Origin of the sequence: Butyricicoccus pullicaecorum DSM 23266, assembly GCF_900167005.1 — a bacterium.
GTDB lineage: Bacteria > Bacillota > Clostridia > Oscillospirales > Butyricicoccaceae > Butyricicoccus > Butyricicoccus pullicaecorum.
The window spans coordinates 1-57,671 of the sequence record NZ_FUXW01000011.1 but is presented as its reverse complement, the minus strand read 5'-3'; the positions used below and the strand labels follow the sequence as shown (position 1 = coordinate 57,671).

Sequence of the window (57,671 nt, the reverse complement as noted above, 5' to 3'; positions counted from 1 at the left end):
TCCTCGGTCTTATACCAATGAAAGTGGTTGGGCGAATACTGGCCTTCCTTCAGATACAGCAGCTTTTCCGCATATACCTTGGGGTACTTGTCTTTCATATGCTGGTTGCCGTTGCGAATGGTAATCAGCGAAAAGCCGATCTTGTCAAAGTCACCCATGCCGTAGTCGGTGATGTCCCAACCCAGCATGCAATCTCTGACTTCGTCATATTCGTGTCCGATGTCCTGCCACTGCTCGGGCGTGAAATGGCAGAACGGTGGAAGCTTGCGGCAATACTTCTCGCACATTGCTTCCAGCTCTTTCAATGCCTTGTTGATCTCCGAACGTTTCATAGAAAATTCTCCTTTATCCAGGTAGTTTCAGTAGACCGATACATGCAATACGCACGTGAAACAAATTATATAAACAAATACCGTATATGCCCTGTTTATGGCCTTATTTTCCCTTAGAATACCCTTTTTATGTTACAATTGCAAGGCCATTAAATTTGGCTATATTCCATAGTTTTTAGTCGTTCTTCTGTGCCGAACTCACGTGCTGCCTGAATCAGGGCTTCCATATTTTCCGGCTTGGTATTGGCACCGAGTGTACAGCCTGAACTGAGGATAATTCCGCGTCCCTTGGTCGCCTGAATAATGGACTGCAGTTGACGACGCACGTCCTCCGGTGTACCAATGCACATGGGTTCACCGCAATTGATATTATCCATCAGCACCACGTCATCCGATATCACCGACCGTGCGCAACCCATATCGGTCGTCCTATTTCAAAAAAGAAGAGTCCCCATATAAAGGCCTCCATGTATTAATCAAAGATGAAGACAAGCATCTGTAAGTCGATCTCATTATTCGAGAAAAACCGGAAAAGGTCATAATCCAGCCGTTCGAATCATCTAATCCGATCCAACTGGTATTCTCGTACTTCAATGACTCTATCTTCTGGCTGGTTAAGTCATTGTGCAGCCTGGATGAAAAGGCCACCTTCAAGACCTGGACGATGATGGAAACCATTGTTGGTACCACTGGTTTTGTGGTTGCACTCATCATTTCTCTCATTTTTAATCGGATTCAAATACCAATCCATCCTTTCACCACCCCGTCTGCGCATTCTACATGGGCGGAGTGATTTTTTATCCCTCTTTTTGTTCCAATCCAGCAGATCTTATGCACAAAAAACTCCGATGCCGCACAATCGCACGACATCGGAGTTCGTTTGCATTAAGAAAGAGAGAGTTTACATTTTTATGTGGATAAAGAGAGAGTATGCTGTTCCTGAAAAAAGATTATATGGGTTTATACGGTATCGTTTTCCTTCTTTTGTACTTCTGCGAGATGCTCTTCTGCATTCTCAATCGTAACAATCGTTGCGGGAGATGCGATGAACTTCTCAGGAGTCTTGCCTTCCAGTGCTTCGACCGCTGCCTGCACGCCACGGTAGCCAACGTCATAACCGTCAACTGCAACCGTCATGGTTTCTTCACCGTTGAGGATTGCTTCCATTGCAGCGGTATTACCACCACATCCGCAGAAAATAGTGTTTTCGTAAGCGGGGTTTCCTTCGACAACGCGCTTCGCTGCGATTGCCATGTCATCGTTGTTGGCAAAGATAATCGAGACACCTTCAGGGTGATTCTGTACGATGGCTTCCATGCAAGTTACAGCCTGATCGGCGGTGGAGTTCGCATATTGCAGCTCGTCCATCAGGAAAGTGCCGCCACTTGCTTCAATACCAGCTTGATAACCCTTCATACGTGCTTCAGAGGTGGAGTCGCCTTGTACGCCTGCAATACCAATTGCCGTGATCTCCGTCCAACCAGCTTCCTTAGCAGCTTCTGCCGCAGCCTTACCACCGAGTTCAGCCATCTCTTCGTTATCGAAACCAACAAAGCTCAAAACCTTATCGGAATCAACCTGCGTATCGATTGCTACAACAGGAATCGATGTGTTTGCGATCTGATTTGCTACACTGTCGGCCTGTAACGGAGCCACGACCATTGCGTCGGTATCAGAGGCATTGAGCGTGGTTTCGATGATCTGGATCTGCTCCTCGTAAGCAGTTTCGGAGGTTGCACCCAAAACTTCAACGTTTACGCCGAGATCACGGCCAGCCGCTTTACAGCCGGTCTGGACATACTGCCAATACTCAGAGGCAAGCGTTTTCAACACAACCTTGATCGTCATGTCCGAACGATCCTTGGTCGTCGTTTCGGTGGCTGTCGTGTTTTGGGAATCGGCTGTGGAATCTGTGGTGGTTCCTCCGCCGCATCCAGCGAAAGAGCCGATCATAAACATACCACTGAGGACTGCTGCGAGGACTCTTTTTTTGCTCTGTTTCATTTCTCTTTCTCCTTTATACCACCTTTTGGGTGTTAATATTTCAGACAACCAAGCATATCCACGACTTGCAGCCGCGCATATTTGGTTTATACCTGCTGGTTGAAGATAATGAATGCATCAACCAAATACCTTAGCTGCACACTCACGGCAAAGATCGGTCCATTTTCTAAGGCGGCTGGGGTCGTTCTGGATGGTATGGGTGTCCTTGAGGATGATCTCAAAGGCCGTACCCTTACCGTCCTGCATCAGCTTCATGGTGTAATCCCGCATGAAATCCTCGTCCCAGCCACTTGTAACATAAGAGGGATTGGGCTTGCACGAGAAAATAGCCTTCATGCCAATCTGGTCACGCATGGAACGGACATCTGCCCACGGGGAAACCGAGATTCTGCGAATGTTGGGAATGGTCAAAACATCTTTGAGCTTGTTTTCCAGATTGTCGCAGCAGCCGTATGCCGAAAGTCCGAAGTTCGACAGCAGACGCTTTTCATAATCGATGGCGAATTCCTTAGTCATCTCGGGAGAGACCGAAACAAATTCCTGCGACTCGGCATACGCCCACAGATTTTTAAAGGTCAGCTTTTCACCCGGCGCCGGAGCACTCAGATCGTGGGTGTAGCCATAGCCGCCCGTTCCATTATACTGACAACCATGGTTCATATCCAGAAGACCCAGATCGAGCTGCTGCTGATACAGGTTGAGATATCCCTTTTCCAGCACAGCAAGGATTTTGTGCATCTGCTCGGGATAATCATAGAGGTCGTACAGTGCGTTTTCATAACCACGGATTTTGGTGTAAGTCTCCATCCAGGAAAATGCAATGTAGGTGTTGCCCGTCCAGTGTACATCCAAAATGTCTCCAAGCAGCTCCTGGTGAATCTCTAATTTTTCCTTGGAGCCAGCTTCATCATAAATCACCCGAGGCGCAATCAAACGAGATGCGATGTCTTCATCTTCCATGTCGTCATCGCTGATAAGCGGCTCAAAGTGCGCTGCGGTCTCATCGAATGTGTAGTCCGGACGCCAGAAGGGATTGATGGTGGAAATCGTCGGGACGTGTACCGATTCGTTGGTAAAGGCGTTGTGTGCTGCCTGTCCGTCTAGCGTCCAGCCAGTGTCGGACATCAGTTTGCGGCAGTCCCAGCGCAGTTCAGCCGGTACATCGTCGTTGATGACCTCGGCACGATAGATACGTGCACGCAGTTCCCACTCGATTTCTCTGGCCATTGCATCCTGGCATTCCAAGCTATCTGGCCGAATCACCTCACGCCATGCACCTTCAGGCGAGCAATCGATCACCGGCTGATCGGTCTTGAGGTCGTTGTGCGCGTACCATAATTTTCTGCGCTCTTCCATAATTGGAAGGTTTGCCAACTCTGCCAGCCGCTTAGCAAGATCTCGAATGACGGCTTTTTCTTTTTCTGTAATCATGTGCCACTCCTTTTCTCTAGCAGTAAAATAATTTATATTGCTTTTATTTTTGCAATGCCGTTCCGCAAGTATAATTTATTTTGCGTAATGTGTATAAGCTTTAAAATTCCATGCGAAAAGCATTGAATCTAGAAGCTTTTCTAAAAATCATGTATTTTGTGAAATTATTATATCATTTTTAAACAAAATATGTTAGAATAGAAACATCATAAACTAGCACAATCCAAAACATTCTTTATTCTCATTGTGCAATACTTATAATTTTGCTTTCTCTCGCTTGTGTTGTATGACCATGAATAATTTATTTTGTTTTTTTGAGGTGATCTTGTGATTGCATACCAAGAACGTGTGAAGGCGGATTCGTCAGACATAACGATCGCACAGTACACAGGACCTGTCTTACCAGATCGTATGACATCATTGCATCGGCATAAATTTTGTGAGATTATTTTTATATCACAGGGATACGGCGAGCTTTTTTATTGCAGAGAACATATTGTGCTGCTGGCCGGAAGTCTGGTATTTATTGCGCCGGAAGAAGCACACGCGGTATCGCTTCGAACAGGATGCGAAGCTTATACCTGCCACTTTGATCGGAATGCAACATCAGAAAAGCTCAACCGATTGCTCGAAGATCGTGCTCCGATCTCTCTAACCGAAAGTCATCCAGAGTATATGTTATCATGGACAGACGGAGATTCGCCGCCCGATAGTCAAAAGCAGTCAAAATACAGTCACCGATTCCAACTGCTTGGCACAGATAAAGATCACATTCTTTCAATTTTGCAGGCACTCGAAACCGAACAGAACACGCAGGACGTGGGATATCTAGGCATGAAGCAGTGCTACTTGGAACAACTACTGATTACGTTAAACCGCATCCTTGAGGGACAGTCTAAAAGCACGATGGACTATCACTCATGGAAGGAAGATATGGTCAATTCAGTTTTAAGTCAGATTGAGGCAGATATCACTATTCCATTTGATTTTAACGCCTTTGCGCAGAGTCAAGGCATTACGCCGACCTACTTTCGCTCAATTTTCAAATCCATTGTCAATATGTCACCAATCGATTATCTAAATCATGTGCGGATTTCAAAAGCGCTTGAACTGCTTCAGGTCACCAATCTATCGATATCAGAAATCGCCAGTCGTGTAGGAATCTATGATGCAAATTATTTTTCACGATTGTTCAAAAAAGTGACTGGTTATCCACCTCGTTATTTTAAGTCGATTCCCAATCAGGAGGGTATGTTATGAGAAACTTTGAAATCGGTATCTTACCGGAATCCACCTGTTTTTCTTTTTCACCAAACACCGAAGCAAAGGAAATCTTTCTGTATCCAACCATGTGCGGACATTACTTCTGCACTGCGGAATACTATATCAAACGAAAGCATTTCCCCAGGCTACTGCTTGTCTATGTGTGCAGCGGCACGCTCTATCTGGAATTATCAGAAAAAAAGTATCAGGCGAGTGATGGTCAGATTCTGCTATTTGACTGTACGCAGCCGCATCACTACTATGCAACCGATGCATTGGAGTTTTATTTTCTGCATTTCGACGGAGCACAGGCACATGAATTGTGCCGATATATCAATCGTACGAGCGGTCTGGTCATAGACGGACCGAACAATGAAAAAGTGCACGATGAGCTGCGCGATCTGATTCAGTTCTATGAGGACAATAACAGCGAAAGTGTAATGGCAAGCTCAGGACGCATTTATCGGGTTTTGACATTGTTGGACAATCCGGTGATGTCTCCGCAGCTGCAAAAGCATGGCGATGCGATCAACGAAGCCGTGCGATATATTCGGTCTAATGTCGGCAAAAAAATAACCCTACACGAGCTGGCCGAGCTATGTGGGTTAAGCGATTACTATTTTTCGCATATTTTTAAAGATATTACCGGATTATCACCGAGCAACTTTATCACATACTCACGCATTGATCAGGCAAAATCACTTTTGTCCAGTACATCTCTAACATTGCCGCAAATCGCCAAACAGGTTGGCTACGCCAACAGCAGCAACCTCATTGTACAGTTTACCGACCGTGTCGGCTGTACACCTCAGGAGTTTCGTGCCCAACATCAGGGAGATGAGTGGTCTTGAGCAAATCTATGCGAATCCAAAAAAGCTTACGCACAAACAAAATCCTATGCCGCGTTTTTCTATAAAAATCCTCTTGGCTGCAATCTATTTTCCAATATTACAGAGACTGTTGCTATCATTCTATTGTTTTTATCCAAACCGAAGCACAAAACCGGACACAGAGCTATATATTCTGTGTCCGGTGTTCTTTTTAAGAGATTTCCCTTGATATCGAAACCTTTATTTTATCGCTGCAGCAATGTCGCAGCTTTTTCTTTTTATTCTTTCTCAGTTCCTCGAATCTGGTCAATCCGATTTTGCAGCGTGTCCATTTGTTCTTTTACATTGCCAATCAAGGGTGCACCAATGATATTTCCTTCCCGATCTACAATGTAGGTGGTCGGATATCCGGCAATATCGGCAACAAATTCTTTATAAAAAGCATTGTCCGGATTGGGAGAGATATTTTGATAGGTCACGCCTTTTTCCTGCAAAATACTCCGAGCAAGGTCCAACTGTTCCTGACTCTCTCCAGAATCTGCTCCCACACCAATCAAATTGACATTATCTTCTTTAAAATCTTGGTACATCTCTTCTAGTTCCGGCATTTCTGCAATACACGTTCCGCATCCATTGTTCCAGAAATTGACGATGGTGACATCATACTCTGCAAAAATATCATTGGTTATGGTATTGCCTTCCATGTCGGTCTCTGTAAATTCAGGAAATGGCGTTTTTGAAACCAACTCCTGCTCTTGTGAACCACAGCCCGCAAATAAGGCGGTACTCATCACCAAAACCAGAAAGAGACAAATAATTTTTCGCATATTTTTTACCTTCTTTCAGTGTCCGACTTCATAGAAAATGTTTTTGCAATTGCCTGATGTGGGCACGCTCGAATACAGTCTCCGCACCGAATGCACTCTGCGTGGTTTGGTGTACGAAACACATCCACGTCCATTTTGCACACCCTGCTGCAAGCTCCACAGGATGTGCACCGATCTGCATTGATGTGGAATCTATAAAGGGATACCTTGTTAAACAGTGCGTAAAATGCTCCCAACGGACAAATCCATTTGCAAAACGGACGATAGAAAAATACCGCGAGCATAATAACTCCCAACAGAATGCAGCTTTTCCATGTAAATAATTCTCCCAAGCTGGCGCGAATGCTCTCGTTTGCGAGGGACAGCGGGATACCGCCTTCGAGAATGCCGGCGGGACAGATATATTTACAGAAAAACGGATCACCCAATCCCACCTCATTCACGATTGTCATGGGAAGGACGATCACAAACACCAACAAAACGACATACTTGAGATAGGTGAGCACGTGCAGCTTTTTGGTGCTGAACTTTTTGGTGGGAATCTTGTGTAGCAGCTCCTGAAACCATCCAAACGGGCACAGAAAACCGCATACGACTCGCCCGAGCAGTACGCCGATGAAAATCAAAATGCCCACAATGTAATAGGCAAAATGAAATTTCGACGAGCCGATCACGGCCTGCAAAGAGCCAATGGGACAGGATGCAGAAGCCGCCGGACAGGAATAACAGTTCAATCCCGGTACACAGACACCTTTGAGACTTCCTTTATAAATTTTTCCCTGGAAAAAATTCAGAAAAAACGGATTGGAAGCAAGGGTTGCCGCCAGTTGGATTTTCCACCTATGTTGATTCTTAGCCAATGCCGACACACTCCAAACACAGATTGATTCCCTTGCTGAGAACCGTATCCGCTTCGCCTCGCAAGACCCCAATTCCAATCATCACAATGGCAGCTGCCAGAAAGAACAGCGGTGCTTTTCGCAGGTTCATCCCATCACCGCCATCGCATTTCCTTCGTCGCTGCTCTCACCGGTCATTTCCTTCTGCATGTCCGCAAAGCTCGCCGCGGAGTTTGCAAGCTCCTCAGCTTCCACAGCAGAGAACCATGCCGAATAGAACGACGTATTGACACACCAGCAAGCCGTGTTGGGCAGTCCCTCTATCATCCCAGTGTGATTTTCCGTGGCACTTTTCAGCGAATCATTGTAGCGAATCACAGGAAACGGCGCGTCCTCAAACAATTCATTTCCATCTTCACTTTTGGTGCATACCAGAATTTCCGCACCGTTTTTCTTGACGCCCTCATATCCATCGACCAAAGCCTGATAAAAAGCTGCTGCATCCGGGTCGTTCGGGTCTACAAACGCAAACAGGGTAACACCTCCCATGTTCTCGCGGGTGAACTTCTCCCCGGACAGCGTCGTGGTCGTGAACGCGCCAATGGCACCAGCTTCTGTCTTACTGCTGGCCGGGACGCTCCGCTGTTCCACGTACGTGTCTGCCCATTCCTGCGTGACCCATCCCTGATCCACTGCATCCTCCAGGGTCAGGCTTCCACTCTCAATCGCCTGCTCGACTTCATCCAAACCAGGTGTCTGATTGCCGCAGGCTGCCAGAGAAAATGCGCAGACCATCGCCAAAAGAATTGCTGCCAATCGTTTCATAAAAATAACTCCTTCTGCTGTTTGATTTGCAGAAGGAGTATAGCACATCTCATATAAAGCTGCTGTTAAGATCGAAAGATAATTTCAAATATACTGCCGTTGGGCTGATTGGGCAAAACCGTAATTTGTGCGTGATGGCGCTCCAATATCTTCTTACACACCGCAAGTCCTAAACCGCTTCCGCCGACGGCACGGCTTCTGGATTTGTCTACGCGAAAGAACGGTTCAAAAATCGCACTCCGGCACTCCTCTGGAATGCCTTCGCCTTGATCGGCAACCTGTACCCGCACGCAATCTTGTTCCTTTTGAGTCGAAATACGAACCTGTTTGCCCGCCGGGCTGTATTTCACCGCATTTTCCAAAAGATTATAAAACACCCGCTCTAACAGTCGATCTTGTCCCAAAACATAACAATCTGTCTGCTCAATCTGAATTTCGATTGTTTTCTCGTCGGCGACACTGGACAGTTCTTCCGCCACATCACAGAGCAGCGGATACAGCGGAACGGGTGTCATTTCTTCCAGCGGTAAATCCTTGCTGAACCACAGCAAATCTTCAATCAAGACGGACAGGCGTTCCAGCTGTTGGCTGATGGAATCTACCATTTCCTGCGTCCCGTGATCGACCTGTTCTGACAAAGAGAAGACATCCAACTTCGCGCGCATGACTGCCAAAGGTGTTCGGAGCTCATGTGCGGCGTTGGCGGAAAACTCTTTCTGCAAGAGGAAAGACCGCCGCAAATCTGCCATCATTTGGTTAAACGACACCGTCAGCTGCCGGATTTCATCGGCACTCTGCGGCAGTTCGATCGGTTCTCCCAGGTTTTCGATATTGCGCTTCTGCACCTCGCTGGATAAATCGCGAATCGGTTTCAGTACATATCCTGCCGCGAAGTAAGTGGCCACGCTTCCAACCAAAACAATTAAAACCGTAGCAATCGCTGTTTTCTGCTGGAACATCTCATAGTACGGTTCCTCAACCGACATCGCGGGTTCCAACGATAAGATCGGCATCGAGCCGTCTTCCAGCGCCGGTGTCGTTGCGACCGCTTCTATCATGTGCACGGCTGATACATTAGAGAGCAGCATCAATGTGACGCAGGAAATCAGCAAAAATAAACTGGCAACCAGCGTAAAGCGGATGCGCAGCGGAATCTTTTTCAGCACAAACGATACCCCTCTCCGATTTTTGTCTGAATGGGATCATGTCCCAGTGCACTCTTCAATTTCTTCCGCAAAGCGGACAGATGAACCCGAATGGAGTTGCTGAACGGGTCGGCATCTCCGTTCCAAACGTGATCGATCAGCTCTTGTTGAGTAATCAAACGTCCCTGATTCAAAAGAAAATACTCTAAAATAGCGAATTCTTTTGTAGTGAGGCCAACCGGTATCCCATGGATTTCTATGGTTCGATTCAAAGTATCCAGTACAATTGCTTCATAGGTCAGACAGTTGGACTGCTGAACGAATTTGCGGTTTAATAAGACACGGATACGCGCTTCCAGCTCGGCAAAATGGAACGGTTTTGTCAGATAATCACTGGCTCCCAGTTCAAAACCAGACAGTTTGCTGTCCAATTCCGAATTGGCTGATAAGATCAATACCTTCGTCTGCGGATTTTCCCGGCGAAGTTCCTTTAAAATAGAAAAACCGTCCATTTCCGGTAAATTCAAATCCAATACGACAAGGTCGTACGCTTCATCAATCGCCATCTGACAGCCTGTCCTGCCATTGTCAGCCTGGTCTACCGCATATCCTTTTAAGCTCAGACCTCTGGCAATATCCTGTAATAATTCTTTTTCATCCTCAATCACTAAAATCCGCATATCAATCTCCATCTCTTATTTTCCACAGCACGAGGTACTCACAGATTTTGTATTCATTATAGTGATAATCTTGCAATTTCTCAACCCCACTTGACGAACGCATGTTTTTTCCCGCATATATTGTTTCAGCTGCACAAAACTTCTATAATAAAAGAGGTACTGAATACAAAACGTCGATACTTATTGATTTGTTCCAAACAGGAGGATACAATGGACTTTCAGTTGATTGAACAGGAAGCTTGGAAGCGAAAAGAATATTTTGATCATTACTTTAAACACGTTCCCTGCACGTATAGCATAACGGTAAAACTGGATATTACCGCTTTGAAAGATAAAAAGCTGTATCCTACCCTTTTGTACGGACTCACTACGATCGTCAATCGACACGAGGAGTTCCGCACCGCAATGAATGAAAACGGGCAGGTCGGCGTATTTTCCGAAATGATGCCGTGCTATACGATTTTCCACAAGGATACACAAACGTTTTCCAATCTCTGGACGGCGTATACGGCTGACTATACCGAGTTCTGCGCGCGATATCAGGAAGATATGGAGCATTACGGCAATACAGAAGGGATGATGGCAAAGCCAAATCCTCCGGAGAACACCTTCCCAGTCTCTATGATTCCCTGGACTACCTTTGAAGGGTTTAATCTGAATCTGAAAAACGGATATGACTATCTTCTGCCGATTTTCACCTTTGGAAAATATCAGCAAGACAATGGGAAATATTATATTCCGCTGTCTGTACAGGTGCACCATGCGGTCTGTGATGGATTCCACACCAGCCGCTTCATCAATGAATTGCAGGAGCTGATCGATACGTTAGGTGCGTAAGTGTTGCAACAAAGGCGATATTTGCATCTATGATCGAAAACAGAAGCAGGTGAAGTCAAATGCGCACATTTTCCATAGCCAATAAAACCATATCCGTTTTTGCAAGTTCTGCGCCAAATGCTCCCGTGATTTACCTCAACACCTTTTCCGGCGAAAGACAGAAAATCTTTCAAGCGGCACAAGATGCGCACTATCCATCGTTTACATTGGTCGCAATCAGCGACTTGGACTGGGATCACGATATGGCTCCGTGGGACTGCCCGCCAATCTTTAAAAACACACCGCCCTGCACAGGTGGTGCAGACGATTATCTCAAACTACTAACCGAAACGATTGTCCCTGCGGTAGAAAATAATCTTGCGGGTCCTCCCTGCTGGCGCGGCATCGCCGGATATTCTCTGGCAGGATTGTTCGCCGTGTACGCGATCTATCAGACAGACCTGTTTTCCCGCGTGGGCAGTATGTCCGGCTCTCTATGGTTTCCGGGCATAAAAGAGTACATCTTTTCCCACGAACCAAAATGTCAGCCAGATTATATGTATTTTTCTCTGGGCGATAAAGAGAGTAAAACGCGCAATCCTATTCTGCAAAGCGTGCAATCAAACACCGAGGAAATTCAAACTTTTTATCAGGAAAAAGGTGTCGATACCGTATTTCAGCAAAATTCTGGCAATCACTACAATCATGCAACCGAGCGCACTGCTGCGGGTATCGGTTGGCTGCTAAGCAGATAACATAAAAGCCGAAGGATTTTAAACTGCTCCAGATTGTGCGGACAGTACAAAAAGGCCGCTATGTAGAAAAATATGAAGTTTTAACTAGAGTGGCGCAGCATAAGCGGCGCCACTCCAGTTTTAAGCTGAATGCGCTCATCGTTGTAAAAATGAATATAACGGTCAAGTATTTCATTGGCCTCACAGAATGAGTCTGATTTACGGCGATAGATACACTCTGTCTTGAGGATAGAAAAGAAATTTTCCGCCATAGAGTTGTCATAACAATTTCCTCGTCTTGACATTGAGGGTATAATTCCATAAGATTTTGTCAGGTCAAAGTATGCTTGCGAGGTGTACTGAACCCCCTGGTCTCTGTGGAGGTGCGACCCTCTTTTTCGCTTGCTTCATGGCCAGGCGAATGGTGTCCGGCACCAGATTCCATACTCCCGACTCAACGTATATTGGCTTTCTCCTGCACGAATTCGTGACACGACTTCTTCCCGTATCTCGACAGGATACTTTTTCATCCCTTTTTTCCCAGACATACTAAGACCCCCTAATGTAGTTCTATTTTCCTACATTAGGGGGCCTTTTGTCTGTTGTCCGGTTTTACTGGACCTGTTCAGAAATCAGTCAGTGCTTTTCCTTTATGGATTTTGAAAAACTGACAGAACGTCACAGGTTTTCGCCATTGTTGGCAATCACATCGCGATACCAGTAGAACGATTTCTTGCGAATGCGCTCGCCCGTACCGTGACCGTCATTGTCCTGATCCACGTAAATCATGCCATATCGCTTGGACATTTCACCCGTGGTGGCGCTGACCAGATCGATGCAGCCCCACGGTGTATATCCCATAATATCTACGCCATCCTCGTCGGCAGCCTGCATCATGGCCTGAATATGGGTGCGCAGGTAGTCGATTCGGTAGTCGTCTTCTACCGTGCGCTCAGGCGTGAGTACGTCAACTGCACCCAGACCGTTTTCCACCACAAAGAGCGGCTTTTCGTATCGATCATACAGGGCATTGAGCGTAATGCGGAAACCCATCGGGTCAATCGGCCAGCCCCACTGGCTGCAAGTCAGGTACGGGTTCTTTGCCGACGCGAACACATTGCCACCCGAGGCCTCGCCCTGTCCGTCGGTGCGCACACACCGGCTGTTATAGTAAGAAAGTGCAATAAAGTCTGCCGTGTTTGCTTTCAGGATGCGTTCGTCTTCCTCGGTCACGTCTACCGTAATGCCTTCGCGCTCCCACAGCTTTTTCGCATAGTTCGGGTACGCACCACGCGCCTGCACATCGATAAAGAAGTAGGCTTCGCGATCCTTCTGCATGCTCTCCCACACGTCTTCCGGGCGGCAGCTGTACGGATACACGCTGCCGGCTGCGATCATGCAGCCCACCTGGCAATCAGGATTGATCTCGTGCGCGAGCTTGGTTGCCAGTGCGGATGCAACCAGCTCATGGTGCGCTGCCTGATACTTGACTGCGAGGGGATTTTCTCCCGCTTCAAACCGGATACCCGCGCCCATAAACGGCAGGTGCATGAGCATATTGATTTCGTTAAAGGTAATCCAGTAGCGAACCTTATTGCGGAATCTGCGGAAAATAACCTCACAGTAACGCAAATAGGCATCAATCACCGCGCGGCTGCGCCAAGAACCATATTTTTCCACCAGATGCAGCGGCAGGTCGAAATGACAGATGGTCACGATCGGCTCAATGCCATAGCGCAGCAATTCATCGATGAAGTCTTCGTAGAATTTCAAACCAGCTTCATTGGGCTGCGCTTCCTCACCGGTCGGAAAAATACGCGACCAGGAGAAGGAAAAGCGATAGCAGCGGAAGCCCATCTCGGCAAACAGTGCGATATCCTGCTTGTAATGACCGTACAAATCGATGCCATCCCGTCCGGGATAGCGTGTGCCTTCGGGCAGGGTGCGATAATCCATCACACCCTGCATTACCGGCAAACGATTTTCTCCCTGAGGCAGTACGTCTACAATCGCCATGCCGCGGCCATCTGCCTGCCAGCCGCCCTCACACTGATTGGCAGCAGTTGCACCACCCCATAAAAAATCTTTTCGCATAGTTGTCCTCCGACCGTTGTTTAGGAAAGTGTCAGCAGCGGATCGCCCGCGTCGACAGCTCCGATGTTTGCAGGCATAACTGCGGCGTAATCATCGGAATTTGTGATGATAACCGGTGTCACCAGAGAATATCCAGCCTCTTGGATGAGCTTGCGGTCAAACTTCAGAAGCTTCTGTCCCTTCTTGACCGTATCGCCCGACTGTACCAGCGGTTCGAAGCCCTTGCCGTCCAGCTGAACGGTGTCCATACCGACATGAATCAGGATTTCCACGCCGGTATCGGTCAGCATACCGATGACATGACCGGTCGGGAACATATTGGCGATCGTGCCGTCTGCCGGGGCGTAGATGGTGTCATCCTCGGGGATGACCGCAGCGCCCTGACCCAGTACACCGGTGGAGAACGCCTCGTCCTGCACCTCGCTGAGGGCAATGGCCTTGCCCTTGACCGGGCTTGCGATGACCATTTTTTCGGCCTCGATTACCGCAGTCTGCTCAGATGCTACCGGGGTCGGCTGTGCAGTCTCCACGGCCTTTTCCGGGTCACGATAGAATACCATAGTCAGCACAAAGCCGACTGCCATCGAGATTGCAATACCAACCAGCGCAACGATGATGTTGCCCATCGAACCGTCCGGGTTCATCATGTTGGGCAGCTCAAAGATACCCATGCCGCCCAGGATGAACTTGCGGAAGTTGAAATGTCCATAAAATGCACCGCCGATACCGCCTGCAATACAGCTGATAATGAACGGCTTCTTGAGCGGCAGCAGAATACCGTAAATCGCCGGCTCGGTGACACCGAAAATACCGGAAATAAAGTTCGGGATTGCCATTTCCTTGAGCTTCTTGTCCTTGGTCTTAAAGAAAATCGCCAGAACAACCGCAGAAGTTGCAAAGGTGCAGGCAAAGAACGGCATCATAACGTTATCGTAGCCTAGGGTCATGACGTTATTGATATAAACCGGGATAAAGCCCCAGTGCATGCCGAAGATAACCAGAATCTGCCAGGTCAGACCGACGATTGCACCGGCAACCAGCGGGCTGAAGCTGCGGATGGTCAGGGTGAACTCGGAGATGAGCGTAGAGCCGAAGGTTGCAACCGGTCCGAGCAGCATGAGCGTAACCGGGAGCGTAATCAGCAGGGTGAGCATGGGGACAAAGAAGAACTTGACCAGCTCCGGTACAATGCGGTTGAAGAATTTTTCACACTTGGATGCAAACCAGACCGAGAGAATAACCGGAATGACTGTGCCGGTATAATCGACCGCAATTACCGGCAGACCCAAGAAGTCAATGTACACCGGCGAAGCAAACATCGTGCCTTCAAACAGTGTATAAAGTGGTTCACCTGCCGCAGCGAGTGCACTTGACTGAATGGCCGGATAGCACAGCGCAGCGCCAATCGCCAAGCCCAGCATCGGTTTCAAATTAAACTTTTTCGCGGCTGTATAGCCCAGGAACAGCGGCAGGAAGTTAAACAGTGCATCACCCGCCGCGTTGATGATTAAGTAGACACCGCTGGTCGTTTCGTACAGTCCCAGCGTTGCAAAGAGAGTGTTAAAGCCCTTGAGCATACCGCAAGCAGCCATAATACCCAAGATCGGCTGGAAGATACCCGATACGACGTCAATCGCACGGTCGAGCAGCTTGCCCTTCTTGGGCTCTGCCGGTGCCGCGCTGTCTTCCTTCATGCCCAGCACCGCGCACACATCGTCGTACACCTCGGCTACATGATTGCCGATGACGACCTGATACTGTCCGCCGCTCTTCATAACCGTGACAACACCATTCATCGCCTTGAGCACTTCGTCGTTGGCCTTTCCTTCATCCTTGAGCGTGAAACGAAGTCTCGTAATGCAGTGGACAAGTCCTGCTACATTTTCCTTTCCGCCGACATTTTTTACAATGTCTTTGGCCAATCCATCATACTTTCCCATGTCTTACCTCCTGTTTCTATTTCCGTCTTTCTGTGCGGTAACACTAAAATAATACATATTTTCACCGAATACAATGTGCAAAATGCATTTCGGTCCGTCGGTTCAAAATAGATAAAAAAAGAACCGATGCTGGTGAAACATCGGTTCAAAACGCGATTACGCATCAAAGCTTTCGTTGAGCAGGAGGTTCCTGTGCCGGACCATTTCGAGCGAGGACTGCACGTGCTGTTCCTGACAGCGCGAGAGCAGCAGAGAGAAAAAGATATCAAACACATAATTGCTTGCGGCAAACGAAGTGATGACATCCAAGCTCAGAATAGAATCACGATTGGGAATTTCCACGACCTCATGACACCATGGACGGGTTCTCTGGTTGTGCGGTCCCAGAATGCCAACCACATGGTTGTGCGTAGCCGTGCGCAGATACTTGGCCATGGTCTCCACCGTGCGATTGGCTCCCGTAAAGCTGATGACGAAGGCGACCGTCTTTTTGTGCTTTCGGGCGGCAAGATAGTGACCGTTAATGCTCTCATAGGCCGAGCTCTCCACGCCGAGCGTTGCAAACTTAAACGCCGCAGCCTGTGCCAGCGTGTAGCTGATGCCCGTACCGTAGATATCAATGCACTCGGCTTCCTGCAAAAAGTGGTTGATGCGCAGCATGTCGGTCTTGTTCAGCGTCAGCCGCGTATTGGTAACCGCCTTGTCATACAGTCCCGGAATGGTGTGGATGATATCTGAGTACGAACTTTGCGGCGTGATCGGTTCATTGGCCAGAATCTGCCCGATGCGCTCATTCTGGTTGACTTCCGCAATCAATTTGAGCTTCAATTCCTGATACCCGGACAGTCCAAGCTTCTGACTCAGGCGAACCACAGTTGCCTTACTGGTCAGCGACGCCTTGGCAAGCTCTCCGGCTGAAATATCCGGGATTTCATCCATGTGCGTCAGAATATAGTTTGCTACATCCTTTTCGTGATTTGTGAAGTTCTTCATCTCTTTCAGCTGCACCAACAACACAATCTTCGCCCTCTTTCCCGCTTCCTGTCTTGTAGTGAGTATATCATACCCTCAAATAATTTACAATTCTATACGCTTCCCCTTTTATATATCGCAAAAGAACGCTCAATTTGTCCAACAAATGTAAAAAATCGAGTATTGCGAGAATTTCAAAGGATAAATTAGACTGCACCCCAGCCGCGCATCCCGTCACCCGCTTGTCCCCGAAACGAATTTCTTCATTTTATCCCAAGACTTTTGAAAAAAATCCATTACAATAAAAAGACAGACTGATTTGAGACATTACACCCGTCACTGACAGGAGGTTATTTAGATTATGGGACGCGCATTCATCGAAAAACTGCCCAAGGTGGAGCTGCACATTCATCTGGAGGGCACCGTCCAGTTGGAACTGATTCAGGAACTTGCAGAGAAAACACAGACGCCGCTGCCCAAGCCGGCCGATGAACTCTTTTCCTTTACCGGTCTGGCCGATTTTCTCGATCGACTGGATTGGATCTGTTCTCTGGTCAGAAACCCCGAGGATGTCAAGCGTCTGGCATACGACTACGCGCGCTACGCCGCTTCGCAGAACATCATGTACGCCGAAGTAATCACCAATCCCACACACTGGAAAGCGCTCTCTTACCAGCAGCTGATTCCCGGCATTCTGGAAGGCTTCGATCAGGCTTACGAGGACGGCTACACCGACTGCCGCTTGCTCGTCTCCCTGCTGCGCTCGCAGACCAAACAGGAGTCGCTGGCGCTGGTGCGCTGGATGACCGCTCACCGTCATCCGCGCCTGATGGGTCTGTCGGTAGACGGCAACGAAGCAGTTTCCAAGCAGTCCAATCGCGTACTGTGCGACGCCTTTCTGGAAGCCAAGCACGCCGGGTTTGCCATCACGGTACATGCCGGTGAGTCCTCCCCGGCCGAGGGTGTCTGGGAAGCACTTGACATTCTGGGCGCAATGCGCATCGATCACGGCGTGCGCTCTATTACCGACCCTGTCCTGCTGCGCCGTCTGGCCGACGAGCGCATCCCCCTTAACATCACCCCGACTTCCAACCTGATGGAACTGTACCCCAGTCTGGAAGAACACCCGCTCGGAAAGCTGTACGAACTCGGCATTCCGGTCACGGTCAGCACCGACGATCCCATGCTTATGAGCATCGATCTGTGCACCGAACTTGAAAAGTCCGCCAACGCGTTCGGTTGGGGTGCATCCGACCTCATCCGCTTGCAGGAAAATGCCATCCGCGCAAGCTTCTGCGATGCAGAAACCAAACAGCTGCTGCGGGATAAGCTCAAGATCTTCTGTGACTGCTATCACAAGGCATAAAATATTATAACTTCGCTATTAAAGCCTCCGAAAAATATTCGGGGGCTTTCTTACTGACCTTTATCCCCAACAGACAAACAGAGAGCGCAGCCTTTACAGGCCACGCTCTCTGTATGTGTGAGAAAAAGAAGAAGTTCAGATATATTTATACCAGACTGTTGAGCTTATCCAGATATTCCTGGGCATTGTCCGGTGTAATGATCTGACATCCCGTGTCGATAAATTCCGGCAGTTCTTCGCCATTGATAGCATCGATCATGCTCTCAACCGCCTGATAACCCATATTATACGGGTCCTGTGCAACCGTACACGAAATCTTTCCGTCCACAACCGCCTGTACACCGGAGGAAATACCATCAAATCCACAGACAATGATGCCGTCATCCTGTCGGCCTGCGGCCTCGATCGCACGGGCTGCGCCCAGTGCAACGTCATCTGCGCAGCAGACCACGGCATCCATATCCGGATGGGTTTGCAGCGCACCTTCCATGACATTGACTGCCTTATCACCTACGCCATCGGTGTACAGAATCTCAACGATTTCACAGCCGCCTTCTTCCAGCGCTCTCTTATAGCCGCTGACACGAGCTTCCGAAGTAGATTCACCCTGAATATTCGCCAAAATGACAACCTTGCCGCCCTGGCCAATCTGTTCGGCAACATACTGTCCGCCCAGATATGCCGCATCTTCGTGTGCCGTGCCGATAAACGTCTCAGCGCCCTCGAAATTGGTATCAACCGCCAAAACCGGGATGGTTGCCTGACTGAGCACGGTTTCCGCCATACCGGAGTTCAGCGGTGCAATGGCAATCGCCTGCTTGGTGCCCGAAGTTAAAATGGTTTCTGCTAAATTGAGCTGGCCTTCATAATCGGTATCAGCTGTTGCACCGTAAATTTGTGCATCCACATTGCCCAGATCTTCCGCTGCCGCTTCGGCACCGGCTACTACATAACTCCAATATTCCGAAGCCGTGGTCTTAACAATCACGCCGACCTGATATTCCTTGTCCGATGCCTCGTCGGTCTGCGCCTGCTGTGCGGTTTCACTCTCATCCGCAGTCTGACCGCCGCATGCAGTCATTGTTCCTGCCAAAATACCCGCCAAAACCATCGCACTAACGCGCTTCCATACGTGCTGATACTTCATATAAACGTGCTCCTTTCCAAACGGTCTCCCGTTTCATTGACTCTCTTTTCCATCTCTCAAATTCACAAATGATTCACCTCAGCCATATACACGAGCAACTTCTTCCCGTGCCAGCTCTACCCAACGGTAAGCGTTATACGGCGTATTAGCAATGGTATGATTATCCTTCATAATCAGTTCTACATGATTGCCGCAAGCCTTGCACTTAACCAGTACCTCATGCAGGCGGCGGCGAATGTACTCCTCATCGATCTGCGGCACGGCAATATCGGTCGGACTGACCTTGTGACAGAACACGTAATCGCCGCCCAGCATCTCGCTCATCAGCGGGATATTTGCCCACTGTGACACCGAAACACGACGCAGACGCGGGATTTGCTTGACGTACTCAAACCGACGATCCAGACCTTCGCAGCAGCCGTAATAATTCAGACCAAACCGCTTGGCAAGCCGCAGCTGATAAGGCAAAATGAATTCCTTGAACATTTCGGGCGAAACTTCGCCGGTCTCCTGACTCTCATGGAAACCCCAAATGTCCATCGCGGAATTCGGTACGGCTGCACCCGAGTTCAGATCATTGGTCAAGCCCAGTCCACCCGAACCGACATAGCAGTTGCCGGTATTGGGTGTCAGCAGGTGGTTTTGCTCCAGAAAATCCAGCTTTGCCTCATAGCCCCGGGTGAACAACTCGAGAATTTCGTGCATTTTCTCGGGATAATCGTAAAAATCCACGAGCATGTTCTCAAACCCGCGCAGATCAACATACGGATGGGTCAGTTCCATGCCCCACCACCACCAATGGCGGCGCTCCACTTCCAAGATTCCGTCAAACACATCGTGTGCAATGGCGGTAAACGCGTTGGTTGCCTCCCAGTCGATTGTAATCTGCGGGGTCTTAATGATGGTAGACATATCCACGTCTTCTTCCATCATCTCGTCGGTGATCGGGCTTTCCCAAGTATAAGCCTCGCCGCTGTGCGCATCGCCGATTACTTTCTTATCAATGCCCCACATGGTGTCATGCGCCATGTAGGGAATGTAGAACTTGGCCTCAATCGGCTTATCGCACTTAATTTTTTCTGCATAGATCAGCTCCTTATGCAGCCACATCTCCCATTCCTGTGCCATTTCACCTTCGCACTGGCAGGTAAACTCCTGCGGAAGCAGCTCGTTCCAGCCATTCTCGAGGTCCAGATAAATCAGCGGACGCGTTTCTTTCAGATCATTGTGATCACGCCAGAGTTGGAACTTCTCCTGCTCTTCCGGCTGTTCTGCGTACGATCGCATTTTCTTTGCCAGCTCACGCAGAATGGCTTTATCGTGCTCGCTCATCACGCACTGTTCCAGCGTCCAGCCATGCATAAAGATATTTCCGTTTGTGCACTGATCGAATCTCATAAAAGTAAACTCCTTTCGGTTTGTCGAACGCCGTCCAACGCTCCGCTCCCCCGCTGCTCATCCAGACTTTGGGACATGTTTGCATATTTTTCGCAATTTGGCCAAATTGCAGATTCCGTTCGGATCTTGTGCACCCATCATAGCACTGAATTTTTTGCATTGCAACGGGCGCAAATTCTCAAGATACGCTCTTTTGTGCAATGTGCACACCGTGCAAAATCCTTTTATGATTGTGCCAATTCTCCAATTTTCTCCTATATTTTTAGACACAATATCTAATTTCGTGCAGATTCCGAAATTTACTTTTGCAATCTGACCATGACGCTCTGCGTGCACTTGTCTGCACCGTTCGATGTATTTTTTTCTGAACAAAAATCTTGCGCATTTTCCGCAAGTATTTCCCATTTTCCGGTATTGTATTGCGTTTAAGAAAAGCATATAATAGTTTATTTATCCTTCGGTATCCGGTCTGTTCTTTCAATCTGCTGCCGATTGCACATTGCGCAGCAATCTGCTATAGTAAGAAAAACGGTCTGCGCCGCAGCGCAAGGAGGCTGTATCTATGCTCTGTCAAAATGAGACCGGCGTCCTGCCTGGTTCCGAGCTTTTCTTCTCCACCATCGGCAGTACAACGCGTCGTCTATTCTACTACATCAATTCCTGCGGGCATTATTACTGCGAACGCGGGTACAAAATCCGCCGCGGAAGCATTGAAAACCTGCTGCTCATGTATATCGAATCGGGCACCATGCACGTCGAGTACGAGGGGCGCAGCTATGATGCACATGCCGGCGACATCATTCTCATGGACTGCACCCTGCCCCAATATTACGACACGCCTGATTATGTGGAATTTTTCTGGATGCATATTCTGGGTGTCAACAGCTTTGAGTTATGCGACCATCTGACCCGTGCGCGCGGTGTGGTACATCGCACGGTAAACAACGAAAAAAACGCCGTCATGATTCGTCATCTGTTGTCCGAGTACAAAAACGAGCAGCCGTTCTCTGACTCCGACCATTCCCGCATTCTGCACGCAATCCTGTGCAATCTTATGCCCGATGCCATCCCGCAGGAAAACGCACCGGTCGATACTCCGGCACGTCAGACCGCAAAGTTTATTGAATCCCATTTAAACGAGGATTTGAGCTTACAGCGCTTGTCTCAAATTGTAAACCTAAGCCCCTCCCACCTCATCCGACTGTTCCAGCAGGAGTTCCAACATTCTCCCCATGAATACGTCATCCTTGCCCGTATGAATCATGCCAAATATCTGCTCAAAACCACCTCAAAACCGATCAAAGCTATCGCACGTGAAGTTGGGTACCGAACCGAATCCAGTTTCACCAACGCTTTCACCGAAAAAGTCGGTATTTCACCCCGACGTTTCCGCGAAGTCCCGCTCGGCTGAGTCTACACTGAGATCGCCTAGCGCGCATTCCACTCTCGGATTTTGGCGCAAAAAAATTCACCGCAGAATCAGCATTCTACAGTGAGCAAATATAAAAATAAACGCATGCCGCAACGGCATGCGCTTTTATGTTTTCAGGGATGAACGACTGCAACGTCAGCTTTCCACGTGCAGAGAGACCGTTCGGCCTTCTGCGTCTGCACAGTCGCGCTCGGTAATGTTGTAGTGGAATTTGACCTCAATGTCGGTATACTGTACCGCCGGTTCCGGCTGTTTGCCGTCCAGCAGAAATTCGCGCAGATAGCGAATCGGCAGCGCACCCTGACTCTGCGCGTCCTGTCCGAGCACAAAATCCAGCACCTGACGGCGTGCCATGACCAGATTATGTGCAACCAGATCGTGCGCGATCACGCGAATCTTGCGCTGCATGCCCGTATGCGTCAGCGCACGGCACACCCCTTCGTATCCAGTCGAGGCGATATAAATACCGCTCAGTTCAGGTACGCGTTCCAAGGTGTCCAGCACAATCTGCTCAGCCAAATCCACACGATCTTCGCAATTCTGCACGGCAAGTTGGGTCAGATTGGGAAATTGCAGACTCAGCTCGTTGCAAAAACCGAAAACGCGCTCGTTATACGATTGGTGTACGGTTGTCGAACCGGTAATGACCAGCACGGTGGCAGGCTCGTGCCCCAGCAGAAGCCCCAACAGGCCAGCCGCGGTGCGTCCGGCCGCAATATTATCCTGTCCAACGTAGCACAGACGGTTAATCGCGGGTAAATCCGAGTTAAACGTGACAACCGGTATATGCAGCTCATCAATCACGCGAGTCAGTGCCTGCTGCACGTGCACATGTGCCAGCGGCGAGATGGCGAGTCCACCGACGTGCTCATTTTCCACCAGATCGTTGATTTTGAGCACCATATCCTCCGGGTCCATGCCCTTCATGGTGCGGAAAATGACCTGTACGCCAAGGCCAGCCGCTTCGGCTGCCTCCGCTTGACAGGCATAGAGCAGCGTCTGCATAAAGGCCGTCGGCGCAGAGTGCACGATCACACCGATTCGAATGGGATCGCGCGTGCGTACCAGCGCACGTCCTGCACGATTCGGTCGATATCCCTGTTCCTCCGCGACCCGTTTGATCCGCTCACAGACCTCCGGACGCACATTTCCTTTATTATTGAGCGCTCGATCTACCGTTCCACGCGATACGCCGCACAATTCTGCGATTTTAGCAATGGTAATTGGCAAGACAATCGTTCCTTTTCTTCAGATACTATAACCCCTTTAATTGTGTCATGGGATTTCGTACTCTTACTATAACACAGCCCGCCACGATGCGCAAATGCAAGAAAATACCGAAATTTTTGTATACTTTTTCCACTTTTCCGATCAATTTGTGCAAAATCGTCCGTCCGCGCTCTTCAAATCCGGTTCTTCCCAAGAATTCAACATTTTTACGCAATAAAACCCTGTAAAATTCACAAATAGATAAAGTTTTAACAATCTGTGCTCGTTCACAGTTGCGTGCGCACATTTACACAAACTCCTGTCTGCTTTGCTGAGAAACCAGTGCAAGCAGTTGGGCAGAATGACTGAGATTTATAACATTCTTGTCGGAATTGCATAAAAACAAAACGGATTCTCTGAGTAAAATGGAGAATCCACCAAAGGCTGATTGACAATCTCTGGCAGCGGTGATAAAACTAATATATCAAATCTGTGAACGAGCACAGTTCAGAAAAACCGGGTAAAATGCGCATTTACAGCAATCATTTTGCGCAAAAATCCCACAATCATAAGGAGGATTTGTTATGAAAAAGAGAAACGGTTTGGCAATGCTGCTGACAGGCGCAATGTTATGCGGAACACTGGCTGGCTGCGGCGGCGACACTTCCAGCGACACCGCTTCCACTGCTTCTACCGGCGAGGACGACGGCACCCTCAACATGACGCTCATTATGAGCCTGCGTGACGAGTTCCTGAGCGCACTTGAGACCGGTGCAAAGAACGCAGCGTCCGAAGTTGGCGTAAATCTGGCAACGCAGGACGCACAGAACGACACCAGCAAGCTCATTCAGTACATCGAATCGGCACGCAATGCAGGCGATGACGCCGTTCTGGTCAACCTGGTCGATGCCGAGACCGCACAGCAGTGCATCGACGCCGCTGGCGACATGAAGGTCGTTTTTGTCAACCGTGCACCGGCGGATACCTCCATTCTGAACGAAAACGCTGCCTTCGTCGGCTCGGATGAGATGACTTCGGGCGGCTATCAGGGTGATTTCCTGGCCGAGTACTTCACCGCACAGGGCAAGACCGATGTCAAGTACCTGATGCTGCAGGGTACGCTGGGTCTGGTACACACCGAGCAGCGCTCGGCATCGGTTATCCAGCACATGAAGGACGGCGGACTCAATCCGATCGAAGCCGCTGCTCCGCTGGTTGCCGACTACGACCGTGCAAACGCAATGGATATGATCTCCCCGCTGCTGAGCACGACCGAGTTTGACTGCATCATCGCAAACAACGATGCCATGGCACTCGGCGCTGTTGAGGCGATGAAGGCACAGGGCATGGACCCGACCTCCATCCCGATCGTCGGTATCGATGCAACCGTTGACGGCATTCAGGCCATCAAGGACGGCACGCTCGCAATGACCGTCTTCCAGGATCCGAACGGTCAGGGCATGGGCGCTGTCATGGCAGCTAAGAACATGATCGAGGGCAACCCCATCAACCAGGGCACCGATTACGAAGTCGATGACGAAAACGCCAACATCGTTTGGGTTCCCTTTGAGCCCGTTACCCCGGACAACGTCGCAGACTACGAATAATCCGACACCGTGGAAGGGACATGTTCCATGTCCCTTCCGCACTCCAAACCCGACATCACCGACAGGGAGGGAAACACAGTGAGTCAAGAATATATCCTGGAGATGACCGGCATCACCAAGGAGTTCCCCGGCGTGCGTGCACTCAAGGGTGTCGAGCTCAAGGTGCGCCCCGGCACCGTGCACACGCTCATGGGCGAGAACGGCGCGGGCAAATCCACGCTGATGAAGTGTCTGATCGGCATTCATCCACCCACCTCGGGCACCATCCTCTTCGAGGGCAAAGAAGTTCGCTTCAAAAACACTCTCGAAGCCCTGAACGCCGGTATTTCCATGATCCATCAGGAGCTATCCCCGGTCCCCGAGCGCAGCGTCTGTGAAAACCTGTGGCTTGGCCGCGCTCCGCGCAAGGGTCTGATCGTCGATCACAAGAAAATGCGCCGTGACAGCATCGAACTGTTCCAGCGTCTGAACCTGGACGTCGACCCGGATGAAAAAATGGGCAATCTGACCGTTGCAAAAATGCAGATGGTCGAGATTGCAAAGGCAGTCTCCTACGACAGCCGCATCGTCATTATGGACGAGCCGACCTCATCCCTGACCGACGCCGAGGTCGAGCACCTGTTCCGCATCATCGAAGACCTCAAGAAAAAGAACGTCGCCATCATCTACATCTCGCACAAGATGGACGAGATCTTCCGCATCTCGGACGACATCACCGTCTATCGTGACGGCGAATACATCGCGACCGATCGCGCCGAGAACCTCAACGTCGACAAGCTCATTCAGCTGATGGTTGGCCGCGAGGTCACCGACATGTTCCCCAAGGTCGATTGTCCCATCGGCGAAACCATCCTCAAGGTGGAGAATCTGGCCGCCGGACGTGCGGTTAAGAACGTATCCTTTGAGCTGCACCGCGGTGAGATTCTGGGCATGGCCGGTCTGGTCGGCGCGGGACGTACCGAGACCGCTGAAGCCATCTTCGGCATGCGCCGTATCACCGGCGGTAAGATCTACAAGGACGGCAAAGAGCTGCACATTAAGTCGCCTGAGCAGGCCATCGCAAACAAGATTGCCCTGCTCACCGAAGACCGCCGCGGCAACGGCATCGTCGGTCTGCTGAGCATCAAGGACAACACCGTCCTTGCCAGCCTCAAATCGTACGGTTTCCCGCTCCGGCATAAGAAAATGCGTGAGGACACCGAGGAATATGTCAAAAAACTCAACACCAAAACGCCCAGCATTGACACCCCGATTCAAAACCTGTCGGGCGGCAATCAGCAAAAAGTACTGGTCGGCCGCTGGCTGCTGACCAACCCGGATATTCTGATCGTCGACGAGCCTACCCGCGGTATCGATGTCGGCGCCAAGGCCGAGATTCACTCGCTCATCACCAAACTCGCCGGCGAGGGCAAGGCCATCATCATGATTTCGAGCGAGCTGCCCGAGGTCATGGGCATGTCCGACCGCATCGTCGTCATGCATGAGGGCGTGATGACCGCAATCGTAGACCGCAAGGATTTCTCGTCCGAGCTCATCCTCAAATACGCGACCAGCGAGCAGCCTTATGACCCGGCTGCGCAGCAGGATTAACCCAAAGGGGGAAAGGACACCATGCAAAAGACATTCAATTCCAAAAAATTCCTGTCACAGAACTCGATCTGGCTGGTGCTGCTCGCACTGGTCATCGTTATGAGTATCGCACAGCCCAGCTTTTTCTCGGTCGATAACCTATTGACCCTGCTGTCGGGCGAAGCGGTCAAGGGCATCATGGCCTTCGGCGTTATGTTCGCCATCCTGTCCAAGGGCATTGATCTGACCATCGGCGCATCGGCAGCGCTGGTCGCCTGTATCACAGCTTCGCTCGTGCAGCCCGCTGACTACGCCAATGCCATCCTGCCGGGCGTGGGCACGCTGCCCGCTCCGGTTGTCTTTCTGATCGGTCTGGCACTGGGTGCCGGTATCGGCGCGATCTACGGCGCAATCATCGCTTACACCAAGATTCCGCCTTTCATCGCAACCCTGGGCGCACAGCTCATCTGCCGTGCAAGCGCTAAAATCTACACCAACCGCCCGGTTTCCAACCTATCCGAGGACTTCCGCTATCTGGGTTCTGGCAAGATTGGCTCGTTCCCGGTTATCATCATCGTATTCTTCATCATGTTCGCCATCTCGGCATTCCTGCTCACCCAGACCCGCTTCGGCAAGAACGTATACGCCATCGGCGGCAACGATCAGGCCGCACGCGTCGCTGGTATCAACGTCGAAAAGAACCTGATTCTGGTCTATATCTGGTGCTCGGTCTGCGCTGCCATCGCCGGCATGCTGCTCGCCGGTCGTTCGGGTTCGGCTGACCCGGCAAACTCCGGTCTGAACTACGAGCTGGACGCCATCGCTGCCGCAACGGTCGGCGGTACCTCGCACACCGGTGGTATCTGCCGTGTTTCCGGTGTTCTGGCCGGTATTCTCATCCTGGGCGTTATCAACAACGGTCTGGTTATGCTCAAGGTCGACGACAATATGACCAATATCGTCAAGGGCCTGATCATCGTCGGTTCGGTTATTCTGGATATGCGCAAAAATGCACGCAAGGCATAATCGACCTCGATTTAAAATGCACGCAATTCCCTTCAGGGATTTCCCTGTTCCATTCCAATCCTTTCACAGCATTGTATCATCACCAAACAATCTACTTTCCACTCTCTTTTCACACCAAAAAGCGCCGGTTTCCGGCGCTTTTTGTTTTGCTCTGAAATCCAAAAAAATGTGCCCAAGCGATTATCGCTTGGGCACACTCTCCGGGCACATGGAACTTTCCAAATCACTGTTATACTTATTGCGGATAGCAATATCGGTGTAAATTAACGCATTCTGCGGGCGTCTCTTGTACGTCAGATAGTCATACAAGACATAGGGCGCACGGTATCCCTGCTCAAATGCCTTTTGATCGAGCACACAGCTTAAGCGATCTGATTGTAGCAGCTGCATGGTAATCTCATTTAAGTCAAAGGCAATGACCTTCACCTTACGTCTCAACCCCAGATCTTCGATTGCCTGACACACACCCTGTTGTCCATTCGCAGCAACATAAATGCCCGCTAAGTCCGGATTTGCGCGCAGCATATGGTGCGTGATTTCATAGGCATAATCATCTCGGTCAAAGCAGGGCTGGAATGGGAGGATCGTAATCTTACAATCGGTCTCCTGCTGCAAGGCTTCGCAAAACCCATTGAGTCGATTATTATGTGCCGTATTGCTCAGGTGCCCGGTCAGCGGGAAGACTTTGCTGCCAACCGGAATCATCTGGCACATCAGACTGGCAGCAGTCTGTCCCCCTCGGTAATTATTCATACCTATAAAACAAATACGCTTGCTTCCCGGAACATCGGAGTTAAACGTGACAACCGGGATATTTTGCTGATCGAGCTGGTCGATGCACTGGCGCAGCTCTGGTGTGTTATTGGGCGAAATCGCCAGTCCCTGCACGCCCTGCAAGACCAATTCTTCGATGCTTTCCAGCAAAAGTTCCTCATCCAGGCCGCGCAGTTCCCGGATGACAACCTCGACACCCGATGCACGCAGCTCATTGGCTGCCTGCTTGAGGCCTTCGAGTACGATCTTCATGGTAGGCGTCTCGGCCGACTGCAAAATCGCACCGATTTTGAAATCACGTTTGGTTCTCACCAACGCCTGTCCGATCAGATTGGGCTTATATCCTAATTCCGTTGCAATCCGGAAAATACGCGCTGCTACCTCCGGGTTGACGCGGCCGCGATTGTGCAGCGCACGATCTACCGTGCCGCGTGATACGCCCGCTAATTCCGCAATCTGCTGTGCAGTTACTGCCATGAGAGTCCCTCCTGCTATTTTCATGGTATGTTTAGTATATCATATTGCACGCACATTGAAAACGATATTTTTAATTAAAATTTGCATAAATCCATACAAAATCATAATATACAAAAACCGCTGGGCGATTTGTGCAAGATTGCACACTGAGAAGAACGCAAATGCACGCAAAAGTCCAAAACTATTTGTCTTTTTCACAATCGGGCGTGCGGGTTTTTGTCTCCTTCCACGAAAAAATTTTCCCGTACTTTTCGCCCCTTGAACGCGCACAAAAACAGTGATATCCTCTATATAGAAAGTAATTTACTCCCGAATATAATTGATCTGCTGTTTACAGATCAACGTAAAAGCTTTCTGTTGTGTTCTCGTGAACACACGAAAATGTTCTCTTCTTCACCTGGTGCTTCAGAGCATTGGCATTGGCTCTAAAGTGCAATCGACACGATCCCCGCAGCACACAATAAGGAATAAAAGAAGGAGTGTAACCAATGAAAGGCGGAATTGCAGAGCTTCTCAACTTTAAGCAGAAAAACAAAAACATGGACGAGTTTATCAAAGTTCCTGTCTCCGAGAAATTGGCATATTGCTTCGGTGACCCCGCGCTGACGCTGATGTACACCATGACATCTACGCTGCTGATCTACTTTTATACCAATGTCGTTGGTATTTCAGCCGGTGCCGTTGGTATGATCATGCTCATCTCACGTATTTTTGACGGCTTTTCTGATGTCGCAATGGGTACCATCATCGATCGCACGCACTCCAAATACGGAAAAGCCCGCATTTGGATCCTGCGTTTAGCCGTACCTTATGCCCTTGCCGCCGTACTGCTGTTTACCATGCCGGACGTCGGTAATCTGGGTAAAATCCTTTACGCATTCGTTACCTATAACTTAATGAACACGGTGGTCTACACCGCCATCAGCCAGCCGTTCCATGCGCTCGGTTCTCTGATGACACGCGACCGCCGCGACCGCGACACGATCAGCAATATCCGTATGATGCTGTCGATCACCGCAAGCATGATTATTACCGCTTTCACGCTTCCGCTGATTAACTATGTTGCCGATATCACCGGCAAGGAACAGCTGTCTTGGATTCTGGTCACCAGCGGCTATGCAATCGTCTCGGTTTTTGTTCTGCTTAACACCTATTCCACCTGTACCGAACGTGTTCAGGCCGCTCCGCAGACCAAAAAGGAAAACATCCCCTTCTGGACATCTTTCAAAATCACCTTCACCAACCGGTATTTCCTCATCGCCCTGGGCTTGATGATCACTTACACCGCGTACCAGGTCATCATTGGTACCGACCTGACGTATTACTGCCAGTACGTTCTGGGCGATGCCAATCTGGTTATGCCGCTGTCTTCTGCGGAAAAGGTCTGCACCATCATTGGCATTGCGCTGCTGCCCAAGCTGCTGCCGCGCTACGGCAAGCGTAATCTGATCTGCTTTGGCTGTGCACTGGGTGTCGTCGGTCAGCTGCTCTTCCTGCTGAACATCACCAGCGTTCCGCTCGGTGTCGTCTCGTGCATCATCCGCGGTTTTGGTATTGCACCGTTCTACGGCGTACAGTACTCTCTGCCCGGCGATGCCATCGAATATGGTCACTGGAAGCACGGTCTGCGTGTAGAAGGTCTGATGTTCTCTTCTATGAGCATGGGACAGAAGGCCGGTTCGGGCTTCACTTCGGCAATCATGGGCGGCATTTTGTCTATGGCTGCATTTGACGGCCTGAAGGCGACCGCTGCCGAGCAGACGATTGAAGCAATCGCTACGATCAAGGCATTCTATCTCTATGTCCCGATCGCGCTGTGGGTCATCATGTTCCTGATCGCCGCTTGCTATAAGCTGGACAAGACCTATGACAAAATGATGCGTGAATTGCTCGCACGCGAGGGCAAGGGCGCAGAAGTGCACTAACCGCACGTTTTCATATCCGTCCAAGCGCACCAGCCGGTGTGTTTGGACGGATTTTTTTATGTTCTGATCCCCTGCGTTCATTTTTAAAAATGCACGCATATTTGTTGTTAGATTCCACAAAAACGCACGCCATTCATCTCGCATACAGCACAATTTCCTCATCTTTGCCGACTGCTTTTGTGTTGTTTGCACAGTTTTATTTTGAATTTTTGTGGATTTTATCGATATTTCGGTGTTGTGTTCTCGTGAACGCAGTGTTATAATCATCTCGAAGAAGAAAACAAGCAGTGAACGCAATATTCTCTATTGTTCTGCGGCAGCCCGCCAAACTGCACGCAGCAAACACAAACACCCACCACAATCTGAAACTTTAATTTGGAGGTATTTCTTATGTCCCTGAAAATCGCTCTCATTGGCTGCGGCATGATCGGCCGCGAACACATCGAACGCATCCAGAACCGTATCCGCGGTGCACAGGTTGTCGCTGTATGCGATGTATTTGAGGAAGGTGCAAAGAAGGGCGCCGAGATCGCCGGCACAGGCACCAAGGTTTACACCGATTTCCACGAGGCAATCAACGATCCCGAGGTTAACGCAGTTGTCGTCACCACCCCGGGTGCATTCCACAAGGAGCCGGTCATCGCAGCTATTCAGGCTGGCAAGCCGGTATTCAGCGAGAAGCCGCTGGCAAACACCGCTGCTGACTGCAAGGAGATCGTCGACGCCGAGATGGCTGGCGGCAAGCATCTGGTACAGGTTGGCTTTATGCGCCGCTACGACCGCGGCTACCGTCAGGTCAAGGAGCTGCTCGACTCGGGCAAGTTCGGTGCACCGATGGTCATCAAGTGCACCCACCGCGCAGACGGCGTTGCTCCTGACTACACCACCGCAATGGCTGTCACCGACACCGCAATCCATGAGATCGACGTTCTGCCGTGGCTGGTAAACGACGAGTGGGACGAAGTACAGTGCATCATGCCCAAGACTTCCTGCAAGGCACACGAAGGTCTGAAGGACCCCCAGGTCATGATTATGAAGACCAAGGGCGGCATCGTAAACATCCTGGAAGTCAACGTAAACTGCGGCTTCGGCTACGACATCAACTGCGAGGTTGTATGTGAAAACGGCGTTGTCAACCTGCCCTGCCCGTCCTTCCCGACCGTTCGCTACGCAAACAATGTTTCCACCAAGATCGAAGACAACTGGATTCTGCGCTTCATCGACTCCTACGACGTTGAGATTCAGGATTGGGTCGATCATGCAGTCAAGGGTGAGACCGGCGGCTCGTCCGCATGGGACGGCTATGTCGCATCCATCACCGCTGACGCACTGGTCAAGTCTCAGACCTCCGGCACCTTCGAGAAGGTTGTCACCGGCGGCACCCCGGATTTCTACAAGAAGTAAAATTTGAAAGGAAGAACCTGTCATGAAAATCGGATTTAACGAAGGCTGCAACCGTTTCTGCGAAAACCACTCTGTACTCGAAGACCTCGACCTGTGCGAGAAGTACGGATTTGACTACATCGATATCCAGTCTGAATGCCTCGACCGCGAAATCGCGGCTGGCAAGTACACCATCGACGACCTGGCTGCATGGTTTGCCGATCCGGCACACAAGCTGCGCATGCTGTCCTACAACGCACTGGTATTCTTCAACATGAAGCAGACCCAGGAAGAAAAGGACGCTGTCATGGCAAAGCTCGACCAGATCATCGCAGACTGCCTCAAGCTGCAGTGCAAGATGATCGTCGTTGTTCCCTCCATGGACCTGCCCGTACACGCAACGCTGGATGACATCCGTGCTGACGCTGTCGCTGTCCTGCGCGAGATGGTTAAGAAGGTTGAGCCGCACGGCATCAAGCTGTCGCTCGAGTTCTGCGGCTGCCCGACCATGTCCATCAACCGCTTCGAGGATGCTTACGCAATCGTACAGGAAGTCAACCACCCGCTCGTCGGCATCACCCTCGACCAGTACCACTTCCATGCAATGGCTTCGGGCTGGGATGCACTGGAGAAGGCCGACGGCAAGAAGATCTTTGTATGGCACCTCAATGGCATGGAGAACATGCCCTGCGGCGCAGCATACAACAACGACGAGAAGCGTCTGTGGCCGGGTGAGGCTGGCGACTGCCTGGATCACAAGCGCTATGCAGATACGCTCAAGAAGATTGGCTTCGAGGGTGATGTGTGCACGATGGAAGTCTTCCGTCCGGACTACTACAAGCTGTCCAATGAAGAGAACATCAAGAAGGCTGCCGAAGTCACCCGCGCACACGTTGCAAAGTACTGGTAACTCTTTTTTCTTCTATCTACTACCTATTCACAAAAGCAGACAGGTACATCGAACACGATGTACCTGTCTGCTTTTTGCTGTATTTTGATTAAATGGGATATTTACGGAACAGTCCGGGTGAAATTCCGACATGCTTTTGAAAGCTGTGGATAAAGTTTTCCTCACTGTTATAGCCGATCTGATAGGCAATCTCCTTAACCGACTGCCGGGTGGAAGTCAGCAGATATTTGGCCTTGTCGATGCGCCGCAGAACGATATATTCATAGGGTGAATAGCCTGTGCGTGCCTTAAACTGACGGGAAAAGTGCGAAGGGCTAAGGTTGACCGCCTGCGCAACCTGCTGCACGCTCAGCGACTCAAACAAGTGCTGGTTCATGTAGCGGATCGACCGCGCGATGCTGTCATCCGGGTTCTGCGCCGAGGTCTGTTCTCCGAGCAGCAAAAGACACAGCAGGCGGTGAATCATCTGCGAGCAGTCGGCCTCGCTGGGCGGCTCGTCCGCCGCGCAGCCGCTGAGCAGACCGTCTAAAATCTGCGGAATCTCTGACCCGGCAGGCAGCGAAAAACACGGTCGGCCTCCGTGTCCGTGCAGAATGCGTCGGTAATATTCGCGCACGTTCAGACCGTTAAACAGCAGCCAAGTAAACTCCAGACCGTCCGATGCCGTGTAGCGGTAAGGGTTGCGGCAATCAAACAGAACTACCTGTCCGGCACCGCTCAAAACCGTTTTGCCCGACAGGGTCAATTCCATCGCACCCGCCTGGATGAGAAACAACATAATATTTCGGTTGTGGTCGCCCTCCTGAGCAATCTCCGAGCTGTGACTAAAGGAATAGCGGTGATCGCAGAAATAATGACCGCAGCGTGTCGGATAATAAAAAAGTTCGCGTGCAAGCGAAGAAGGGGTGAAAAAATAGCGTTCCGAGCGCTGAGAGACGCCGGCCTCGGCTATCAACATAACGATCGCCTCCTTAGTTTTATCATACCCGAAGGGTCAAAAAATCGCAAGCACAAAACAGCAGGATTTCGCAGGTTTTGGGTGGTTTGCATCATTGGAAATCAGAGGCAGGTATCGTATAATAAAGCCAACATAAGTAACCAAAGCAGGTTCAATCTTACCAGAAAAGGAGCGGATTCTATATGAAAATCGCCTTTGACGTTGACGTACTCGCCAAGCAGATGCCCATTCGCGAGTATGTGCACAAAGTCGCAGACTGGGGATACAAATACATCGAGCAGTCCCCCCACCCGCGCATCAACCCCTTCTACAAGCATCCGCTGTTCTCCGAAGAGTGTGAGCAGGAATACCGTCAGGCACTCAAGGAAACCGGTGTGGAAATCTCCTCGTTTATCGTCGTCTATCGCTGGTCCGGCCCGACCGAGGAACAGCGTCAGCATGCAGTTGCAAACTGGAAGCGTATGATCGAGATTGCGGTCAACATGGGTGTTCCGGTCATCAACACCGAGTTCTCCGGCGATCCCAACCAGCAGGAAATCTGCAACGGCATGTTCTACAAGTCCATGGAAGAGCTGCTGCCCATCATCGAGCGTGAGGGCATCCGCGTTGAGATCCAGTCCCACCCCTACGACTTCTGCGAGCTCAACGACGAGACCTGTGATATCGTCAAGTCTTTCCGTTCCAAGAACCTCGGCTATGTCTATTCCGCATCGCACGGCTTCTTCTACGATCAGGGCAAGGGCGATGTGCGCCACATGCTCAAGTATGCAGGCGATGAGCTGACCCATGTATTGCTGGCCGATACCTGGAACCAGACCAAAGACTGCCGTTACATCCTGAATCCGCCCTGGCTCAACAGCCGCGGCCGCGCTGATGTCACCATCCACCAGCACACCGCTATGGGCGAAGGCGAGGTTGACTTCGACGGCATCTTCGAAACCCTGCGCGAGATGGACTTCGCAAACAAGCAGCTGAAGCCCAACGCGCCCAAGGTTGGCGGCGACAACATCATCTGCGTCTCTTATTTCGGCTTCCCGGAAAAGATGGACAAGCAGGCTCCCGAAGCACTCGAGCGCATCCAGCACGAGCTGTTAGGCAAATAAACTCTACTTCTTCACCAAAAAAGCACCGCGATTGTCAGGCAGTCGCGGTGCTTTTTCATGTCTGAAATTGTCTCGATATCAGAGGTTTTCTACCTCGCTGCCGCTTTATTGACTCACCATATCCTCACCCGTCATTTCTTCGCTGTCATCCAGCCAGTTTGGAAGCACGGCAGGCAAAACAATGAAGTCAAAGCCGTTTTCCTCGCAATATTTACAGCTCTTTTCATTGGTGACCGGCTGTCCGCTCACACCGACCTCACAGTTCGGATGTTTTTTGCGGATATCGGCCAATCCCATCAACAACAGCGAGCCCACTGCCACGGTGTCCAGCTGGCGGAACGGACTCTGCTCAATAAGTTTGAGCTCCAAATAGCGGTTGATGACCCGTCGGGTGTCCTGCCAGTCCATACCATACAGCATTTGTGTCAGCTCCATGGTATCAAACACGACAAAGTCCACATATCCGGCAATCTCTCCGGCAACGCAGGCTGCGCGCGGTGTGGACAGCTCGGCGCCAATCTTGACCTGAAGTGCCGGGTAGCCCTGTGCTACGCGGGCAATTCTGTCCTTCATCGTCCGGGTCTCCTGTGCGCTGGTGACAAAGGGAATCAGGATGTCAATGCGATCGCCGCCCCGTTCGGTGACCGCGCCGAACAGTGCGCGTAGCTGCATATCCAGCAGCGCATCGTACTCGATGGCCATACGGCAGCCGCGCATGCCCAGTCTGGGATTGAACTCGAGCAGCATCTGCACGCGCTGCTCCAGCTCGGCCTCGCTGACCCCAAAATGACGCGCACGCCGTGCACCGCACTCGGTACCCACATGCGGAAGGAAGGTATTGAGCGGTTCTCCCAGCAGACGGGCAATCACTCTGTGCTTACAGTGCTCCAGATAGGTTTTCCAGTGCTTTTTCTGCCGCTGTTCCCACTGTGCAATCCATTCGGCCTGCTCCTGATCTTCCTGGAACAGCAAAATCTGCTGAAAGCGTTCCCGCTGCTGCTCCTCCTCCAGCAAAACCGATTCGCTGCGCAGCAGAACATCCTGCTCGGCAAGCAATTCATCTTCCTCTACATGCTGCATCCACACCATGCGCTTCATTTGGGTCAAACTCCTTTCAATTTTTTATTCTCTTTTGTGGCTCTGCCAGCACGTTCCCGCGCTGCGCATCAGACACATGTTGTTGTACCTTTTTTCAGGCTGTCCCACTGGCCTTGGGTCACCGACAGCAGTTCCAGCTCATCCTGAATAAACTGCCGGCAGTCTTCCAGCTCCTGTGCAAACGGCTCGGTTTTGCCGCTCGGAATCCATGCGTCAAACCCGATTTCGGCAAAGTCCGCCGCCAGCGGATAAGACGCCGCGCAGCAGCGATACCAGATCTTGATTTCCGGGTAGGCACGCTTGATGCGTCTGACCAAAAACTGCTGTGCAGATTTGAGCAATGTCCGAAAAACTGCCGGTCTGAGCGGCGGCAGGCCGGACTTTCCAAATGGATCGGAAAACAGCAGCACCTCGGGCCGAATCTGCATCACCTGCAAGGTCTGCACAATGGCATCGGCCTTGCGGATGGCGTAGCGCTCGCACAGCTCGCGCATCAGTTCGGGTTCGGTGACGACACGGATGAAAAATTCATCCTCACCCAGCACGGCCAGCGGCATCGCATAGGTGCAGCCCGCGTTCCAGATCACCCGCTTATCATCCTCCCGGCATTCTGCCACCTCTTTGGCAAACTGCGCCTGACTGGCAAGTTCGGGCTCGTGAAATAATTCGTCCAAATGCTGATACAGTGTGGTGGTTGATTTGATCTGCTTTTCGTATGCAGGCTCTGCCTGATTGAAGTTCAGCAGGCAGTACGGCCGCTGTGCTTGTTTTTCCATCTTTATGTCTTTGTTCATCTATTTCACCCAATTCTGCATAAAGCATATACATGTTCCAGTATCAGCCGAAAAAGTGCCAACTCAAAACACGACCTGCTTTTTTGCCTTTTTCCCATGTAATCGACGGTCTTTGACGCGCTGTGCGCTGCATTTCGGAACATCCTGTGCGTATGTGCGACAGTCTTTCCCCGGTCTGCAAGCCCACACAAATAAAAAAATTCTGCCCATTCCGATCCGCGCGTTGGATCACATGGGCAGAACGACGCTGTCAGGAGTTGAATGTTGCATTTTGGCATCGCTGTTGTGCGCGAAATGCCGACGGTGACAGACCCAGCTGCTTCTGGAAGGCATGGTTGAGCGCCGCAGCCGTCTGATATCCGCACGTCTGTGCGATATTCTTGACCGACTGATTGCTGAACAGCAGCAGCTTTTTGGCGCAGGCGATGCGCTGGACGGTCAGGTACTCATGCGGCGGCATGCCGTATTGCCGTCCGAACATCCGAATGAAATGGTAGACACTCATCCCGTGCAGCTCTGCCACATCGTTGACCGAAATGTCCTTCATATAATTTTCCCGGATGTACGCGGCAGCGCGCATGATGTGGTTTGCCGGTCTGTATTCCTTCTCCTGCAATTCTTCGAGCAGGTCACCCAAAAAGCGGTGCACTGCGACCGAGACACTGTTCTCTAAATAATGATCGGCTTGCAGCAGGCCGAACAGTCCCAAAAATGCCTGACAAGCCAGGCCGTCCGGCTGCTCGATCACGCATTTTTCCATTCTCCGTCTGAGCTGTGCCGCATAGGCAAAAACAGCATTGCCCTGGATGTGCACCCAGCGCAGACTCACCGGCTGTCTGGAAAAATAGCTGTGCGGCCGTCGGCAGTCAAGCAGCACGATCGATCCCGCCGGCGCTGTCATCAGTTCGCCGCCCAGGCATACGGTCAGTTCGCCCTCTGTCACGTAGATGACCAGCAGGCTCTCCATCCGTTCCCGCTCAATCCGATAATCGCTGACGCGATGGTATTCTCCCGCCATCTTGACATAAAACAGGTTTTCCCGCGCAAATAAAGACGGATCATGCACATAGGTGCGGGTCTTTAATGGTTTTCTGTCCTGCATTGTCATCCTCCTGTTTGATCTCGCGTGCATCCTGATGCCATAAGCCTCGACGCAAATGTTATGAAATAATGTGCCGGTGCAAATCAGTCACTTGACACCGGCACATTACATAGGGATTGTTAGAAAGCAATGTGCTGCCGTACGGCAACACATTGCTTTACGGAGAGAAAAGGGTTGGTTTGTGAATATGAAGGGGTAATAAACTTACTTGTTGTAGTACAGCGGACGGCCCTTCGCGTCGTGATCCTTGTCGAAGGTGGGGTAAGCGCCGCCGTTGAAGCCGTTGAAGCCGAGCGGGTTGCGGAAGCCCAGCGGATTTACGCCAACCGGATGCTTCTCGAGCAGGTCCTTAATGAATGCGCTGTAGCCCTCTACGACCTTCTCTACCAGAGCGTCGCCCTTCTCCTTGCTTGCCTTGGTCGGGTTGCCGATGACACCGTAATCCAGGTCGTCCTTCTCCATCAGAGCGAAGGTACCATCGAAATGATAGAACTGGAAGGGATGAGACATCTCGCCCGGTGCCTTCTTCCACTTGCCGTCTACCAGGGTGGTGCCGCCGCCATCGATTGCCAGATCCATGTGTACCAGATCGCCGTACAGGGACAGTGCCATAGAGGTCTCAGCCTCGTCTGCATGCCACATGTAGTCGGACAGAACGTCCTTGTTGTCGCCCAGGAAGTCGTACCAGGTGGAAGCTACGGTGAAGTAACCCTCCATGCCCAGCTTATGAACCGCCGGAATGAAGGAGCTGTCCTGACCGTGAGCAACCAGCAGGATGAACTTGTTGTAGCCTACGTTGGAAGCGCCAGCGATGATGTCATGGATCAGAGCCATGTTGGTCTCATAGTTGAGTGCGATGGTAGCAGGCATGCCCATGTGCATGTAGGGATGGCCGCCGTACATCGGGCAGGGCAGAACGGTTGCGCCGGACTTCTCAGCGACCTTCTTTGCCAGGCAGATTGCGTTGAAGCTGTCCAGACCGTTGGGGCAGTGCGGGCCGTGCTGCTCGATTGCGCCCAGAGGCAGGATTGCTACGTCGTTGACTTCTCTTGCATAGTCAATGTTTACAGGTGCAGTGTTCTGATCGAAGAACACGGAATCTCTCTTATACAGCTTGAACTCGGTCTGCTTCTTCAGTTCGCTCATAATCGTTGTTCCTTTCTTTGTGCCGCTTGCGCGGCGATCTTTGGTTTTTGAGATGTTTTTTTAATGGAGATGTTTGTATGGATTCTTTGATTTATCGGATCACGGCTTCAGAAGAATCTTAATCCGCATTTCCTTCTTTGCACGTACCATCTTGACTACGTCATCCAGCTCCTCAAGGGGCTTTACGTGGGTGATGAGCGGACGGACGTTGAGCTTGCCCTCGGCCATGTAGCCCAGGACGGTGTTAAAGGTGTTGGGGCTTGCCAGGGTGCCAATGAGCTCTGCATCCTTTGCAATCGTCGCGTTGAGCATGGCTGCGACTTCATCGCCGTTGTACCAGCTTACCATAACGATGCGGCCGCCCGGCTTGAGTGCCTTGATGGCCTGATTGAGTGCGGTCTTGTTGCCCGAAGTCTCAATGATGATCAGCGGGCCCTCGCCCTCGGTCAGTTCCTTGGCACGCTCTGCAACGTCCTCACGATGGTAGTTGATGACATCGCTGACGCCGCATTCCTTTGCGATCGCCAGCTTTTCATCCCAGCTGCCTGCCATGATGACACGGCGTGCACCCTCGATGTTGGCGAGCTGTGCAGCCAGCTGGCCGATCGGGCCGTCGCCAATGACCAGAACCTGTGCGCCTGCCGGGATGCGTGCGCGGCGGACCGCGTACTCTGCCGTGCCTGCCGGCTCAGCCAGTGCTGCCTCTTCCAGGCTCAGGTTTTCCGGAACCTTGTAAACGTGACGCTGCGGTACTGCAATGTACTCAGCAAACGCGCCCTGACGGTTGCGGTAAGAACCAACTACCTCACGGTTGGGGCACAGGTTGTAGCGTCCCTCGCGGCAGTAATCGCACTCGCCGCAGCCCAGACTGACGTCCGAGGTGATCTGGTCGCCGACCTTCAGGTCGCGCACCTTGCTGCCAACGGCAACGATCGTACCTGCCCACTCGTGACCGGGCACGAGCGGATAGGTGGTATTTCCGTTTTTGATATGTACCATCTCACCGGTCAGCAGTTCGATATCGGTCGCACAGAAGCCTGCATAGGCAATCTTTGCGATGACCTCATCGTCCTTGCATACCGGCATCGGAATGTCCGATACCTCGATGGTCTCCGGCGCCATAAAACGAATCGCCTTCATTGTAAAATCCTCCTTATGTGTTGCACAACACGAAACTCAGGCCTCTCGCGCAAGCAGCAGCATTTCTCCCTGCCGCATACAAACCGGCTCGCAATCTCCGATTTTCTTCAAAAATTCGCTGAAGACCCACGGTGCACCGCCATGCTCGGTGAATGTCCAGAAATGACAGGGAATGGCGATGGATGCGCCGACCAGATTGGCCGCCTCTGCGCCCTCCCAGGCTGTCATGTTGCCGAATGCACCGTTGATGGACAGGGCTGCGACTTCCGGCCCGAAGGCTGCAACCTCTTTGCACAGGTCGGCATGGAAGGCGGTGTCGCCCGAGAAGTACAGGCGATGCCCGCCCATCTCAACGAGCAGTCCGATTGCATCGGGCGCCATGGTGCCATGGTCGGCCCGGCAAGCGGTAATGGTGATGCCGGGGAAGGTAACCGTGTCCCCGACACACAGCTTTCTGCGGTGATCGTGAGCGATGTCCAGCTTATCCATCTCCTGCTGGCAGCTTTCCGGCCCGAGAAAGATTGTCTTCCCATTGCGCGCGATCACCGGAATGGCATCGTAATCGAAATGATCAAAATGCGTATGGGTCGTAATGTAATAATCGGGATGAAACGCCTCAGGAGAAAGCATCATGGGCGAAATACGCTTGAAGCCGCGGATGCGTTCCCCGCAATTTGTCAGGTAGGGGTCGATCGCGAGCTGCTGCCCCAGACTGTCGACCAGCAGAAATCCTGCCTGCCCCAGCCAGAACAATGCCAGCTCACCTTCTCTTACTTGACATGCACGAATTTCTTCCGCGAGGCTCATTGCCTTTCCTCCCTCCGTACCGTTCGGCACTTTTAATCAATACAGGCAGCCTTCGAGCCAGGAATAACGCTCGTCAAACTGCACCTTATACTGCTTGCACGGACCAGCCAGGCCCCACAGCAGGTATGCAGTCGAACCGGGCAGCGCAACCGTGGTGTGATAGCCAACCGGCAGCGCAACTGCGGTATTGTCGGACTCGATCACGTTGACCTCATCCCAGATCTTCTCGTTGTCTGCGGTCAGATCGTAGCCATGCTGCATCAGGCCGCCCTGGCCGCTCTCCGAACCGGACTTCACCTGGAAGGAGAAGATCTCGTCGAGTACGCACTCCTTGCCCTCGATCTGGTAGTCGTGGCGATGTGCGGGGAAACCAATCCAGCCGCCCGGTACGGAAACCGACTCGCCGACGATCAGCAGGCGGGTGATGTCGCCGTTGTGCTTACCCGGCTGACCGAAGATGTAACGGTACTTTCTCTTGTAGATGTACTCGCCCGGCTCGCCTTCCTCGACGTTCTCCGGCGGGCAGAAGTACGGTGCATTGCCCTCTTCGCAGTAAGCGGTGAAGACACGTGCCTCCATGCCGTTCTCCGAGTACAGGCGAACGCGTGCGCGCGGAGGTGCATAGAAAGCGGTCGGCAGATCGTCGTATACGTTGCCGCGTACGCCCTTCTCGCCGTCGATAACGGTCTTGCCGTCGTACTCTACGGTTACGGTGAAGTCACCGCTCTGCAGTACGACTGCATGCTCCTCGCCGACTACCTCGTATTCAAAGGTCTGGCCAGCCTTGAGCAGGATGCGGCCAAAGCCCATAAACTTCATCTCAGAGTTGCCCTTGGAAATGACCGACTCATAGCCGTTCAGATCCTGAAAGCGATATACCTTAGTAAAAGACATCTTTCTGTTCTCCTTCCATGTATTTTGGAAACGTATTATGTTCTTTTTTAAATTTAACTTACTTTTCGAGTACTTCGCGGTTGACCGGGAACTCGGGACGGCGGCCTTCCAGATAATCGACCAGTCCCTGTGCGCTGTCCATCGCCATTGCACGCAGTGCGTTGTCGCTCAGCGCGGCATTGTGCGGGGACAGGACGACGTTGTCCAGTGCAAACAGTGCGTTGTCTGCTGCGGGCGGCTCCTGCTCGAAGACATCGAGCGCTGCACCGGCGATTTCCTTCGCCTTCAGCGCCTCGATCAGCGCCTCCTCATCGACGACCGGACCGCGGGAAACGTTAACCAGCCATGCGGTCTTCTTCATCTTGGCAAACTGTTCGCGGCCCATCATGTGACGGGTGGAGTCGAGCAGCGGGGTGTGCAGGCTGACAAAATCACTCTCAGCCAGCACGGTATCCAGGTCTACCAGCTCTACGCCCAGCTCCTTTGCACGCTCTTCGGTGACAAAGGGGTCGGATGCCAGAATGCGAACCGAAAAACCGGACAGCTTCTTAGCCAGCAGCGAGGAGATACGGCCGAGGCCGACCAGACCGATGGTCTTGCCTGCAAGCTCGGTGGTGACGAACTCGTTGCGGCGTGCAAATCCGCCTTCGCGGGTCATGCGGTCGAGCTGCGGAATGAACTTGGATGCTGCCATCAGCAGTGCCAGACCGTGCTCTGCAACCGCGTTGACGTTTGCAAACGGTGCATTGACGACCAGGATGCCGCGCTCGGTTGCGCCCTTGACGTCAATGTTGTCTACGCCGATGCCGTGCTTGGCAACTGCGCGCAGCTTGGGCAGCTTGTCCATCATCTCTGCGGTAATGCGTGCCGAGCGCACCAGAATGGCGTCGCAATCCTGTGCCTGGCGGACGATCTCATCGGGATCGACCGAAGTACCCTGTACGACGGTCACATGCTCGCCCATCATGGCAACGGCATCCGCATGAATCTTTTCAGTCAGAAAAATCTTCACGGCGCGTTACTCCTTTCCACGGATCTTATCGATCGCGCTCTTGCCCCACTTGAGCAGCATTGCCTGGTCGGTGCTCAGCAGGATGTACTGTGCGCCGCGCTCGATCAGTGCCAGCGCTGCCTCAGGCGTGCCTGCCGTGGTGCCGATGGCCTTGTCCGACTTGCCAACCTTCTCAAAGATCGTATCAATCGTGCTCTTTACCAGCTCGCTGCCGGTCTGGCCGGGTACGCCGAGCGACTGGGACAGGTCCATGGGGCCGATGAAGATGACGTCAATGCCGTCGATCTTGAGGATCTCGTCCAGATTATCTACGCACTCCTTGGTCTCGCAGTGCGAAACAACCATGGTGTGTGCATTTGCATGATCAATGTATTCCTGTACGCCGCAGGTGCTGTATCCGCACGCGCGTACACTCGGAGACAGTCCGCGCACGCCGAGCGGTGTGTACTTGACGCTCTCAACCATGCGCTTTGCCTGCTCGGGCGTGTCTACGTTGGGCACCTGTACGCCCATATAGCCCAGATCCAGATTCTGCAGAATCTCGACCTGCTGATTCTCTCTGACACGAACGAGCGGCGTGATGTTAAACGCTTCCGCTGCACGCAGGATGCCGAGCAGCTGCTCACGGTCGATGGCTACATGCTCGGTATCGAGTACAAAGAAATCGAAACCGGCCAGTGCCAGCACCTCGACGACCGACGGATCGGTCATCTTTACAAATGTGCCGATTGCGCTCTCGCCGTTTTTAATTTTTTGTTTGAGTAAATTGTCCCGCAATGGTATCGCCTCCACGCCCCTCAGGGCTTACATCTTTCGTCCATCTTTTTTCGGACGGTGTTTTCATTTACTGTGTTACAGCATTTTTCGTGCCAAGTCTGTTTTGGGGGATTTTTCCGGTTTTTTCGGGGATTTTTTCCCGTCCCCCTGCCGGATTCGCTGCATCCTCGCATCATGGTGTTGCAATCATGCAACGCGCTTGCATTTTCTCTTCTTACTCGGGCAGCTTCCAGTGAATATCATTCAAAAACGGAGCCGTTTTGCGGCGTAAATAGTCGGCGTCGTCCTTTTTCGACCAGTCATACAGGCCAAGGCCGGCGCGTCGACCGGTATTTCCGGCTGCGATACCGTCCTGCACGATCTGTTGCACGCTGTCAACAGCGCACAAATCGGGGTAAACGGTCTGTGCAATCGCCTTCTCCAAATCAAATCCAACGTCGTCAAAATATTCCAGCAGACCGATGGATGCGTAGCGCATACCAACCGCATAGCGAACGGCAAGGTCGATATCTGCTGCATCCGCAACGCCCTGCTCAATCATATAGAGCGATTCGCGGAACATGGCCTGCGCCAGACGGTTGACCACAAAGCCCGGAACGCTCTTTTTGAGCCGTACCACCTTGCGATCGAGGGCGATGAGCAGTTCGTAGGTGCGTTCCAGTGCACTCTGTGCTGTGCAGCTGCCGCCGACCAGCTCGACCAGCGGCTGGATGTGTACCGGCTGGAACGGGTGCGCGACCAGCATACGCTCGGGGTGCTGCATGCCTGCACACAGGTCATCGACCGGAATGGACGAGGTCGTCGAAGCGATCGGCGTGTCTGCATCGACTACCGCCTCGATCGCCGCATAGATCGCATGCTTTACATTCAGATCTTCAGCTGCCGCCTCAAAGACAAGATCGGCACCGGCCAGCGCATCATACGAATGGCTGATGGTCAGCAGCTCCATCGCTGCGTCCCGGTTGCGCTCGGTTGCCAGTCCATGTTCGATGAACGTCTCAAAGTTGCGCCGCACGGTTTCCCGGCATCGCTCGGCACCCGCTTCCGAGTGCGCAATCACGCTGCACGCAATGCCATTGCCGACGATCAGTGTTGCCTGACACGCACCGATGTTTCCCGTGCCGATTACACCAATTTTTTTGATTTCCACACCGATTCCTCCTTGTGTATCCCGGCAAATATTCTCACCGTACCTGACAGCATTTTTCGTGCCAACTCAGACCACTCTGCGCTGAAACATACCGGCGATGCCCATCATCTCGCGATACTTGGCGACCGTGCGCCGCGAGATGCGCACGCCCTGTGCGGTCAGCACCGCGCAGATGGTCTCGTCGCTCATCGGGTTTTTCTTATCTTCCTGCTGAATCATGTGGCGCATGCGCTCGAGCACTTCGGCCTTGCCGACCGTCTTGCTGCCGCTCTCTCCGGCCACTGCGGTCAGCAGTCGGGAGAGTGCAAAACAGCCGCGTCGGCATTGCAGATATTTGCCGCGGATGGCGCGTCCTACCGTGGACTCGTGCATGTCCAGCTGATGCGCGATGTCGCGGATACTGAACGGCTGCAACGTTCCCTGACCGGTCAGGTAGCCTTCCTGTTTTTGTACGATGCAGCGTACCACGCGTTCCAGTGTGCTGCGCCGTTTTTCCACGCACGAAATCACAAATTTCGCATGGGCAATCTTTTTCACCGCGTACTCGCGCAGCTGCGGGTCGTCCGACTGATGCGCCATGCGGCAATAATAGTCGCTCAGACCAACGCTGCCCATCCATTTATCGTTAATCTCAATCGTCCATCCGTCCTCGTTCTGTTCGGCGATGACATCGGGCAAAATGTACCGGCTTTGCTGGTTCTGAAAGGCTGCGGTCGGGTTGGGATCGAGCAGTTTCACCCGGCGCAGCAGGTCACGCGCCTGCGCCGGCTGCAACCCGCATTTCTGCGCTACCACGCCGAATCGGCCGCGTGCCAGATCTTCCAGACAGTTGCGCACCGCATCCAGCTTAGCGCGGTCTTGTTCTCCCTGTCGTGCGAGCTGTAACATCAAACAATGTCCCACGCTCTCGGCTGCAACACCAGCCGGTTCCAGTCCGCGCAGAACTTCCAGCGCCCATTCGACCATGTGCACCGCGTATCCGGTGCTCTTTGCCAGCTCCTGCGCCGAGTCGGTCAGCATGCCCTGTTCGTCCAGGCATTCAAGCAGAATTTGAAGCAACCTCTGCTCATCCGGTGTGTGTGCATCCCAATCAATCTGTGCCCACAGGTGATTGCGCAGCGCGTCATCCTCGGGTGCGGCCAGCTGCCGCAGGGTTTCGTCCTCGGCTGCCAGCGTTGTGCGCGGACGGCGGCTGCTGTCCAGCCATGCTGCCTGCTGCTCGATTACGCTGCTTTCCCGCAGTTCAAAAAATGGATTGTCCATCTCTTCTTCCCGCAGCATCGCTTCCAGCTCTGTCGTGCTGAGCACCAGCATTTGCAGCGACTGTACCTGCTGCTGATTCAAACCGACGTGCAAATCCGCACACAATCCGATCTCCACGTCATTCACCTCCAAATGATAGCGTTATCATTTTTGTGTAAAGCAATCTTTCCTGCGAAAGACTGCTCCTGTTTGTCCCAAACGGTCACTTTGTGGTTGACCGCTCCAGCAGCGACATTTCAAACTGACGGCGCACCGGCGTATGCGGATCGCACGTCACCTGCTCAATGGCCTCCATCAGCGCATCGAGCATGTCCACGATGGGATGGGCAACCGTTGTAATATTGTAAGCCGGCAGAGCGGCCGCTGTATTGTTATCAAAGCCAATGATAGCCAGATCGTCCGGCACACGCAGTCCGAATTCCTGACGCGCAACGTCCAGACATGCCATCGCCATCGTATCCTCTTCACAAAAAATCGCATCCAGCTGATGATCGGTCAACAGCTTTCTCGCCGCCTGCTGGCCGGACTCATAACTGTAATCGCCCCACACCGTCTGTACCGGGGTGATATTCTGCCGCGCCAGCTCCTCGGCAAACGCCTGTGCGCGACCGGTCCCGCCGTGCGGATGAGCGACAATGCCGATCTGACGGCATCCCGTACGCAGCAGACAATCGGCTGCCAGCAAAGCGCCCTGGCGCTCATCGCACCAAATCCCGCTGATGTTGGTCTGCTCGGCCGATCGCTTGAACAGGATGACCGGCATGCCCATATCTTCCAGCGGACGCATGACATCGGTGCGCAAAGCCGAGGATGTGACCACGACCGCATCGACGCGATGCTGGGCAACCTGCTCCAAAATCCGGGCGACATTATCATATAGATCGAGCGAGAAAACCAGCGCCTGCCGGCCGCTCTTCTGAATGCGCCGCACCAGGTCGGTCAGGATCTCCGAGTAAAAGAATCCTGCGCTCTGACCGATGACAACCGCAATAATATTGGTACGTCGATTGACCAGACTGCGCGCCACGCCATTGGGTCGATAATTGAGCTCCTGCGCAACCTGCCGCACACGTTCTACCGTTTCCGGTCGAATTTTTCCTTCCCATGCCGGGTTAAAAACGCGCGATACCGTAATGGTGGAAACCCCTGCGCGTTGCGCTACATCCTTGCCTGTTGCATATCCGCCTGCAGGCTGTGCCTTCCTCGCCATCGCCCGACCTCCTTCTTTTTCTTCATTGTACTATCATCCATATGATAGCGCAATCATTTTTTCTTTTCCATGCTATTTTCTCCTTTCTACACGAATTTCATTTCTGATTCTCGGTCAACTTGCTCATACCTCTCCCGTCCAAATTTGCCTCCTCCCTCCAGCCAGTCGGCTTTCCCGTCCATTTCTCCCCCGGTGTTGCTGCTTTGCTGCAACATCGTTGCGCATGCGCATCACTTTGACAGCAACTCAGCAAAATTTCCATGTATTTGGCAAAAAATGGCACAAGACAAGGGGAATTTCCGGTGCTAGAATAAAGGCAGAAGTTATCTCGGGAACAGACAAGCCGTTTTCCGGATGTCTTAGATCGATCGGTTCCAACAAAGATACATGATACGGAATTTGAGAAAATTTGAGAAAAGAGCGGAGAAAGGACGTATCCTTATGTCTACATTAAGAGAGCGCAATGCTGAACGTCTGCGCAATAGCATCGCAGGCGCACCCATCGACAGCCATGCCGTTTTTAATTTCTACACCTATCCATTCTTCCACAAGCACAGCAATGTTCCCCTCAACGAATACTTCCACAATCCGGCTGTGATGCTCGAAGCACAGCTGGAGGTTCTCGACAAGATCGACAACTGCGGCAACCTCATGCCCGACGTCGGCGCAGTCGCTGAGTGCAGCGGTCTGGGCGGCAAGGTTCGCTTCGACTCGCACGGCTTTATCTCGGTACACGAGGCCGAAATCGAAGAGTACGAGGATGTCATCAAGATTAAACCCGCCGATCCCTACGGCGATAACTACATGCGCATCGCACTCGAGCAGCTCGAGTACATGGTACAGCATTGCCCCAAGGGTATGAAGGTCAACGCTCATCCGATCATGGGTCCCTTCACCGTTGCAGCGCAGCTGCGCGGCATCAGCGATTTCTGTGCCGACACCATCGCAGAGCCCGAAATGGTCGATGCTCTGCTCGACGTTGTCATCCAAACCCAGATCGCTTTCCTGCACGCACAGGAAAAGATCCTCGGTGCACCGCTGCATCACGTTCTGGTCTGTGATGACCTGTCCGCGTTCCTCAATCCCCAGATGTATGAGGAGCTGATTCTGCCGCTGTACGACCGTCTGTTCGCGGACTTCCCGAACACCCAGCGCTGGCTGCACAACGACTCGACCACCCGTCACATCGTCTCCCAGATCCCCAAGGGCGGATTCTCCGCTTGGCAGTACGGCCCCGTACTCCAGCCGCTGGAGGCTGCCGAGGGCTGCGGCAATCAGGTCACGGTCATGGGCGGTCTGAATCCGGTCGAGCTGGCAGGCTACACCGTCGAGCAGACCATCGATGTCTGCAATCAGGTCATCGACTCCTTCCAGGGCAATCCCCGCTGCGTGCTGAGCGCTGCCGGTTCGATCAATCAGGTACCGCTGGAGAACATCCGCGCCATGATGCGCGTCGCCGACGAGCGCAAGATCTCCAAGTGATCCTCATTGCTACTCACTCTCTACTCCATACATTGCTTTCTACTTCCTTCACCACATACACCTATCTTTAACGCGCAAAAGGACATCTCTCAAAGATGTCCTTTTGTGCTATCCTGTTGCATCAGTGCATCACCAGTGTTTCACTCTTGCACATATTGTAAAATCTGTGTATAGAATCCATACGCTCTATATACATATTGTACAATCTCCCCCACTCCGCATTGACACCTGCTACAAAAAATGTCTCCTTTCCTCAATTTATGACATGTTGGCATCAATTCGGCTAATTGCAGGGCTGTAGGAATTTTGGATGAAGTTCGCCGTTTGCGTCTGGCGGAACTTCCAAACCCACAAAATTGAGGAGGAATTGAATATGACATCGATTGGAAAAAGGGTTGTCGCCGGTCTGTTGGCCGTGTCGCTCACAACTCTGCTGGCTGGCTGCGGCTCAGACGGGGACGACAAACAGGTCATCCGTATCTCGACCGCAATTTCTGGTGAAACCAGTCCGACCATTCAGGCGCTCAAACTTCTTCAAAAGAACATTGAAGAAAAGTCCAATGGTGAGATGGAAGTACAGCTCTTCCCGGCTGGTCAGCTCGGCAACGAAACCGACGGCATCGATCAGTGCCGCATCGGCGACGTGCACATGACAACCTCAAACCCCATGAACATCAACACCGCAATCCCCACACTGGCAACCTTTGACCAGTACTTCATGTTTGATGACATGGATCATGCGCTGCGTTTCTGCAACGGCGAAGGCGGACAGTACATTCTGGACGCATACAACAAGCAGGGCCTGCAGGGCGTGGCCTTCTTCCCACTCGGCTTCCGCAATCTGACCAACAACCGCGGTCCGATTGAAGAGCTCAGCGACCTGAAGGGCCTCAAGATCCGTGGCTATAACCCCATCCAGATCGCAGCCTGGGAAGCTGTCAGCTGTAACCTGAGCTCGGTCACCTGGAACGAGCTGTTCACCGCGATGCAGCAGAAGCTCATCGACGGTCAGGAAGGCGCACTGACCAGCTTCTCCGAGTCCAAGTTCTACGAGGTTCAGAAATACGTCACCCTGACTCAGCACGCCTTCTCGACCGATATCCTGGTCGCAAATCAGGAATGGCTGGAAGGACTCGATCCCGAGGATCGTGAGTTCATCCTGGGCGAAGTAGAAATCGCCGAGCAGTTCCAGCAGGAAGAGATGATCCGTCAGACCAACGAACTGATGAAGCAGCTCGAAGAAGAGCATGGCACGCAGTTTAACGAGCTGCCGCCCGAGACCTTCCAGGAGATGCGCGAAATCATGGGCGGTATCACCGAGGAAAGCATCGTTGGTATCTGCGGTCAGGAAGCCTTTGACACGGTCATGGCTTACGTAGACGAAGCCCGCTAAGGTTTTGATCGAATTGAGATAGGGGAGAAATCAATATGAAAAAACGTTAAAATGGCTCGATATCAACTTTGAGCCTTTGCTGATTATGGTGATCTTCATCGCCATGACCTGCCTGATCTGCCTGCAGGTCATCCTTCGTTTCTTCATGGGCTCCGGCTTTGCCTGGGGCGAAGAATTTGCCACCTTCATGTTCGTCTGGCTGTGCTTCCTGGGCATCTCCTATGCCTTCCGCAACAACCGCCAGATCAGCGTAGATTTCCTGCGCAACATGCTGCCCGAAAAGCCCCGCAAGGCTCTGGTTCTGCTGATCGACGTTGCTATGCTCGTCCTGATGGGTCTGTTCCTGTACGGCGCAGTACAGAACGTAATGACCGCAGCCAAGTACAACGACATGGCAGCTTCCGTACAGGTCTCCCTCAACGTCTGCTACACCGCAGCCGTTGTCGGCTACTTCCTTTCCATGATCCGTCTGCTTCAGACCATCGTCTGGAAAATCCGTCACTTCGGCGCTTCCTACGAGCTGTTTGAAAACCGCGGCGGTCTGTACTCCGGCGCGACCAAGATCTGCTTCATGCCCAAGTACTTCCGCGACGACGAGGAACAGCACATGAATGCTGAGCTGGTCGAAGAGGAAAAGAAGTACAGCCACGAAGGAGGTAAGGAAGCATGATCGCTACACTGTTTGTCACATTTATTTTACTGCTGGCCTGCTCGTTCCCGATTGCAGTCTCCCAGTCGTTCGCCTCGATGTTCCTGATCTTCGGCGACGCACCGCTCTCCCTCGAGAGCTTCACCAAGGCCATCATGTCCGGCTTCAGCTCCTTCACTCTGGTTGCTATCCCGCTGTTCACCTTCGCCGGTGACATCATGGGTAAGGGCGGTATCTCCAAGCGTCTGATCAACGTTGCAAAACTCTCGCTTGGCAACCGCACCGGCGGTCTGGGCATCGTTTCCATCGTTGCCTGCATGATCTTCGCTGCAATCTCCGGTACCGGTTCTGCAACCGTTGCTGCAATCGGTCTGATTATGATTCCTGAGATGCTGGAAGCCGGCTATGACCGCGCATACTCCGCTTCTCTGGTCGCTACCGCTGGTACCATCGGTACCATCATCCCGCCCAGTATCTGCATGGTCGTCTATGCAATCGCTGCCGGCTGCTCGGTTACCGCAATGTTCACCGCCGGCTTCCCGGTTGGTATTCTGGTCGGCGCTGTTCTGTGCATCTACTGCGCACTGTCCTGCCGTAAGCGCGGCTACAAGCCGGTTTATGTCAAGTATACCGCAAAGGACTGGGTCAAGACCATCGTAGAGGCAATCCCCTCTTTCCTGGTTCCGGTCATCATCCTCGGCGGTATCTACGGCGGTATCTTCACCCCCACCGAGGCCGCTGCTGCTGGCTGTGTTCTGGGCGTTATCATCAGCGTATTCGTCTACAAGGAAGTGAAGCTGTCCGATATCCCCTACATGGCGTTCCGCTCGGTCATCATCAGCGCACCGGTCATGTTCATCATCGGCGTATCCACCGGTTTTGGCCGCGTTCTGGCAATCACCCAGATGCCCAGCATGATCGCAGAAGGCATCCTCGGCATCACCTCGAACTCCGTCCTGCTGCTCATCCTGATTAACCTGCTGCTCCTGCTGGTCGGTACGTTCATGGAGACCAACGCTGCTATCATTATCCTGACCCCCATCCTGCTGCCCATCGTGACCGCGCTCGGCATCAACCCGATCCACTTCGGTATGATTATGATTCTGAACCTTGCGATCGGCTTCATCACCCCGCCGCTCGGCGCAAACCTCTTCATGGCAAGCGAAATTTCGCGTGTTAAGTTCGAGACTCTCGCCAAAACCATTTGGCCGTGGATCGGCGCTATGATCGTCGTTCTGATCATCATTACCTACATCCCGCAAATCTCGCTCTTCCTGCCCCAGATGATGGGACTGCTCGGATAAGTTCGGATAAGTTCGAAAATGAATGCCTGCCGTAAATTTTTGCGGCAGGCATTTTGTCAAAACTTCGGCTATATGTTATACTTTATATAATGGTATTCCGCATCACACCAAGGAGGGAAAAATGATCATTCCGTATGACAGTTTAATGGAAATCCTCGAACATTCCTTTGATGGAATTTGGATTACCGACGGCAAAGGCCGTATCCTGTACGCCAACACGGCAAACGCAGCTCTGCTCGGCGTGAGCAAGCGCGATCTGGAAGGCAAAACGACACAGGAACTGCTTGATGAACACATTTTTTCGGATTCTGTCATTCTGCGCACCCTGAAAACCGGACAGCGCGCCACCCACACCAGCCATAACTACCGCACGGGTCTGGACGTGCTTGCAACCGCAACCCCCATCTTGGATCGTGACGGCAATATCCAATACATTGTCAACAACGTGCGCGACGTAACCGCACTCAGCCGCATGCGCGACAGCCTGCGTGACTATGACGAGGTCATCCGCATTCAGAAAAAGCAAATCGACGAGATGCGTTCCCGTTATGGACTGGGTAAACTCATCGCACACAGCCAGTCGTTCCGCAAGGTCATCGAGCTCGCCCACCGCGTCGCACCCTACGACGGCGCAACCGTGCTCATTCTGGGCGAATCGGGCACCGGCAAGGAGCTGATCGCCGAAACCATTGTGGAAAACAGTCCGCGCAAGGGCAAGCCCTTCATCCGCATCAACTGCGGTGCCATCCCGGAAAATCTGCTCGAAAGCGAGCTGTTCGGCTACGAAAAAGGCGCCTTCACCGGTGCGGACAGCAAGGGTAAAAAAGGTCTGTTTGAGGCTGCAAATACCGGCACCATCTTCCTCGACGAGATCGGCGAGATGCCGCTGCACTTGCAAGTCAAGCTGCTGCGCGTCTTACAGCAGAAGGAAATCACCCGCGTGGGCGGCTCGCACCCCATTCCGCTCGATGTGCACGTCCTCGCTGCGACCAACCGCGACCTGCGACAGATGGTACACGAGGGCACCTTCCGCGAAGACCTGTATTATCGCTTAAACGTCGTTTCCATCCAGATTCCGCCGCTGCGCGAGCGTCAGGAGGACATCATTCCGCTCATTCACCACTTCCTGCGCATCTTCAACCAGAAATACGGCATGCAAAAGAGCGTACAGGCGGAAATCTTCCCGCTGTTCGAGCGCTACCCCTGGCCCGGAAACGTGCGTGAGCTGGAAAATCAGGTGGAAAACCTGATGATCGTGTCACAGGGTGATATCATCACCCGTGAGGATCTGCCCGACAAGTTCTTCACCACAGCCGAGGAGCAATCCTTTGACTTCGAGCACATCATTCCCCTGCGCGATGCCGTGGAACAGGTTGAAAAATCGCTCATCGAGAAGGCGCTCGCCAAGTACGGCTCGACCCGAAAGGCTGCCGCGGCTCTGGGCATCAATGCCTCGACCATCGTCCGCAAAATGCAGAGCTTCCGCCAGACACCTCCCGATTGACAAGCGCTGCGCCTGTGCACGCGCATCCAGTTGATGACCCCACTTTCAGAAAGGAGTATTCCATATGACCGAGCGCTCATTCCGTAAAGTTCTGGTCGCCAACCGGGGCGAAATTGCAATCCGCATCTTTCGCGCCTGTTACGATCTTGGACTGCACACTGTCGCAATCTATTCCAACGAAGATACCTATGGTTTCTTCCGTACCCGCGCCGATGAAGCCTATCTCATTGGTGAAAACAAAAGTCCGCTCGAGGCCTATCTGGACATCCCGTCCATCATCGATCTGGCCAAGCATCACGACGTTGATGCCATCCATCCCGGCTACGGCTTTCTGAGCGAAAACGCTGACTTTGCCCGCGCCTGCGAGGAAGCCGGCATCACCTTCATCGGCCCTCCGTCGCACATTCTCTCCCAGATGGGCGACAAGCTGACGGCCAAGGCCATCGCACAGGCCTGCGGTGTCCCCACTATTCCCGGTTCCACCGAGCCGCTGCGCGACGCAGACGAAGCGCTCGAAAAGGCAATCTCGTTCGGCTTCCCGGTCATCCTGAAGGCAGCCGGTGGCGGCGGCGGCCGCGGTATGCGGCGCTGTGATACCCCGGAAGAGGTCGCTCCCGCGTTCGAGCGCGTCAAGAGCGAGGCCAAGAAGGCGTTCGGCAATGAGGATATTTTCATCGAGAAGTACCTTGTCGAGCCCAAGCACATCGAAGTACAGGTTTTAGGAGACCAGTACGGCAACATCGTTCACCTCGGCGAGCGCGACTGCTCGCTCCAGCGCCGCTACCAGAAGGTCGTCGAGTTCGCACCGGCCTGGTCGGTGCCCGAGGCAACCCGTCAGGCACTGTACGAGGATGCCATCAAGGTTGCCCGTCATATCGGCTATATCTCGGCCGGTACGGTGGAATTTTTGGTGGACAAGCAGGGCAACCACTATTTCATCGAGATGAACCCCAGAATTCAGGTCGAGCACACGGTCACCGAGATGGTCACCGGCATTGACCTCGTGCGCGCACAGATTCTCATTGCACAGGGTGCACCGCTGTCCGTGCCCGAGATCGGCATGGGCGATCAGTCCAACCTGCGCATGGACGGCTACGCCATCCAGTGCCGCGTCACCACCGAGGACCCGGCCAACAACTTCGCGCCCGACATCGGCCGCGTTACCTCCTACCGCTCGGGCGGCGGCTTCGGCGTACGTCTGGACGGCGGCAACGCCTACACCGGCGCGACGATCTCGCCCTATTACGACTCGCTGCTGGTCAAGGTCACCTGCTGGGACCGTACCTTTGACATGGTTTGCCGCAAGGCGCTGCGTGCTATCAGTGAGGAGCACATCCGCGGTGTAAAGACCAACATCCCGTTTGTCACCAACATCTTAAACCACCCGACCTTCCGCGCCGGTAAGTGTCACACCAAGTTCATCGACGAAGCGCCCGAGCTGTTTGAGTTCCAGACCGGCCGCGACCGCGCTACCAAGGTACTGCGCTACATCGCACAGATTCAGGTGGACAATCCGTCTGCCGAGCGCCGTCAGCTGGACATTCCGCGCTTCCCACCCTATCAGAGCACGCCGCCGAAGTGCACCGGCCTCAAGCAGCTGCTTGACACCAAGGGTCCCGAGGCTGTGCGCGACTGGGTACTCGATCAGAAAAAGCTGCTGATTACCGATACCACCATGCGCGACGCACACCAGTCGCTGCTGTCCACCCGTGTACGTACCCGCGACATGGTCAAGGGTGCACCCGGCACGGCAGAAATCCTCAACGACTGCTTCTCGCTGGAAATGTGGGGCGGTGCGACCTTCGACGTGGCTTACCGCTTCCTGCACGAATCCCCCTGGGAACGTCTGGACTTGCTGCGCAAGAAGATTCCCAACATCCCCTTCCAGATGCTGCTCCGCGGCTCCAACGCGGTCGGCTACACCAACTACCCGGACAACCTCATCCGCGCCTTCGTCCGCGAGGCCGCACAGTCGGGCATCGACGTATTCCGCGTCTTCGACTCGCTCAACTGGATCCCGGGCATGGAAATCGCCATGGACGAGGTACTCAAACAGGGCAAGCTGCTTGAGGCGACCATGTGCTACACCGGCGATATCTTAGACCCCAAGCGCGATAAATACACCTTGCAGTATTACATCAATATGGCCAAGGAACTGGAAAAGCGCGGTGCGCACCTGCTGTGCATCAAGGACATGTCCGGTCTGCTCAAGCCCTACGCAGCCAAGAAACTGGTCACCGCACTCAAAAACGAGGTCGGTCTGCCCATCCATCTGCACACGCACGACACCTCGGGCAACCAGGTTGCAACCTACCTGATGGCTGCCGAGGCCGGTGTAGACATCGTGGACTGCGCAATCGACTCCATGTCCTCGACCACCAGCCAGCCGTCCATGAACGCCATCGTCACCGCCTTGCAGGGTCAGCCGCGTGACACCGGACTGGACCCGCATCAGCTGCAGTACCTGTCCGATTACTGGTCGGATGTGCGCAAGCGCTATACCCAGTTCGAAGCCGACATCCGCAATCCCTCGACCGACATCTACCGCTATGAGATGCCTGGCGGTCAGTACACCAACCTGCGCTCTCAGGTCGAGAGCCTTGGTCTGATCCACCAGTTCGAGGATGTCAAAAACATGTATGTTTCGGTCAACCACATGCTGGGCGATATTGTTAAGGTTACGCCTTCCTCCAAGATGGTCGGTGACCTAGCAATCTTCATGGTGCAGAACGGTCTGACCCCGGAAAATATCCTCGAACGCGGCAGCGCACTGACCTACCCCGACTCGGTTGTCGCCTACTTCAAGGGCATGATGGGTCAGCCCTCGTGGGGCTTCCCCGAAGATCTGCAGAAGATCGTGCTCAAGGGTGAAGAGCCCATCACATGCCGCCCGGGCGAACTGCTGCCGCCGATCGACTTTGACGCGGCACGCCGTGAAGTCGAAAAGTTCTCGCCCAATCCCACCAACCGCTCGGTCATCTCTTGGTGCCTCTACCCCAAGGTTGTCGAAGATTACTGCCGCTATCGTCAGTCCTACGGCTACATCATGCGCATGGGCAGCCACGTCTTCTTCAACGGTATGGCGCTCGGTGAGACCACCAAGATCAACATTGAAGACGGCAAGACCCTGGTCATCAAGTACATCGGTCTGGGCGATATGAACGAGGACGGCACGCGCAACGTGCAGTTCGAGCTCAACGGTATGCGCCGCGAGGTCGCTGTGCCCGATAAGGACGCCGTATCCAAGGTGCGTCCGGTCACGCTGGCCGACCCCGACGACAAGAGCCAGGTTGGCTCGTCCATCCCCGGCATGATCTCCAAGCTGAACGTCAAGCCGGGCGACCCGGTCGAGGAAAACCAGGTCGTCGCGGTCATCGAGGCCATGAAGATGGAAATCAACATCGTCGCCCGCATCCGCGGTACGGTCGATCAGGTTCTCATCAAGGAAGGCTCGACCGTCAAGGCCGGCGAGCTGATCATGACCCTCAAACTGCAATAAAAATCGACGCAAAAGAGGTGCTGCACACAGCAGCACCTCTTCTTTTTTGCGCGATATTATTTTTACAGACATACAAAATCCCCCAACGCGATGATGGTCACGTTGGGGGATGCGTTTTTTATGCAAAATGTATCGTTTTGCCTATGGGTTGTACTTCGATCAAATTTCGCCATAAAAGGCGGTAGGTTAACGCGGTGTGCAGGTTGAATTGAAAAGAGGAACTGCGTTTCGGTTCATATATATCGGTTCTGTTGGCTTACGCAGTTTTGGTGAGGGTTGCTTTTCATTGGAAGAGTAGGAGATGTTTTCACGGAGCATAGCAATCCGCGTCAACGTGATACCGCCTTATAGCCGAAATTTGGGGAGTGCATCCGATCAGTCGGCAGACTCGTCTGCCAGCTTACGATACTTCTTGTAGCGTGCTTCGATGT

General features: G+C 52.4%; 51 protein-coding genes (1 of these 51 running past the window's edge). 20 read left to right on the top strand and 31 right to left on the bottom strand.

Translation table 11 applies throughout. From position 1 onward, the window contains the following. Both B5D52_RS12990 and B5D52_RS12985 read right to left on the bottom strand, forming a co-directional pair. Positions 1 to 332, bottom strand: the beginning of a protein-coding gene (locus tag B5D52_RS12990) for a D-lyxose/D-mannose family sugar isomerase (protein WP_016148429.1). Its footprint begins 355 nt before the window's first position; 332 of the gene's 687 nt are visible here — the first part of the coding sequence; its start codon is at positions 330 to 332; its stop codon lies beyond the left edge, outside the window. A gap of 149 nt (positions 333 to 481) precedes the next feature. Next, positions 482 to 751, bottom strand: coding sequence for a uroporphyrinogen decarboxylase family protein (locus B5D52_RS12985; protein WP_016148430.1), 270 nt, complete (start codon positions 749 to 751; stop codon positions 482 to 484). A 203-nt stretch (positions 752 to 954) separates the two neighbouring features. Here B5D52_RS12985 and B5D52_RS16855 point away from each other — a divergent pair, with 203 nt between their 5' ends. Then, a complete protein-coding gene (locus B5D52_RS16855; protein ID WP_407922595.1) occupies positions 955 to 1,125 on the top strand; it encodes a GntT/GntP/DsdX family permease in 171 nt (56 codons plus the stop codon). A 167-nt stretch (positions 1,126 to 1,292) separates the two neighbouring features. On the opposite strand, the gene B5D52_RS12975 is transcribed toward B5D52_RS16855, so the two are convergent. Then, entirely contained in the window at positions 1,293 to 2,336 is a 1,044-nt protein-coding gene (locus tag B5D52_RS12975) for a sugar ABC transporter substrate-binding protein (RefSeq protein WP_016148431.1), read from the bottom strand. A gap of 117 nt (positions 2,337 to 2,453) precedes the next feature. Then, positions 2,454 to 3,767 carry a hypothetical protein gene (locus B5D52_RS12970; RefSeq protein WP_016148432.1) on the bottom strand — a complete coding sequence of 438 codons (1,314 nt, stop codon included), beginning with the start codon at positions 3,765 to 3,767 and terminating at the stop codon, positions 2,454 to 2,456. Positions 3,768 to 4,094: 327 nt separating this feature from the next. Between B5D52_RS12970 and B5D52_RS12965 the strand changes: the two genes are divergently transcribed. Both B5D52_RS12965 and B5D52_RS12960 read left to right on the top strand, forming a co-directional pair. Further along, positions 4,095 to 5,027, top strand: coding sequence for an AraC family transcriptional regulator (locus B5D52_RS12965; RefSeq protein WP_016148433.1), 933 nt, complete (start codon positions 4,095 to 4,097; stop codon positions 5,025 to 5,027). Next, the gene (locus B5D52_RS12960; protein WP_016148434.1) at positions 5,024 to 5,881 is read left to right on the top strand and encodes an AraC family transcriptional regulator; all 858 of its coding nucleotides are present in this window, start codon (positions 5,024 to 5,026) and stop codon (positions 5,879 to 5,881) included. Before B5D52_RS12965 ends, B5D52_RS12960 begins: the two co-directional genes overlap by 4 nt. Before the next feature lie 257 nt (positions 5,882 to 6,138). On the opposite strand, the gene B5D52_RS12955 is transcribed toward B5D52_RS12960, so the two are convergent. The 6 genes from B5D52_RS12955 to B5D52_RS12935 form a co-directional block, all read right to left on the bottom strand. Beyond that, positions 6,139 to 6,687: a TlpA family protein disulfide reductase gene (locus tag B5D52_RS12955; RefSeq protein WP_016148435.1), complete on the bottom strand. Its 549-nt coding sequence runs from the start codon at positions 6,685 to 6,687 to the stop codon at positions 6,139 to 6,141. Positions 6,688 to 6,692: 5 nt separating this feature from the next. Continuing rightward, positions 6,693 to 7,547: a 4Fe-4S binding protein gene (locus tag B5D52_RS12950; protein WP_016148436.1), complete on the bottom strand. Its 855-nt coding sequence runs from the start codon at positions 7,545 to 7,547 to the stop codon at positions 6,693 to 6,695. Beyond that, the gene (locus tag B5D52_RS16250; RefSeq protein WP_016148437.1) at positions 7,540 to 7,677 is read right to left on the bottom strand and encodes a CD1871A family CXXC motif-containing protein; all 138 of its coding nucleotides are present in this window, start codon (positions 7,675 to 7,677) and stop codon (positions 7,540 to 7,542) included. Before B5D52_RS16250 ends, B5D52_RS12950 begins: the two co-directional genes overlap by 8 nt. Next, positions 7,674 to 8,351: an LptM family lipoprotein gene (locus tag B5D52_RS12945; RefSeq protein ID WP_016148438.1), complete on the bottom strand. Its 678-nt coding sequence runs from the start codon at positions 8,349 to 8,351 to the stop codon at positions 7,674 to 7,676. The genes B5D52_RS16250 and B5D52_RS12945 overlap by 4 nt, the downstream gene beginning before the upstream one ends. A 65-nt stretch (positions 8,352 to 8,416) precedes the next feature. After that, complete coding sequence (locus B5D52_RS12940) at positions 8,417 to 9,517, bottom strand: sensor histidine kinase (RefSeq protein WP_016148439.1); 1,101 nt, start codon at positions 9,515 to 9,517, stop codon at positions 8,417 to 8,419. Continuing rightward, positions 9,511 to 10,188: a response regulator transcription factor gene (locus B5D52_RS12935; protein WP_242825653.1), complete on the bottom strand. Its 678-nt coding sequence runs from the start codon at positions 10,186 to 10,188 to the stop codon at positions 9,511 to 9,513. The genes B5D52_RS12940 and B5D52_RS12935 overlap by 7 nt, the downstream gene beginning before the upstream one ends. 198 nt (positions 10,189 to 10,386) lie before the next feature. On the opposite strand from B5D52_RS12935, the gene catA reads away from it, so the two are divergent. Together catA and B5D52_RS12925 are read left to right on the top strand one after the other, a co-directional pair. Further along, on the top strand, positions 10,387 to 11,013 hold the full coding sequence (gene catA, locus B5D52_RS12930) for a type A chloramphenicol O-acetyltransferase (RefSeq protein ID WP_016148441.1): 627 nt from the start codon (positions 10,387 to 10,389) through the stop codon (positions 11,011 to 11,013). Between the two features lie 59 nt (positions 11,014 to 11,072). Then, the gene (locus tag B5D52_RS12925; protein ID WP_016148442.1) at positions 11,073 to 11,747 is read left to right on the top strand and encodes an alpha/beta hydrolase; all 675 of its coding nucleotides are present in this window, start codon (positions 11,073 to 11,075) and stop codon (positions 11,745 to 11,747) included. A gap of 80 nt (positions 11,748 to 11,827) precedes the next feature. Here B5D52_RS12925 and B5D52_RS16850 read toward each other — a convergent pair whose 3' ends face one another. From B5D52_RS16850 to B5D52_RS12905, 4 genes are all read right to left on the bottom strand, one after another. Then, positions 11,828 to 12,040: an IS3 family transposase gene (locus B5D52_RS16850; RefSeq protein ID WP_413813313.1), complete on the bottom strand. Its 213-nt coding sequence runs from the start codon at positions 12,038 to 12,040 to the stop codon at positions 11,828 to 11,830. Between the two features lie 364 nt (positions 12,041 to 12,404). After that, the gene (locus tag B5D52_RS12915) at positions 12,405 to 13,820 is read right to left on the bottom strand and encodes a 6-phospho-beta-glucosidase (RefSeq protein WP_016148443.1); all 1,416 of its coding nucleotides are present in this window, start codon (positions 13,818 to 13,820) and stop codon (positions 12,405 to 12,407) included. A 20-nt stretch (positions 13,821 to 13,840) separates the two neighbouring features. Continuing rightward, a complete protein-coding gene (locus tag B5D52_RS12910) occupies positions 13,841 to 15,760 on the bottom strand; it encodes a beta-glucoside-specific PTS transporter subunit IIABC (RefSeq protein ID WP_016148444.1) in 1,920 nt (639 codons plus the stop codon). Positions 15,761 to 15,916: 156 nt separating this feature from the next. Beyond that, on the bottom strand, positions 15,917 to 16,768 hold the full coding sequence (locus B5D52_RS12905) for a MurR/RpiR family transcriptional regulator (protein WP_242825654.1): 852 nt from the start codon (positions 16,766 to 16,768) through the stop codon (positions 15,917 to 15,919). A 325-nt stretch (positions 16,769 to 17,093) separates the two neighbouring features. Here B5D52_RS12905 and add point away from each other — a divergent pair, with 325 nt between their 5' ends. Then, positions 17,094 to 18,098: an adenosine deaminase gene (add, locus tag B5D52_RS12900; RefSeq protein WP_016148446.1), complete on the top strand. Its 1,005-nt coding sequence runs from the start codon at positions 17,094 to 17,096 to the stop codon at positions 18,096 to 18,098. A gap of 145 nt (positions 18,099 to 18,243) precedes the next feature. Here the strand turns inward: add and B5D52_RS12895 are convergent, their stop codons facing one another. Both B5D52_RS12895 and B5D52_RS12890 read right to left on the bottom strand, forming a co-directional pair. Then, entirely contained in the window at positions 18,244 to 19,245 is a 1,002-nt protein-coding gene (locus tag B5D52_RS12895; RefSeq protein ID WP_016148447.1) for a sugar ABC transporter substrate-binding protein, read from the bottom strand. A 78-nt stretch (positions 19,246 to 19,323) separates the two neighbouring features. Next, positions 19,324 to 20,643 (bottom strand): hypothetical protein, encoded by a 1,320-nt coding sequence (locus B5D52_RS12890; protein ID WP_016148448.1) that lies wholly within the window; start codon positions 20,641 to 20,643, stop codon positions 19,324 to 19,326. A gap of 562 nt (positions 20,644 to 21,205) precedes the next feature. Here B5D52_RS12890 and B5D52_RS12885 point away from each other — a divergent pair. Then, complete coding sequence (locus B5D52_RS12885; RefSeq protein ID WP_016148449.1) at positions 21,206 to 22,054, top strand: AraC family transcriptional regulator; 849 nt, start codon at positions 21,206 to 21,208, stop codon at positions 22,052 to 22,054. A gap of 156 nt (positions 22,055 to 22,210) precedes the next feature. Here the strand turns inward: B5D52_RS12885 and B5D52_RS12880 are convergent, their stop codons facing one another. Further along, positions 22,211 to 23,305, bottom strand: coding sequence for a LacI family DNA-binding transcriptional regulator (locus B5D52_RS12880; RefSeq protein ID WP_016148450.1), 1,095 nt, complete (start codon positions 23,303 to 23,305; stop codon positions 22,211 to 22,213). 563 nt (positions 23,306 to 23,868) lie between these two features. Here B5D52_RS12880 and B5D52_RS12870 point away from each other — a divergent pair. From B5D52_RS12870 to B5D52_RS12860, 3 genes are read left to right on the top strand one after another with little or no spacing between them, the layout of a single operon-like run. After that, a complete protein-coding gene (locus B5D52_RS12870) occupies positions 23,869 to 24,891 on the top strand; it encodes a substrate-binding domain-containing protein (RefSeq protein ID WP_016148452.1) in 1,023 nt (340 codons plus the stop codon). A gap of 27 nt (positions 24,892 to 24,918) precedes the next feature. Next, positions 24,919 to 26,481 carry a sugar ABC transporter ATP-binding protein gene (locus B5D52_RS12865; protein ID WP_016148453.1) on the top strand — a complete coding sequence of 521 codons (1,563 nt, stop codon included), beginning with the start codon at positions 24,919 to 24,921 and terminating at the stop codon, positions 26,479 to 26,481. A gap of 21 nt (positions 26,482 to 26,502) precedes the next feature. Beyond that, positions 26,503 to 27,486, top strand: a complete 984-nt coding sequence (locus tag B5D52_RS12860; RefSeq protein ID WP_016148454.1) for an ABC transporter permease subunit — start codon at positions 26,503 to 26,505, stop codon at positions 27,484 to 27,486. Positions 27,487 to 27,666: 180 nt separating this feature from the next. Here the strand turns inward: B5D52_RS12860 and B5D52_RS12855 are convergent, their stop codons facing one another. Then, positions 27,667 to 28,737, bottom strand: coding sequence for a LacI family DNA-binding transcriptional regulator (locus B5D52_RS12855; protein ID WP_016148455.1), 1,071 nt, complete (start codon positions 28,735 to 28,737; stop codon positions 27,667 to 27,669). A gap of 488 nt (positions 28,738 to 29,225) precedes the next feature. Here B5D52_RS12855 and B5D52_RS12850 point away from each other — a divergent pair, with 488 nt between their 5' ends. The 3 genes from B5D52_RS12850 to B5D52_RS12840 all read left to right on the top strand — a co-directional run bounded on the left by B5D52_RS12850 (position 29,226) and on the right by B5D52_RS12840 (position 32,955). Further along, positions 29,226 to 30,662, top strand: a complete 1,437-nt coding sequence (locus tag B5D52_RS12850; RefSeq protein ID WP_016148456.1) for an MFS transporter — start codon at positions 29,226 to 29,228, stop codon at positions 30,660 to 30,662. A gap of 390 nt (positions 30,663 to 31,052) precedes the next feature. After that, the gene (locus tag B5D52_RS12845; protein WP_016148457.1) at positions 31,053 to 32,066 is read left to right on the top strand and encodes a Gfo/Idh/MocA family protein; all 1,014 of its coding nucleotides are present in this window, start codon (positions 31,053 to 31,055) and stop codon (positions 32,064 to 32,066) included. Between the two features lie 22 nt (positions 32,067 to 32,088). Further along, positions 32,089 to 32,955, top strand: a complete 867-nt coding sequence (locus tag B5D52_RS12840; protein WP_016148458.1) for a sugar phosphate isomerase/epimerase family protein — start codon at positions 32,089 to 32,091, stop codon at positions 32,953 to 32,955. A gap of 88 nt (positions 32,956 to 33,043) precedes the next feature. Here B5D52_RS12840 and B5D52_RS12835 read toward each other — a convergent pair whose 3' ends face one another. Continuing rightward, complete coding sequence (locus B5D52_RS12835) at positions 33,044 to 33,913, bottom strand: AraC family transcriptional regulator (protein WP_016148459.1); 870 nt, start codon at positions 33,911 to 33,913, stop codon at positions 33,044 to 33,046. A 182-nt stretch (positions 33,914 to 34,095) separates the two neighbouring features. On the opposite strand from B5D52_RS12835, the gene B5D52_RS12830 reads away from it, so the two are divergent. After that, a complete protein-coding gene (locus B5D52_RS12830) occupies positions 34,096 to 35,016 on the top strand; it encodes a sugar phosphate isomerase/epimerase family protein (RefSeq protein ID WP_016148460.1) in 921 nt (306 codons plus the stop codon). Positions 35,017 to 35,121: 105 nt separating this feature from the next. Here B5D52_RS12830 and B5D52_RS12825 read toward each other — a convergent pair whose 3' ends face one another. The 12 genes from B5D52_RS12825 to B5D52_RS12770 all read right to left on the bottom strand — a co-directional run bounded on the left by B5D52_RS12825 (position 35,122) and on the right by B5D52_RS12770 (position 47,409). After that, complete coding sequence (locus B5D52_RS12825) at positions 35,122 to 36,114, bottom strand: putative PEP-binding protein (protein WP_016148461.1); 993 nt, start codon at positions 36,112 to 36,114, stop codon at positions 35,122 to 35,124. Positions 36,115 to 36,182: 68 nt separating this feature from the next. Beyond that, entirely contained in the window at positions 36,183 to 36,890 is a 708-nt protein-coding gene (locus B5D52_RS12820; RefSeq protein WP_147535131.1) for a uroporphyrinogen decarboxylase/cobalamine-independent methonine synthase family protein, read from the bottom strand. Positions 36,891 to 37,158: 268 nt separating this feature from the next. Next, the gene (locus B5D52_RS12815) at positions 37,159 to 38,010 is read right to left on the bottom strand and encodes an AraC family transcriptional regulator (protein WP_016148463.1); all 852 of its coding nucleotides are present in this window, start codon (positions 38,008 to 38,010) and stop codon (positions 37,159 to 37,161) included. 204 nt (positions 38,011 to 38,214) lie between these two features. After that, complete coding sequence (locus tag B5D52_RS12810) at positions 38,215 to 39,156, bottom strand: creatininase family protein (RefSeq protein WP_016148464.1); 942 nt, start codon at positions 39,154 to 39,156, stop codon at positions 38,215 to 38,217. Positions 39,157 to 39,255: 99 nt separating this feature from the next. Further along, positions 39,256 to 40,296 (bottom strand): zinc-dependent alcohol dehydrogenase, encoded by a 1,041-nt coding sequence (locus tag B5D52_RS12805; RefSeq protein ID WP_016148465.1) that lies wholly within the window; start codon positions 40,294 to 40,296, stop codon positions 39,256 to 39,258. A 36-nt stretch (positions 40,297 to 40,332) separates the two neighbouring features. Continuing rightward, the gene (locus B5D52_RS12800; protein ID WP_016148466.1) at positions 40,333 to 41,103 is read right to left on the bottom strand and encodes an MBL fold metallo-hydrolase; all 771 of its coding nucleotides are present in this window, start codon (positions 41,101 to 41,103) and stop codon (positions 40,333 to 40,335) included. Between the two features lie 36 nt (positions 41,104 to 41,139). Next, the gene (locus B5D52_RS12795; RefSeq protein WP_016148467.1) at positions 41,140 to 41,997 is read right to left on the bottom strand and encodes a 5-deoxy-glucuronate isomerase; all 858 of its coding nucleotides are present in this window, start codon (positions 41,995 to 41,997) and stop codon (positions 41,140 to 41,142) included. 58 nt (positions 41,998 to 42,055) lie between these two features. Further along, positions 42,056 to 43,009, bottom strand: coding sequence for a hydroxyacid dehydrogenase (locus tag B5D52_RS12790; RefSeq protein WP_016148468.1), 954 nt, complete (start codon positions 43,007 to 43,009; stop codon positions 42,056 to 42,058). A 6-nt stretch (positions 43,010 to 43,015) separates the two neighbouring features. Beyond that, positions 43,016 to 43,786 carry an HpcH/HpaI aldolase family protein gene (locus B5D52_RS12785; protein WP_016148469.1) on the bottom strand — a complete coding sequence of 257 codons (771 nt, stop codon included), beginning with the start codon at positions 43,784 to 43,786 and terminating at the stop codon, positions 43,016 to 43,018. Between the two features lie 214 nt (positions 43,787 to 44,000). After that, positions 44,001 to 44,936, bottom strand: coding sequence for a 3-hydroxyacyl-CoA dehydrogenase family protein (locus B5D52_RS12780; protein ID WP_016148470.1), 936 nt, complete (start codon positions 44,934 to 44,936; stop codon positions 44,001 to 44,003). A 66-nt stretch (positions 44,937 to 45,002) separates the two neighbouring features. Beyond that, a complete protein-coding gene (gene rpoN / locus B5D52_RS12775) occupies positions 45,003 to 46,316 on the bottom strand; it encodes an RNA polymerase factor sigma-54 (RefSeq protein WP_016148471.1) in 1,314 nt (437 codons plus the stop codon). 85 nt (positions 46,317 to 46,401) lie between these two features. Next, positions 46,402 to 47,409, bottom strand: a complete 1,008-nt coding sequence (locus B5D52_RS12770) for a LacI family DNA-binding transcriptional regulator (RefSeq protein ID WP_016148472.1) — start codon at positions 47,407 to 47,409, stop codon at positions 46,402 to 46,404. A 441-nt stretch (positions 47,410 to 47,850) separates the two neighbouring features. On the opposite strand from B5D52_RS12770, the gene B5D52_RS12765 reads away from it, so the two are divergent. The 6 genes from B5D52_RS12765 (at position 47,851) to B5D52_RS12740 (ending at position 57,240) form a co-directional block, all read left to right on the top strand. Then, on the top strand, positions 47,851 to 48,891 hold the full coding sequence (locus B5D52_RS12765) for a uroporphyrinogen decarboxylase family protein (protein WP_016148473.1): 1,041 nt from the start codon (positions 47,851 to 47,853) through the stop codon (positions 48,889 to 48,891). 373 nt (positions 48,892 to 49,264) lie between these two features. Next, positions 49,265 to 50,284: a TRAP transporter substrate-binding protein gene (locus B5D52_RS12760; RefSeq protein WP_016148474.1), complete on the top strand. Its 1,020-nt coding sequence runs from the start codon at positions 49,265 to 49,267 to the stop codon at positions 50,282 to 50,284. 85 nt (positions 50,285 to 50,369) lie between these two features. Continuing rightward, complete coding sequence (locus B5D52_RS12755; RefSeq protein WP_016148475.1) at positions 50,370 to 50,954, top strand: TRAP transporter small permease; 585 nt, start codon at positions 50,370 to 50,372, stop codon at positions 50,952 to 50,954. Next, entirely contained in the window at positions 50,951 to 52,237 is a 1,287-nt protein-coding gene (locus tag B5D52_RS12750; protein ID WP_016148476.1) for a TRAP transporter large permease, read from the top strand. The genes B5D52_RS12755 and B5D52_RS12750 overlap by 4 nt, the downstream gene beginning before the upstream one ends. A gap of 121 nt (positions 52,238 to 52,358) precedes the next feature. After that, positions 52,359 to 53,741, top strand: a complete 1,383-nt coding sequence (locus tag B5D52_RS12745; RefSeq protein ID WP_016148477.1) for a sigma-54 interaction domain-containing protein — start codon at positions 52,359 to 52,361, stop codon at positions 53,739 to 53,741. A gap of 64 nt (positions 53,742 to 53,805) precedes the next feature. After that, complete coding sequence (locus B5D52_RS12740) at positions 53,806 to 57,240, top strand: pyruvate carboxylase (protein ID WP_016148478.1); 3,435 nt, start codon at positions 53,806 to 53,808, stop codon at positions 57,238 to 57,240. The last annotated feature ends 431 nt before the right edge of the window (positions 57,241 to 57,671 follow it).

Bases quoted from the DNA above. Each gene is read 5' to 3' on its own strand.
- B5D52_RS12740 (WP_016148478.1), top strand. From the start codon at position 53,806: ATGACCGAGCGCTCATTCCGTAAAGTTCTGGTCGCCAACCGGGGCGAA.
- B5D52_RS12945 (WP_016148438.1), bottom strand. From the start codon at position 8,351: ATGAAACGATTGGCAGCAATTCTTTTGGCGATGGTCTGCGCATTTTCT.
- B5D52_RS12915 (WP_016148443.1), bottom strand. From the start codon at position 13,820: ATGCGAAAAGATTTTTTATGGGGTGGTGCAACTGCTGCCAATCAGTGT.
- B5D52_RS12850 (WP_016148456.1), top strand. From the start codon at position 29,226: ATGAAAGGCGGAATTGCAGAGCTTCTCAACTTTAAGCAGAAAAACAAA.
- B5D52_RS16250 (WP_016148437.1), bottom strand. From the start codon at position 7,677: ATGAACCTGCGAAAAGCACCGCTGTTCTTTCTGGCAGCTGCCATTGTG.
- B5D52_RS12755 (WP_016148475.1), top strand. From the start codon at position 50,370: ATGGTGATCTTCATCGCCATGACCTGCCTGATCTGCCTGCAGGTCATC.
- B5D52_RS12895 (WP_016148447.1), bottom strand. From the start codon at position 19,245: ATGAAGTATCAGCACGTATGGAAGCGCGTTAGTGCGATGGTTTTGGCG.
- B5D52_RS12870 (WP_016148452.1), top strand. From the start codon at position 23,869: ATGAAAAAGAGAAACGGTTTGGCAATGCTGCTGACAGGCGCAATGTTA.
- B5D52_RS12765 (WP_016148473.1), top strand. From the start codon at position 47,851: ATGTCTACATTAAGAGAGCGCAATGCTGAACGTCTGCGCAATAGCATC.
- B5D52_RS12840 (WP_016148458.1), top strand. From the start codon at position 32,089: ATGAAAATCGGATTTAACGAAGGCTGCAACCGTTTCTGCGAAAACCAC.
- B5D52_RS12815 (WP_016148463.1), bottom strand. From the start codon at position 38,010: ATGCAGGACAGAAAACCATTAAAGACCCGCACCTATGTGCATGATCCG.
- B5D52_RS12885 (WP_016148449.1), top strand. From the start codon at position 21,206: ATGCTCTGTCAAAATGAGACCGGCGTCCTGCCTGGTTCCGAGCTTTTC.
- B5D52_RS12925 (WP_016148442.1), top strand. From the start codon at position 11,073: ATGCGCACATTTTCCATAGCCAATAAAACCATATCCGTTTTTGCAAGT.
- B5D52_RS12770 (WP_016148472.1), bottom strand. From the start codon at position 47,409: ATGGCGAGGAAGGCACAGCCTGCAGGCGGATATGCAACAGGCAAGGAT.
- B5D52_RS12890 (WP_016148448.1), bottom strand. From the start codon at position 20,643: ATGAGATTCGATCAGTGCACAAACGGAAATATCTTTATGCATGGCTGG.
- B5D52_RS12970 (WP_016148432.1), bottom strand. From the start codon at position 3,767: ATGATTACAGAAAAAGAAAAAGCCGTCATTCGAGATCTTGCTAAGCGG.
- add (WP_016148446.1), top strand. From the start codon at position 17,094: ATGGGACGCGCATTCATCGAAAAACTGCCCAAGGTGGAGCTGCACATT.
- B5D52_RS12845 (WP_016148457.1), top strand. From the start codon at position 31,053: ATGTCCCTGAAAATCGCTCTCATTGGCTGCGGCATGATCGGCCGCGAA.
- B5D52_RS12795 (WP_016148467.1), bottom strand. From the start codon at position 41,997: ATGTCTTTTACTAAGGTATATCGCTTTCAGGATCTGAACGGCTATGAG.
- B5D52_RS12745 (WP_016148477.1), top strand. From the start codon at position 52,359: ATGATCATTCCGTATGACAGTTTAATGGAAATCCTCGAACATTCCTTT.
- B5D52_RS12975 (WP_016148431.1), bottom strand. From the start codon at position 2,336: ATGAAACAGAGCAAAAAAAGAGTCCTCGCAGCAGTCCTCAGTGGTATG.
- catA (WP_016148441.1), top strand. From the start codon at position 10,387: ATGGACTTTCAGTTGATTGAACAGGAAGCTTGGAAGCGAAAAGAATAT.
- B5D52_RS12935 (WP_242825653.1), bottom strand. From the start codon at position 10,188: ATGGAGATTGATATGCGGATTTTAGTGATTGAGGATGAAAAAGAATTA.
- B5D52_RS12955 (WP_016148435.1), bottom strand. From the start codon at position 6,687: ATGCGAAAAATTATTTGTCTCTTTCTGGTTTTGGTGATGAGTACCGCC.
- B5D52_RS12960 (WP_016148434.1), top strand. From the start codon at position 5,024: ATGAGAAACTTTGAAATCGGTATCTTACCGGAATCCACCTGTTTTTCT.
- B5D52_RS12810 (WP_016148464.1), bottom strand. From the start codon at position 39,156: ATGAGCGAACTGAAGAAGCAGACCGAGTTCAAGCTGTATAAGAGAGAT.
- B5D52_RS12860 (WP_016148454.1), top strand. From the start codon at position 26,503: ATGCAAAAGACATTCAATTCCAAAAAATTCCTGTCACAGAACTCGATC.
- B5D52_RS12805 (WP_016148465.1), bottom strand. From the start codon at position 40,296: ATGAAGGCGATTCGTTTTATGGCGCCGGAGACCATCGAGGTATCGGAC.
- B5D52_RS12760 (WP_016148474.1), top strand. From the start codon at position 49,265: ATGACATCGATTGGAAAAAGGGTTGTCGCCGGTCTGTTGGCCGTGTCG.
- B5D52_RS12855 (WP_016148455.1), bottom strand. From the start codon at position 28,737: ATGGCAGTAACTGCACAGCAGATTGCGGAATTAGCGGGCGTATCACGC.
- B5D52_RS12750 (WP_016148476.1), top strand. From the start codon at position 50,951: ATGATCGCTACACTGTTTGTCACATTTATTTTACTGCTGGCCTGCTCG.
- B5D52_RS12835 (WP_016148459.1), bottom strand. From the start codon at position 33,913: ATGTTGATAGCCGAGGCCGGCGTCTCTCAGCGCTCGGAACGCTATTTT.
- B5D52_RS12985 (WP_016148430.1), bottom strand. From the start codon at position 751: ATGGGTTGCGCACGGTCGGTGATATCGGATGACGTGGTGCTGATGGAT.
- B5D52_RS12820 (WP_147535131.1), bottom strand. From the start codon at position 36,890: ATGGAAAAACAAGCACAGCGGCCGTACTGCCTGCTGAACTTCAATCAG.
- B5D52_RS12800 (WP_016148466.1), bottom strand. From the start codon at position 41,103: ATGAGCCTCGCGGAAGAAATTCGTGCATGTCAAGTAAGAGAAGGTGAG.
- B5D52_RS12830 (WP_016148460.1), top strand. From the start codon at position 34,096: ATGAAAATCGCCTTTGACGTTGACGTACTCGCCAAGCAGATGCCCATT.
- B5D52_RS12865 (WP_016148453.1), top strand. From the start codon at position 24,919: ATGTCCCTTCCGCACTCCAAACCCGACATCACCGACAGGGAGGGAAAC.
- B5D52_RS12825 (WP_016148461.1), bottom strand. From the start codon at position 36,114: ATGAAGCGCATGGTGTGGATGCAGCATGTAGAGGAAGATGAATTGCTT.
- B5D52_RS12910 (WP_016148444.1), bottom strand. From the start codon at position 15,760: ATGGGAAAGTATGATGGATTGGCCAAAGACATTGTAAAAAATGTCGGC.